Annotated in this window: 55 protein-coding genes and 4 pseudogenes (1 of these 59 running past the window's edge); 11 read left to right on the top strand and 48 right to left on the bottom strand. The window is 32.9% G+C overall.

What is annotated here, in order from left to right; translation table 11 throughout:
- Nucleotides 1-399, top strand: the end of a protein-coding gene (locus PQO00_RS18640) for a TlpA disulfide reductase family protein (RefSeq protein ID WP_274186369.1). Its footprint begins 792 nt before the window's first position; only the last 399 of its 1,191 coding nucleotides appear in the window; its start codon lies off the left edge, out of view; the stop codon is at nt 397-399.
- A gap of 176 nt (nt 400-575) precedes the next feature.
- Here the strand turns inward: PQO00_RS18640 and PQO00_RS18635 are convergent, their stop codons facing one another.
- The 10 genes from PQO00_RS18635 to PQO00_RS18590 all read right to left on the bottom strand — a co-directional run bounded on the left by PQO00_RS18635 (nt 576) and on the right by PQO00_RS18590 (nt 12,406).
- Nucleotides 576-1,772 (bottom strand): TlpA disulfide reductase family protein, encoded by a 1,197-nt coding sequence (locus PQO00_RS18635; protein ID WP_274186368.1) that lies wholly within the window; start codon nt 1,770-1,772, stop codon nt 576-578.
- Nucleotides 1,773-1,803: 31 nt separating this feature from the next.
- A complete protein-coding gene (locus PQO00_RS18630) occupies nt 1,804-2,880 on the bottom strand; it encodes a TlpA disulfide reductase family protein (protein WP_274186367.1) in 1,077 nt (358 codons plus the stop codon).
- Between the two features lie 19 nt (nt 2,881-2,899).
- On the bottom strand, nt 2,900-4,108 hold the full coding sequence (locus PQO00_RS18625; protein ID WP_274186366.1) for a TlpA disulfide reductase family protein: 1,209 nt from the start codon (nt 4,106-4,108) through the stop codon (nt 2,900-2,902).
- A 13-nt stretch (nt 4,109-4,121) separates the two neighbouring features.
- Complete coding sequence (locus PQO00_RS18620) at nt 4,122-4,790, bottom strand: hypothetical protein (RefSeq protein WP_274186365.1); 669 nt, start codon at nt 4,788-4,790, stop codon at nt 4,122-4,124.
- 78 nt (nt 4,791-4,868) lie between these two features.
- Complete coding sequence (locus PQO00_RS18615; protein ID WP_274186364.1) at nt 4,869-6,347, bottom strand: RagB/SusD family nutrient uptake outer membrane protein; 1,479 nt, start codon at nt 6,345-6,347, stop codon at nt 4,869-4,871.
- A gap of 20 nt (nt 6,348-6,367) precedes the next feature.
- On the bottom strand, nt 6,368-9,721 hold the full coding sequence (locus tag PQO00_RS18610) for a TonB-dependent receptor (protein WP_274186363.1): 3,354 nt from the start codon (nt 9,719-9,721) through the stop codon (nt 6,368-6,370).
- A 179-nt stretch (nt 9,722-9,900) separates the two neighbouring features.
- Nucleotides 9,901-11,085: a FecR family protein gene (locus PQO00_RS18605; protein ID WP_274186362.1), complete on the bottom strand. Its 1,185-nt coding sequence runs from the start codon at nt 11,083-11,085 to the stop codon at nt 9,901-9,903.
- Nucleotides 11,086-11,196: 111 nt separating this feature from the next.
- Nucleotides 11,197-11,763 carry an RNA polymerase sigma-70 factor gene (locus PQO00_RS18600; RefSeq protein WP_274186361.1) on the bottom strand — a complete coding sequence of 189 codons (567 nt, stop codon included), beginning with the start codon at nt 11,761-11,763 and terminating at the stop codon, nt 11,197-11,199.
- A gap of 127 nt (nt 11,764-11,890) precedes the next feature.
- Entirely contained in the window at nt 11,891-12,202 is a 312-nt protein-coding gene (locus PQO00_RS18595; protein ID WP_274186360.1) for a hypothetical protein, read from the bottom strand.
- 27 nt (nt 12,203-12,229) lie between these two features.
- Nucleotides 12,230-12,406, bottom strand: coding sequence for a hypothetical protein (locus tag PQO00_RS18590; protein ID WP_274186359.1), 177 nt, complete (start codon nt 12,404-12,406; stop codon nt 12,230-12,232).
- A gap of 100 nt (nt 12,407-12,506) precedes the next feature.
- Between PQO00_RS18590 and PQO00_RS18585 the strand changes: the two genes are divergently transcribed.
- The 6 genes from PQO00_RS18585 to PQO00_RS18560 all read left to right on the top strand — a co-directional run bounded on the left by PQO00_RS18585 (nt 12,507) and on the right by PQO00_RS18560 (nt 15,582).
- A complete protein-coding gene (locus tag PQO00_RS18585; RefSeq protein WP_337992865.1) occupies nt 12,507-12,998 on the top strand; it encodes a hypothetical protein in 492 nt (163 codons plus the stop codon).
- A gap of 2 nt (nt 12,999-13,000) precedes the next feature.
- Nucleotides 13,001-13,420, top strand: coding sequence for a DUF5675 family protein (locus PQO00_RS18580; RefSeq protein WP_274186358.1), 420 nt, complete (start codon nt 13,001-13,003; stop codon nt 13,418-13,420).
- A 99-nt stretch (nt 13,421-13,519) separates the two neighbouring features.
- Nucleotides 13,520-13,690, top strand: a complete 171-nt coding sequence (locus PQO00_RS18575) for a hypothetical protein (protein ID WP_337992864.1) — start codon at nt 13,520-13,522, stop codon at nt 13,688-13,690.
- Between the two features lie 330 nt (nt 13,691-14,020).
- Nucleotides 14,021-14,239, top strand: a complete 219-nt coding sequence (locus PQO00_RS18570; protein WP_274186357.1) for a type II toxin-antitoxin system Y4mF family antitoxin — start codon at nt 14,021-14,023, stop codon at nt 14,237-14,239.
- On the top strand, nt 14,226-14,564 hold the full coding sequence (locus tag PQO00_RS18565) for a HipA N-terminal domain-containing protein (protein ID WP_274186356.1): 339 nt from the start codon (nt 14,226-14,228) through the stop codon (nt 14,562-14,564). The genes PQO00_RS18570 and PQO00_RS18565 overlap by 14 nt, the downstream gene beginning before the upstream one ends.
- Before the next feature lie 79 nt (nt 14,565-14,643).
- Nucleotides 14,644-15,582, top strand: a complete 939-nt coding sequence (locus tag PQO00_RS18560; RefSeq protein ID WP_274186355.1) for a HipA domain-containing protein — start codon at nt 14,644-14,646, stop codon at nt 15,580-15,582.
- A 684-nt stretch (nt 15,583-16,266) separates the two neighbouring features.
- Here the strand turns inward: PQO00_RS18560 and PQO00_RS18555 are convergent.
- From PQO00_RS18555 to PQO00_RS18430, 27 genes and pseudogenes are all read right to left on the bottom strand, one after another.
- Nucleotides 16,267-16,812 carry a hypothetical protein gene (locus PQO00_RS18555; protein WP_274186354.1) on the bottom strand — a complete coding sequence of 182 codons (546 nt, stop codon included), beginning with the start codon at nt 16,810-16,812 and terminating at the stop codon, nt 16,267-16,269.
- A 381-nt stretch (nt 16,813-17,193) separates the two neighbouring features.
- The gene (locus PQO00_RS18550; protein WP_274186353.1) at nt 17,194-17,841 is read right to left on the bottom strand and encodes a hypothetical protein; all 648 of its coding nucleotides are present in this window, start codon (nt 17,839-17,841) and stop codon (nt 17,194-17,196) included.
- 16 nt (nt 17,842-17,857) lie between these two features.
- A complete protein-coding gene (locus tag PQO00_RS18545) occupies nt 17,858-18,274 on the bottom strand; it encodes an ATP-binding protein (protein ID WP_274186352.1) in 417 nt (138 codons plus the stop codon).
- Between the two features lie 3 nt (nt 18,275-18,277).
- Nucleotides 18,278-19,549, bottom strand: a complete 1,272-nt coding sequence (locus PQO00_RS18540; RefSeq protein ID WP_274186351.1) for a type II toxin-antitoxin system HipA family toxin — start codon at nt 19,547-19,549, stop codon at nt 18,278-18,280.
- A 1-nt stretch (nt 19,550) separates the two neighbouring features.
- Nucleotides 19,551-19,814, bottom strand: coding sequence for a helix-turn-helix transcriptional regulator (locus tag PQO00_RS18535; RefSeq protein ID WP_274186350.1), 264 nt, complete (start codon nt 19,812-19,814; stop codon nt 19,551-19,553).
- Nucleotides 19,815-19,924: 110 nt separating this feature from the next.
- On the bottom strand, nt 19,925-20,434 hold the full coding sequence (locus PQO00_RS18530) for a hypothetical protein (RefSeq protein ID WP_274186349.1): 510 nt from the start codon (nt 20,432-20,434) through the stop codon (nt 19,925-19,927).
- Nucleotides 20,435-20,475: 41 nt separating this feature from the next.
- A pseudogene (locus tag PQO00_RS18525) lies at nt 20,476-20,868 on the bottom strand (ATPase); the annotation flags it as partial.
- Nucleotides 20,834-21,025, bottom strand: a complete 192-nt coding sequence (locus PQO00_RS20455; protein ID WP_369128020.1) for an NAD(P)H-dependent oxidoreductase — start codon at nt 21,023-21,025, stop codon at nt 20,834-20,836. The gene PQO00_RS20455 and the pseudogene PQO00_RS18525, both read right to left, overlap by 35 nt.
- Nucleotides 21,026-21,088: 63 nt before the next feature.
- Nucleotides 21,089-21,919 carry a sigma-70 family RNA polymerase sigma factor gene (locus tag PQO00_RS18520; RefSeq protein ID WP_274186348.1) on the bottom strand — a complete coding sequence of 277 codons (831 nt, stop codon included), beginning with the start codon at nt 21,917-21,919 and terminating at the stop codon, nt 21,089-21,091.
- A 187-nt stretch (nt 21,920-22,106) separates the two neighbouring features.
- Nucleotides 22,107-22,300 (bottom strand): annotated as a pseudogene (locus tag PQO00_RS18515) (site-specific integrase); the annotation flags it as partial.
- 25 nt (nt 22,301-22,325) lie between these two features.
- Entirely contained in the window at nt 22,326-22,589 is a 264-nt protein-coding gene (locus tag PQO00_RS18510) for a hypothetical protein (protein ID WP_274186347.1), read from the bottom strand.
- Between the two features lie 48 nt (nt 22,590-22,637).
- On the bottom strand, nt 22,638-23,390 hold the full coding sequence (locus PQO00_RS18505) for an SDR family oxidoreductase (protein WP_274186346.1): 753 nt from the start codon (nt 23,388-23,390) through the stop codon (nt 22,638-22,640).
- A complete protein-coding gene (locus PQO00_RS18500) occupies nt 23,387-23,863 on the bottom strand; it encodes a DUF1097 domain-containing protein (protein WP_274186345.1) in 477 nt (158 codons plus the stop codon). The genes PQO00_RS18505 and PQO00_RS18500 overlap by 4 nt, the downstream gene beginning before the upstream one ends.
- Before the next feature lie 16 nt (nt 23,864-23,879).
- Complete coding sequence (locus tag PQO00_RS18495; protein WP_274186344.1) at nt 23,880-24,620, bottom strand: SDR family oxidoreductase; 741 nt, start codon at nt 24,618-24,620, stop codon at nt 23,880-23,882.
- Between the two features lie 97 nt (nt 24,621-24,717).
- Nucleotides 24,718-25,641, bottom strand: coding sequence for an AraC family transcriptional regulator (locus tag PQO00_RS18490; RefSeq protein WP_274186343.1), 924 nt, complete (start codon nt 25,639-25,641; stop codon nt 24,718-24,720).
- Nucleotides 25,642-26,078: 437 nt separating this feature from the next.
- The gene (locus PQO00_RS18485; protein WP_274186342.1) at nt 26,079-26,609 is read right to left on the bottom strand and encodes a DoxX family protein; all 531 of its coding nucleotides are present in this window, start codon (nt 26,607-26,609) and stop codon (nt 26,079-26,081) included.
- 32 nt (nt 26,610-26,641) lie between these two features.
- Entirely contained in the window at nt 26,642-27,568 is a 927-nt protein-coding gene (locus PQO00_RS18480) for a VOC family protein (protein ID WP_274186341.1), read from the bottom strand.
- A 6-nt stretch (nt 27,569-27,574) separates the two neighbouring features.
- Nucleotides 27,575-28,207, bottom strand: coding sequence for an NAD(P)H-dependent oxidoreductase (locus PQO00_RS18475; protein WP_274186340.1), 633 nt, complete (start codon nt 28,205-28,207; stop codon nt 27,575-27,577).
- Between the two features lie 57 nt (nt 28,208-28,264).
- Entirely contained in the window at nt 28,265-29,122 is an 858-nt protein-coding gene (locus PQO00_RS18470; RefSeq protein ID WP_274186339.1) for an SDR family oxidoreductase, read from the bottom strand.
- 101 nt (nt 29,123-29,223) lie between these two features.
- Complete coding sequence (locus PQO00_RS18465) at nt 29,224-29,802, bottom strand: Crp/Fnr family transcriptional regulator (RefSeq protein WP_274186338.1); 579 nt, start codon at nt 29,800-29,802, stop codon at nt 29,224-29,226.
- A gap of 226 nt (nt 29,803-30,028) precedes the next feature.
- The gene (locus tag PQO00_RS18460; protein WP_274186337.1) at nt 30,029-30,493 is read right to left on the bottom strand and encodes a VOC family protein; all 465 of its coding nucleotides are present in this window, start codon (nt 30,491-30,493) and stop codon (nt 30,029-30,031) included.
- A gap of 97 nt (nt 30,494-30,590) precedes the next feature.
- Nucleotides 30,591-31,115: a YceI family protein gene (locus PQO00_RS18455; protein ID WP_274186336.1), complete on the bottom strand. Its 525-nt coding sequence runs from the start codon at nt 31,113-31,115 to the stop codon at nt 30,591-30,593.
- 104 nt (nt 31,116-31,219) lie between these two features.
- Complete coding sequence (locus PQO00_RS18450) at nt 31,220-31,810, bottom strand: Crp/Fnr family transcriptional regulator (RefSeq protein ID WP_274186335.1); 591 nt, start codon at nt 31,808-31,810, stop codon at nt 31,220-31,222.
- 65 nt (nt 31,811-31,875) lie between these two features.
- Entirely contained in the window at nt 31,876-32,652 is a 777-nt protein-coding gene (locus PQO00_RS18445) for an AraC family transcriptional regulator (RefSeq protein ID WP_274186334.1), read from the bottom strand.
- A gap of 7 nt (nt 32,653-32,659) precedes the next feature.
- Nucleotides 32,660-33,688 (bottom strand): aldehyde reductase, encoded by a 1,029-nt coding sequence (locus tag PQO00_RS18440; RefSeq protein WP_274186333.1) that lies wholly within the window; start codon nt 33,686-33,688, stop codon nt 32,660-32,662.
- A 3-nt stretch (nt 33,689-33,691) separates the two neighbouring features.
- The gene (locus PQO00_RS18435) at nt 33,692-34,903 is read right to left on the bottom strand and encodes an SDR family NAD(P)-dependent oxidoreductase (protein WP_274186332.1); all 1,212 of its coding nucleotides are present in this window, start codon (nt 34,901-34,903) and stop codon (nt 33,692-33,694) included.
- 103 nt (nt 34,904-35,006) lie between these two features.
- Nucleotides 35,007-35,465 (bottom strand): site-specific integrase, encoded by a 459-nt coding sequence (locus PQO00_RS18430; RefSeq protein ID WP_337992863.1) that lies wholly within the window; start codon nt 35,463-35,465, stop codon nt 35,007-35,009.
- A gap of 130 nt (nt 35,466-35,595) precedes the next feature.
- Between PQO00_RS18430 and PQO00_RS20450 the strand changes: the two genes are divergently transcribed.
- The 3 genes and pseudogenes from PQO00_RS20450 (at nt 35,596) to PQO00_RS20440 (ending at nt 36,487) form a co-directional block, all read left to right on the top strand.
- Nucleotides 35,596-35,910 carry a hypothetical protein gene (locus PQO00_RS20450; protein WP_274186331.1) on the top strand — a complete coding sequence of 105 codons (315 nt, stop codon included), beginning with the start codon at nt 35,596-35,598 and terminating at the stop codon, nt 35,908-35,910.
- Nucleotides 35,901-36,313, top strand: a pseudogene (locus PQO00_RS20445) (IS982 family transposase); the annotation flags it as partial. The gene PQO00_RS20450 and the pseudogene PQO00_RS20445, both read left to right, overlap by 10 nt.
- A complete protein-coding gene (locus PQO00_RS20440; protein WP_369128021.1) occupies nt 36,287-36,487 on the top strand; it encodes a transposase in 201 nt (66 codons plus the stop codon). The pseudogene PQO00_RS20445 and the gene PQO00_RS20440, both read left to right, overlap by 27 nt.
- A gap of 12 nt (nt 36,488-36,499) precedes the next feature.
- On the opposite strand, the pseudogene PQO00_RS18410 reads toward PQO00_RS20440, so the two are convergent.
- From PQO00_RS18410 to PQO00_RS18375, 8 genes and pseudogenes are all read right to left on the bottom strand, one after another.
- A pseudogene (locus tag PQO00_RS18410) lies at nt 36,500-36,937 on the bottom strand (transposase); the annotation flags it as partial.
- Between the two features lie 521 nt (nt 36,938-37,458).
- On the bottom strand, nt 37,459-38,196 hold the full coding sequence (locus PQO00_RS18405; RefSeq protein WP_274186328.1) for a T9SS type A sorting domain-containing protein: 738 nt from the start codon (nt 38,194-38,196) through the stop codon (nt 37,459-37,461).
- Between the two features lie 990 nt (nt 38,197-39,186).
- Complete coding sequence (locus PQO00_RS18400) at nt 39,187-41,724, bottom strand: T9SS type A sorting domain-containing protein (RefSeq protein WP_274186327.1); 2,538 nt, start codon at nt 41,722-41,724, stop codon at nt 39,187-39,189.
- A gap of 40 nt (nt 41,725-41,764) precedes the next feature.
- Nucleotides 41,765-43,168 carry a sulfatase gene (locus tag PQO00_RS18395; RefSeq protein WP_274186326.1) on the bottom strand — a complete coding sequence of 468 codons (1,404 nt, stop codon included), beginning with the start codon at nt 43,166-43,168 and terminating at the stop codon, nt 41,765-41,767.
- 419 nt (nt 43,169-43,587) lie between these two features.
- On the bottom strand, nt 43,588-45,285 hold the full coding sequence (locus PQO00_RS18390) for a tetratricopeptide repeat protein (RefSeq protein ID WP_274186325.1): 1,698 nt from the start codon (nt 45,283-45,285) through the stop codon (nt 43,588-43,590).
- A 271-nt stretch (nt 45,286-45,556) separates the two neighbouring features.
- Nucleotides 45,557-48,928, bottom strand: a complete 3,372-nt coding sequence (locus tag PQO00_RS18385) for a gliding motility-associated C-terminal domain-containing protein (RefSeq protein ID WP_274186324.1) — start codon at nt 48,926-48,928, stop codon at nt 45,557-45,559.
- Nucleotides 48,925-50,613: an OmpA family protein gene (locus tag PQO00_RS18380; protein WP_274186323.1), complete on the bottom strand. Its 1,689-nt coding sequence runs from the start codon at nt 50,611-50,613 to the stop codon at nt 48,925-48,927. The genes PQO00_RS18385 and PQO00_RS18380 overlap by 4 nt, the downstream gene beginning before the upstream one ends.
- Nucleotides 50,614-50,633: 20 nt before the next feature.
- A complete protein-coding gene (locus PQO00_RS18375; RefSeq protein ID WP_274186322.1) occupies nt 50,634-51,590 on the bottom strand; it encodes a type IX secretion system membrane protein PorP/SprF in 957 nt (318 codons plus the stop codon).
- 814 nt (nt 51,591-52,404) lie between these two features.
- Here PQO00_RS18375 and PQO00_RS18370 point away from each other — a divergent pair.
- Complete coding sequence (locus tag PQO00_RS18370) at nt 52,405-53,280, top strand: hypothetical protein (RefSeq protein WP_274186321.1); 876 nt, start codon at nt 52,405-52,407, stop codon at nt 53,278-53,280.
- Between the two features lie 334 nt (nt 53,281-53,614).
- On the opposite strand, the gene PQO00_RS18365 is transcribed toward PQO00_RS18370, so the two are convergent.
- The 3 genes from PQO00_RS18365 to PQO00_RS18355 all read right to left on the bottom strand — a co-directional run.
- Nucleotides 53,615-53,812, bottom strand: a complete 198-nt coding sequence (locus tag PQO00_RS18365; protein ID WP_274186320.1) for a hypothetical protein — start codon at nt 53,810-53,812, stop codon at nt 53,615-53,617.
- 1,329 nt (nt 53,813-55,141) lie between these two features.
- Nucleotides 55,142-56,113 carry a type IX secretion system membrane protein PorP/SprF gene (locus PQO00_RS18360; protein ID WP_274186319.1) on the bottom strand — a complete coding sequence of 324 codons (972 nt, stop codon included), beginning with the start codon at nt 56,111-56,113 and terminating at the stop codon, nt 55,142-55,144.
- Nucleotides 56,114-56,193: 80 nt separating this feature from the next.
- Nucleotides 56,194-57,671 (bottom strand): gliding motility-associated C-terminal domain-containing protein (locus PQO00_RS18355; RefSeq protein ID WP_274186318.1); only part of this gene is annotated, 1,478 nt, incomplete at its 5' end.

Raw genomic sequence — 57,671 nt, 5'->3', positions numbered from 1 at the left:
AAAATTCCAGATTTTACTACTACAGATGATTCAGGGAAAACTTATACACTTAAAGATTTAATTAAAGGCAAAAAAGTTGTTTTGATTGATTTTTGGGCTTCTTGGTGTGCGCCTTGTAGAAAGGAATTACCTAATGTGAAAGCTAACTACGAAAAGTATGTTGATAGTGGATTTGATGTTGTTAGTATTTCTATCGATAAAGATCCAAAAGCATGGCAGAAAGCTTTGAAAGAAGAAAACATGAAATGGCCTAATTTTAATGATAATGATGTGGCTGGCCTATATAAAGTAACATCAGTTCCTACCACCTATTTGATAGATGGAGAGGGTAGAATGATTGCAGATAATGTAAGAGGTGAAGATCTAGGAAATAAGTTAAAGGCAATATTTGGTTTTTAAACAGTTTTAGCCTAAAAGAAATATATGTTTTTTAGAAACATGATAAAATAGGTTTATAAATTTCAAGATAATTAATGACATAGAATAAAACGTTCACTGGGAATTTACTTTTCAGTGGAGGTTTTGTTTCAGTGTTTTTATCTCAACTTACTAAATTAGCATAACATTGTCTGGTTTTAAAAACCAAAAATTTCTTCCAACTTTCTGTCTAATGCTTCACCTTGCAAGTGTTTTGCCAAAGTTTTCCCTTCCCTATCCAAAAGATAGGTTGACGGTAAATATGGTGCAGCATAAGCCGTAATAACCTTGGCAGTCATAACCTCACTGCCACGAGGAGGAAAAACATCTGCTACTTGTATCCATTCCAAACCATCTTCCGTAATGGCTTTTTTCCACTGGTCGTGGTTACTATCGTTGGTCACAGCAACCACTTCAAAACCTTTGTTTTTATATTTTTTATAAACCTTTTTTAAGTGTGGGTACGACTTTCTACAAGGTAAGCACCACGATGCCCAAAAATCGACCAATACAATTTTTTCGCCTCGTAAAGAGGATAAGGTGAAATCTTCTCCTTTATCTGTTTTAAGCATAAAATCTGGGGCTATTTCTCCAATAGCCGTTCTCTTAAGGCCTTCTAATTTATCCTTTAATGGTTTATAAAAACTTGATTTTTTTACGGCATCGCTAAAACCTTCAACAATTTTTTTGTACTCTTCAAAGGTTTGGTCAACTTCATTAGCTTGAAAACGCATATAATAGGCTGCAACCACAGAATTAGGGTTATTTAAAGCGTAGTTTTTTATATAGGCTGCCTGTACTTTTCTTGAAGCTTCCCTGGCATCTGAAAGTGCTCCATAGTTTAGCTTATACGTATCTGTTCCTTTTTTTAAAGTTTTACCAACTTCAAAAAGTTTGTTTAGCTTTTTTGCTTCTGGGGTATTCCGTACAACATCATTTACCTTTTTAAATTCATCGTTAATTGCTGAACCGACAATTTCAATATCATTGATGTTTCCTCTGTCATCAGCTTTACTAACATCTACGGTAACCTTAAAGGTTTCGTTAGCGAGCAATAAGCTAAAATAGTATTTATCATTAACTCTAAAATACTGGTTTGTTGCGCCTTCAAGTTTCCCTTTATAAGTAAAAGTGTTATTCTCTAACGTAATAGTATCTTGTTGATATATAATAATGGTTCCGCTATCTACTCCAATAATTTTTCCTGTTACAAAAAATCCGTCATTAAGCCCTTTTATGGCTCCCTTTATTTTATATTCTTTTGTTGTGTTGGAAACATTGTTATTTCTTGCAGAATTACAACTCGATAACAACAACAATGACATAACCACAATAAATGTCGCACGTATTTTCATTATAATTTATTTATTAAAATATTTAATTCTTTTAATCTAATATTTCAGCTAGCTTTTCATGCAACATTGCTCCCCTGAGATTTTTAGCAATTATGCTACCTTCCGGACTAATTAATAATGTTTGAGGAATGGCCCTAATGCCAAAATAAGTTGAAATTTCATTTTCAAAGCCTTTCAGGTCTGAAATTTGAACCCATGGCAAATTGTCTTTTTCAATGGCCTGTTTCCATTTATCCTCTTTATTATCGAGTGACACACCAAGTACCGTAAAATTTTTGTCCTTGTAGTTATTATACGCTTTTAACACATTTGGATTTTCTGCACGGCAAGGACCACACCAACTTGCCCAAAAATCTATAAAAAGATATTTTCCTTTATAGCTGCTTAAATTAACAGGAGTGCCTTTCACATTTTTTTGAACGAAATTTGGAATGCTTGCTCCAATAGCACTTCGCTTAAGGATCTTCATCCTCTCTGTTAATTTTTTACCCGCATTTGTTTTTAACACTTTTGCATCAAGTAAATCATATAATATTACAACATCTTCATAATCATTTACAATAGTTTTATCGCTTACCAAATTCAAGCTAAACATACTTTCAGGGTTTTTGGCTATATATTTTTTAGCCTTTTGGTCACGCAACGCCCTTAAATCTTCAATTTTCTTTTCTACTGTAAGTTTGTTTTCTTCCGCAACACTATGCAGTTCTTGATATGCCTCATTTAAGGGTTGTGTAATATCACTTATTGATTTGTAATAAGCTTCTGCTTCATCCTGAATTGAAGACCCTGTAACTTTATAAGATTCGTAATCTCCCACAGTTCCTGTTAAAGTCATTGTTCCAGGTTCCACAAAAAAATCAAAGTAACTCATCTTAAAGTACAAATTTACTTTTTGAGGCTCATCCATTTTTGTTCTCCAAGTAAACTTGCCTTCTATAGGTTGAATGGTATCTTTTGTATATTCTCCTTCTTTTAAATAAGATATAACAAACTTCTTATCTTCACTACCTGTTAAATCTCCTTTTACAATTACATTTTGTGCAAAACCAAAATTCACAGAGGAGAAAATCGTAATTAGATATAAGCTTAATTTTAATGTTTTCATTGCCAAATTTTCATGGTGTTTAATTAAAAATTTCAACTAATTTTTTGTCCATAGCGGCATCATCTTCGCCACCACCACCGTAACGGCCAATGATAACACCTTCTGGATCTACTAAAATTTTAGTTGGTAAGGAGCTAATGTTGTAACCTTCACTGATATCAGTAGATTTATCATTAAAATCTGGTCTGCCATTCTTCATTTTTAGGCCTCTTAACACATGACGCCAAACACCAATTTTATCTTTATCGACAGCTTTTCTCCATGCATCATGATTACGATCGTCGTCAGAAACCCCCAATATTTCAAATCCTTTAGGATTGTATTTAGCATATAGATCTAGCAAGTGAGGATTTCCTTTTCTACAGGGCACACACCAAGACGCCCAAAAATCAATAAGGAAATATTGCCCTTTAAAATCGGCTAATCTTAAAGGGTTGCCATTAATATCAATGGTATCAAAGTTTCCAGCCAAAGCGCCTGGAATGCCTTTTTTCATATTTTCAATCTCGGTTAACAAGTGTTTTCCAGATTCGGTATTGGTGTAAAGTGGGTTGAAACTATCGTACAGTGCTCTTGCCTTATCATATTTCATATTACCCAATAGAAATAAAAGGCTGTTCACGCTTACATAAGATTTTGGGTTGTCCTCAATAAATTTAAGGGTTGCCTCACTTTGCTCTTCCCACATTGGCGCCAATTTGCCTCTAGCTTCATCATCTTCATATTTAATAGCTTCCAATTCATCGGCACTTGCATTGGCTGCACTTGCTTTATTATATTTTTCCCTTACGGCATCAAAAATCTCCTGCTCTTTTTGGTACTTAGAAGCAATGTCTTTTCTTATGGCATCAAGACGGTAATTATCATCTTGGGTTTTGCAACCTGCTAATTTAGATTTTGAAAAATTCTCGTAATCTACACTCAGGTTCATAATGGTTGGTTCTATATACAAGCCTACTCCTGTTTTTGGGTCCATACCTTTGGCATTAGCATCTTTGGTCAGATAAATACGCGAAACAGATTCTTTTATTTCATTTTCGAATTGAAATTTTCCATTGACCACTTTAATGGTATCTACTTTAGGAGAATTGATGAATACATAAATTTCTCCATTAGTTAATCCTGTTATAGTCCCTTTAATGCGACACTTTCCGTCTTCCAATGGTTTTTCGGTTTTACAGCTTATAATAAATAATGATACTAAAGTGATTATGATTATTTTTTTCATTTTTTTGTTTGATTTAATTTTGTGTATTTAATCCCTTCATGAGCGTTATATCTGTTCTGATTTCCCAAAGACCAGGTTGAAATATTTCTATTTCAATAAAATCTTGTTTGTAATAGGCTTTTAATTTTATAGGGAAAATGACATTGGTAAGCTCGACAAAATCATTGTTGTTTAATTGCGATTGGTATTGTCCAGAATGCACTACAATATTCATATGTGGGGACTTTTCATATTTTTGATTTATTTTAACATAGAATCGTAAGCTATTCATATCGTCTTGAACCTTAACCAGATTAAACGCCGATACATTTTGCGACTTATCTATTTTCGTATAAGGTTTTTCAAATAGTCCGAGATAAACATCTTTTTTCCAAAAACCTGTAATTATACTATCGTTTTTAAAAGTGAGTTTGCCTTGACCTTCTTTTTTACCTTTTTTAAAGGCGCCTTCATAAACATTTCCATTACTCCAAGTATAAGTTCCAAAACCATTGGGAAGGCCTTTTTTAAACTGCCCATTATAGGTATCTGTTCCCTTTGCTATACCTTGACCATGGGCTTTACCTTTTTTACAATCCCCAGAGTAAGATTCATTAATAGTATGAAGCAGTACTTTGCAGTTTTGTGCTTGTAGACTATTAAAGCACAACATTAACAATATTGAGATAGCTATTTGTTTCATTTATAATAAAAACCTAATGCGATTAAAAAGCATAAAAACCAGCCTCTTGATGTTAGTAAAAGGCTGGTAGTTGAGTTGTTAGTAACTTGGGTTTTGCTCTACTACACCACCACCTGCATCGATAGTGATTCCATCAATTGGCAAAATAAATTTGTCTGGATTGGTAGCTGATGCTTTTACGGATGAAACGTCAAAACCATCTACAAAATGATAGCGTACCAAATCGAACCATTCTTCGCCAGACTCAAGGCCTAATTCAACATATTTTTCAATACGTACGGCTTCCAAAAACTCAGTTAGAGTGATAGTTGCTGGGTAGGTTTCAAAACCGTCGCCCCCTGTAGTGGTTGCGCCCGCTCTTATGCGGATGGCGTTTAAGGCATCTAAGGCGTTTGTTGTTACTGTACTATTAGCACGGGCATCTGCCTCGGCTAAAATTAGGTAAATTTCTGCCATTCGTAAATGATAAATCATCTCATATTGGTCTGTAGGTGCATTATTAAACTTAAACGTATCCAAACCATAAAATCCAGCATCAAAAATTGTAGTGGCTATACGTGTACCATCATGTACAATATTTTGAGCGCCAACGGTTGTAGATGCTGCTGCAAAATCAACGAATGCTTGTGTGGCACTTGCCCAAAAGCCCGTATAATTACCAATACCCAAACCTTCTTGGGGTTGTCCTTTTGAACCAAACAAAACTTCGGGGCTATCAAATAATGCTGGCGTTGTATGATCTAAAAATATGTCGCCATAGGCTGTTGCCAGTGCGAAATTAGGACCAGAGTTATCAATCACATCTTTAGCTAAAGTTGCCGCTGCAGCATAATCGCCTTGATATAGCAAAACTTTTGCTTTTAAGCCTTTAGCATAGGTTTTATTCACATAATATTTAGTTCTTAAATCTGGTGTTCCAGCAATGGCATCGTCTAAATCTGCAATAATCGCCGCATATACATCGGCTACAGAATTTCTTGGGAATGCGTCGGCATTTCTTGCAGGCTCAGATCTAAGCGTTATACCATATACAGAGCCGGTATCGTAAAATTGACCAAATAGCCTTAACAAATAAAAGTTAGCGGTTGCTCTTAATGCTTTAGCCTCGGCAAGAATTTCTGTCTGCCTCTCAGGGGTCTCGAATACATCACTTGACAACTCGGTTACTTTTTCTATAAGCCAATTACATCTATTTATCAAATCGTACATGCGTGTATAGGCTCCTAATCCAGAGCTAGCTCCTACAGTAATTGGATTGTTATCTGCATACCCTGTTGCTTCTGCTCCGTTATTAAAAATAGGATGAGGGGATGCTACCCCACTCATAATTGAAGGGATTAAATACATTTCTGGATTTCCAGACCCACCACTTCGCTGGCGGAATCCTGCATAAGCACCAGCTAATGCCAAATCTGCTGTAGCTTCATTATTAATGGCGGTTTCTGCTTCAAGTGCAAATAAAGGTTCAAAATCGTCTAAATCTTCTGCTAACTGGCAAGATGAAAAGCATATTATTGTTATGCTTAAGATTACTCTGTATATATATTGTTTTTTCATGTCTTAAGTATTAAAAGTTATTAGAAGCTTAAATTAAACCCAATAGTAAAGGTTCTTGCTTGAGGATACGAGAAGCCACCATCTCTTAATAAGCCAACAGTCGCACCCCCCTGTTGTGAATCAACACTTTCCGGATCTATCCCTGGATAATTGGTAATTGTAAACAAATTGTTACCACTAAGTGTTAGTTTTACATTATCTACACCTGTATTCTTTAGCCATTCTTTTGGAAAATTATAGCCTAAAGACGCCGAACGCAATTTAATATAAGAGCCGTCTAAAACATTTTTGCTTGTAGAAGGAAATGAGCTATGTGTCCCGGATCCTATACGTGCATAATTAGCATCTGTGTTATCTGGTGTCCATGTATCGAATACCGCTGTTGTTACATTATTATTGGGGTTGACACCAGAAAACTCGTTTGCTCCTCGTTGCCAATCTTTCTCGTTGCCTTGAACAAATTGGAAATTAAAAGTGAAATCAAAGTCCTTATAAGTTATAGTATTGTTCCAACCACCAAAATATTCTGGATTAATATCGCCTAAAACGGTTCTATCGTCATTTGTTATTTCACCGTCGCCATCTACATCTCTATAAATATAATCACCGGGTTGTGTGAGTCCGCTATAATAATTCCCATCTGGAGCCCCATTATTTAAAGCGTCAACTTCGGCTTGTGTTTGTGCAATGGAAACGACATCCCAACCGCTAATAACACCAATAGGTTCGCCTTCAATAATACCTGTGTTTCCAAAAGACGTTGCTTGCCCTCCTTTTAGGGCATCCACATTGTTTTTAACAAAAGAGATATTAAAAGACGAGTTCCAAATAAAATTTTTGTTTCTAACCACATCGCCTCCAACGGCAATTTCCCAACCTGTGTTACTTACATCGGCAATATTAGCATTCCATTCTGAGGCTCCAGTTTGCCCAGGTATGGGCACCAATAAAATAATATCGTTTGTGTTTTTTTCAAAATATGAGATTTCACCATTTAATCTGCCATTAAATAAGCCAAACTCCAGACCAAAATCCAGTTGGTCGGTTTCTTCCCATCTAATCGCCGAATTTGGAACGCCCTCAACGGCAATTCCGTTTTGACCATCATAAAATGAATCGCCATTACCTAAAGATTTATACGTTGCAAGAAATGAAAACGCTGGTAAATTATCAGATCCTGTTCTTCCCATACTCGCACGTAGTTTTAATTGACTTATAATGTCATTATCTTTTAAAAAGGCTTCATTATGCATATTCCAAGCTAAAGCTCCAGAAGGGAAAAATCCGCGTTGGTTATCAGGCCCAAATTTTATAGAGCCGTCAGACCTTGCTGTAAAAGTTGCAAGATAACGGCCTTTATAATTGTAGTTTACTCTTCCAAATATTGAGTTTAAAGCCGTTTCAGTAGCATCACTCGAAGCGCTAACGAAATCATTGGCCGAATTAATATTGGTCAATATTTCATCATCGGGAAAGCCCGCATAACTTTGAGACTCTAAATCTAATCTGGAATGATCCCACGATACACCACCTACAACATCAATAGTATGGTCTCCAAAAGTTCTATTATAATTTAAAGTATTGGCAAATGAAGTGCTTATACCAGAGGTATGTTGTACATCCAACAAGGCACCTTCTGTTCCAAGGAACGCTCCATATAAAGCAGATAACGTAAACGACGGACTAAATTGAGAACTTCTGTCATTATTAAGATTCACACTTAATTGCGATCTGAACCTTAAACCATCTATTATTTTATACTCTCCATAAACAGATCCCAGAATATTTTGAGAAATTGCCTTATCACTTTCCTTACCGACATCTCCAACTGGATTTCTAAGAATTAGTCCAAAAGAACCAGGTGCTGTAGAATAGGAACCATCGTCGTTAAATACAGGGAGGTCTGGTCTAAAAAATGCACCAGAAGCCAAACTGCCTAAACCAGACCGCTTATTTGTCGAGTGGTTATAGGTAATGTTAGTACCTACTCTAATTCTTTCAGAAAGCGTTGCGTCTAAACTACTTGTAAAGTTATATCTGGTAAATTTAGTGCCCAACATAAGTCCTTCTTGGTCAGAAACCCTTGCAGATACTAAATAATTAATATGTTCTGTCCCTCCAGAAACGCCTAAATCATATTGATTCCAAATGGCATTGTTATTAGTTATCTCCTCTTGCCAATCGGTATTTGCATTACCAAATGTTATAGCACCATCCATACCTTGTTCTGTAATGAAATCCTTAAACTGACTGGCGTTAAGCATATCATAGGTATTTGTTGGATTTTGAATGGTTGTATTATATGAGAAATTAAATCTTGGCGCTTGATTTCGTTTCCCTCTTTTGGTGGTAATTAGAATCACTCCGTTAGCGGCCCTAGAACCGTAAATAGCTGCCGAAGAAGCATCCTTAAGCACATCGACACGTTCTATATCGGCGGGATTAATACTTAACAAAGGGTTTTCTCTATCACCAAAAACCCCAATACTTCCAATGTCAGAAAATTGTGGGTTTATCACAATAGGAACTCCATCAACTACATAAAGGGGTTGGTTATCACCACGTAATTGGCTAAGGCCTCTAATATGTACAATAGCTCCACTTCCAGGTCCTCCAGTCTGCCCAGATACGTGTACTCCCGCTATTCTACCACCCAAAGTTTGATCAATCGTTTGGGCTTTTGTTTGTTGAATATCTTCAGATTTAACCGAACCTACAGAACCTGTTAGGTCTTTCCTTTCGATTGTACCATAACCTACAACAAGCACTTCATCTAAAGCACTGGCTTTTTCTTTTAAACTGATATTATAAACTTTTTTATCTGCGGTAATTTGTTCGGTATAAAACTCGTACCCTAACCCTGAAGCAACTAAATAGTAGCCTACTTCTGCTAACAAAGAAAAATTACCATCAAAATCGGTGGCTACTCCGCGTACTAAAAAGTCTTGGTTTATGCGTTCTCCTGCTAGTTTTTGATTAGTTACATAAACTGTTATACCTGCTAAAGGCATACCGTTTTCACCAACTACTTGTCCTGAAATTGTTGTTTCTTGCAATGTAACTGGAGCAGACTCATTAATAACAATAGTATTGTTAGTTGTAAAATTGAAATTGAAACTCCCTCTTGACAAGCTTTTTTGCAATAGCTTATTGGCCCTAATAACTCCTTTTTCAAGTTTTACTTTAGGGAAGTCTTTAAACATGTCTATTTGATAAATAAAGGTGTAGTCGGTCTGGCTCATTATTATATCGAAAACTTCGTCAACAGTAACCGTTTTATTTGCCTCAATATTAATTTTAGCATTCTGTGATAAAACATTACTAGATGTAAAGCCAAAAGCCGTTGTACATAATAAGAATAGAAATGTTCTCATAATGCTTGTTATTAGTTTTTTTCTAATCCCGATAGCTATCGGGAAGAAAAGAACATTGGTTAATTTAATTTCCATAAATTTGCATGTTATTAGTTAGTTAAACATTTAATTAATTAGTAATACATAAAAGGGGGATAAAGTGTTTTACTTTGGACGGTGAAACTTTGTTCCCTTTGTTTTTAGTGTCTTATTGTTATTGTGTTATTGTTTATCTCATAGGCATTAATAAAGTTTGTGTTTTTAATTAGTATTAAAATTTCTTCAATATTTTGATTTTTGCTTAACACACCTTTAAATTGTACATCCTCAAGTGTTTTATCGACAAAAACCACATCTACATCATACCATCTTGACAAAACCTTCATAATATCTTTTAAAGATTTGTTCTTAAAACTAAACAGTCCTTTTTTCCAAGCTACTTCTGACTGTACATCTACTTCTGTAATAAGAATATCTTTGTTTTCTTTATTTAAAACAGATTGTTCATTAGGTTTTAACAGCTCCGTACCATTCGTATTATCTACAGAAACTTTTCCTTCGACCAAAGTGGTATAGATTAGGTTTTCATCTTTATAGGCCTTGATGTTAAACTCAGTCCCAAGCACTTCTACTTCTTGAATACCAGAAAGCACTTTAAATTTAGAACCATTATGGTTTGTACTTGGAGACACATCAAAATAAGCTTCGCCATATACGAGTTCTACCCGTCTGGTTTTTCCATCAACAAAAGAAGCAGGATATTTTAATTTAGATTCAGAATTTAACCAAACTTCTGTACCGTCAGCTAGAACAATATGATATTGCCCACCTCTAGGAATAGTTAAATAGTTGTAGGCTATTTTAGATTTTGGAGCATTGGTGGATTTATAAATAATGTCTTCGCCATTACTTTCTATATTATTCGCTGTATAGTTTTGCCCTTTTTCTAAAATAACATTAGTGCCATCTTCTAAAGTTAAGGTGGCTTTATCTGTGCCTATTTTAATGTTGTTGTTAACAATAGTAGGTTGGCTTTCAGAATTTGTAATTAATTTATTGTTTTTATTAAAAACAAAATTGAATGCTATAAAAAGAATTAAAGATGCCGCAACGCCATATTTAAATATATTTCGTTTATATAATGGTATTACTTTAACGTCATCTTCTTGAAGTGCTTCAAGAATGTTTATTAGCATTTTTTGCTTAATCGTATTTTCTGAGCCTAAAGCCTCAACCCAATCATGGTTTTTTTGGAAGCTTTCATAGTAGTTTACCAGTAATTTCACTTCCTCTAAATCAATTTTACCGTCTAAATATTTTTCAATAAGAGTTTGGAAATCTTTCTTATCTATATAATCGTTGCTCATCAAATCTAAATTTGTCATTATCGTAGTTATTAAGTAAGTGTCTTTTTTTTTAAGTATCCCCCAAAAAAATAATTTATTTTCTTTTATTTAAAGTAGAAATATGTAGTACTAGTATAAAGTAAAAAACCTTTAAAAATCGCTGAGGATTATTACAATACTAAATGTGTAGCCTAAAGCTGCTTTTAAAGTTCTAAGTGCATTGGTTATATGATTTTCAACCGTTTTGCTGGAAATATTCAATTTTTGAGCAATTTCCTTATGAGTCATTTGTTTTTGCCTACTTAGTTTATATACTATCCTACATTTTTTAGGAAGCGTATTTATAATGTCATCGATTTGAGAAACTAGTTCTTTGTGCATAATTTCAGTTTCCGGTGTCGTTAATTGAAACCTCCTTTTTAAGTCTTCAAATAGCTCAACTTTTATTATTTTCTTTTTTCTAAATTGTGAGAATACCTTATACCGAGTACATGCATATAAATAAGATTGAAATGAAATATTTATTTGTAACCTCTTTCTGCTGTTCCATAAGTCTATAAATACATCTTGAATGATTTCTTCACAAACTTCTTTGTCTTTTAATAAATTATAAGCCGAAATAAATAAGGGCTTCCAATAACTATTATAAAGTTCCGTAAGAGCTTTTTTGTCGTCATTTTTAAGACGGTCAAATATTTCATTGTCCTTATTAGTCATTAATGTGGGAAGTTAGGGAACCTGATTACACTGTAAAAATAAACAATTGTTATAATTGTTATAATTATTATAATAATTTAATAACGTTCTATTAAAAAATATAAATAAGTTGATCAAATAATATCTTTTAAAAAAGCGCTGCATGATGTGTTCCAAAAAACAGGTCTTTATATGTATCGCTCAATGTACTATCGGTTTCTGAAAGTTGGTCTTTGAAATTTTCAGTAGCTTGATTTTTGTCGCTATTATCTTCTTTCTTTTTATAAAGGCTGGATGTTTGTTTGGAGAGTGTGTTTTCCTTTTCTTTATTGGTTACATCTCGTCTTGCACTGATGTACTTAAAACTAATAACATCCTTAATACTAATAGTTTCATCTTTTGAGTCAATAAAGTTTTTTTCGTTAACTGCTTCGGTTGCTTTGCCATATTCAAAAGACATCTTATGAATGTAGAAGTATTTATAAAACTATTTCTTTAGAAACTCATTTAATTCTCTAAGCTTTTTTTTCTTTTCACCATCTATCTTAACCTTTTCACTTGCGGAAAAAGCGGTATAATCTGTTCCAAGTCCCAGAAAATTAGTATAGGAAACCGTATATTCAAACCCTAATACAATTTTATTGTTGTCAGGGCCTAAATCCATTGGACGAGCTGGTAAAGGTGGTAAACTATTACGAAATGCGATTCGTATTCTTTTGCAAAATGCAAAGGACAAACGTGTGGTTTCCCGTTTGACAAAAATTTTGGTTGCAGTTACCAAAACCGACACCACAAACGAAAGAGGTTTACGAACCATTCAAGATGGTGATATGAGCTTGTTAGAAAGCTTTGAATTCAATTTGAACGGAAAGTTAGGTACTATGCTTTTTGCTCCGTTTACGAAAGCCTTTGACCGTGTTTCTGGAGATGCTACTGCTAATCTTGATGCGTTTTCTCCAACAGTTAGAATCGCAGCTCCTACCGGAACAACCCATTTTAAGGTGGTCATGGGTGCTTCTGAGTTGGATTTTGAGAATGAAACCTCAACATTTGAAAATGATGAGACTGCAATTCTACCTTACACTGCTGCTGATACTGCAGCTATTGTCTTGACAGCTTCTTTGACGGCTAACTCAACTTTGCCTGTTGTTCAAGCGCTTGGTATTGAGTTTTACCAAGAGGTAAACGGACAAATGTACGGGCTTAAGAACGGTGCTTACAACGCTTTAGCGATTGTTATTGTAGATACTCCGTAAGCATGGAATTAGTACTGCATAGAGCCTATTTTGAAGAGGGCACCAATGGTGCTCTCTTTTATTCTGGTAAGCTCCTTTGTCATACCATCGAATTGCCCTGGAATGATAACAAGCGAAATATCTCCTGTATTCCTGAAGGTGTTTATGAAATTGAACCACGATTTTCTAAACGTTTTAAGCATCATTTGATTTTGAAGGATGCAAAAGACAGAAGCTTTATCCTGTTTCATCCTGCGAATGATGCCTTAAAAGAGCTTCAAGGATGTATCGCTCCAGTAACTTATTTGAGTGGAATTGGAAAAGGTGTTTACTCTAAAAATGCTATGCAAAAACTGTTGGCTTTGTTGTATCAAGCTAAAGACCGAAAAGAAATCATTTTATTAACTATTAAAAGCCCCCTAACCCCCGAAGGGGGAATTTAAAAGGGCTTAAAAAAACCTTTTTTAATTAAGAACATTGTAGAACGTTATAAAAAACCAACACCCAAATTTTTCAAGACTTTACGGAATATTGGTATTGCATTGGCTACTGCAGGTGGTGCTATCATAGCTGCGCCTATTTCTATGCCTGCTATAGTCGTAACCATTGCCACTTATATGACCGTTGCTGGAACTGTGGCCACCGCAGCAAGTCAAGCGGTTGTCACTGATGATAAAAACACAGGAACTGATGAGATTGACAATGGACTATAACACCAAATCTGTCATTTATTGGTGTTGAGGACTTGGTTACCACTATTGTTTTGGCATTTGTAGGGACTTTGGTCAGTTTTATTGCCTCTATGTTATTCAAATCTATTATTAAGTTTATCAAGAAACTCAAAATGTAAATATAAACCCAAGATCTTTCTGGGCTTTTTTATCTCCAATCTTTTTAATTAATTATAAAATCTACACTTCACTTTTATATGCAAAAGCATATAATTATATCTTTTTTAACTGAAATTATATGTAAAAGCATATAATTGTGTATATTTGTTTAAAATTATATGTAAAAGCATATAATTATAATATAAATATAAGATGAAACCATTAGCAGAATTTGTTAAAGAGCGAAGAAAAGAAGTTGGGCTTACACAAGAAGAGTTTGCCGACAGAGCTGGTGTTGCTTTAACAGTAGTACGAAAAATAGAACAAGGTAAAACCAAGCTTAACATGGAAAAGGTTAATCTTGTCCTTGCTATGTTTGGACATGAGCTAGCTCCTGTAAATAGTAAAGCATTGAACGATGAGACAAGGTAATGTATATTATAAAGATTATTTAGCAGGAACTATTATTGAAACTGATGAAGGTGATTATGTTTTTCAGTATGATGCAACTTATATAGAAGCTCATCCTTCTGAATTTATAACGTTTACCATGCCTGTTAGGAATGAAGCTTATACTGATAATAAATTATTTCCCTTTTTTGAAGGATTAATACCTGAAGGTTGGTTACTGGATATTGCATCAAAAAACTGGAAAATAAACCGAAATGACCGCATGGGGTTATTATTAGCCTGTTGCCAGAATTGTATTGGGGGGGTAAGCGTTGTACCTAAAACTAATGACGATGAAAGCCCATAATGGGCATTAAACTATGAGCTAGTTATTAGCTTTCGAAATAATTAAATATTGACCATGTGGCTAACGAAATTTTAAATAGATGAAGCGTAGATGTTTATATTGTTATGAGCCACTTGAAAATGGCACTGATTTTCATGAAAAATGTTCTATGGAATTCTTTGGCACTACCACACCTCCAATAATCCCCTACACTATAGACCAAATGGCAGAATTGGCAAAGAGTGTTGTTGAGCGTAGTGTTGCTGTACCTGGTGTGCAACCTAAATTATCAATGTCTTTAGTAAAAGAAACACAAGAACAAGCCGATACACGTTTAACCGTTGTAGGTGCACTTGGTGGTCAGTATATATTTAAACCACCATCCCATCAATTTCCGGAAATGCCAGAGAACGAACATTTGACTATGCGGATTGCGGAAGCTTTTGGCATACGGGTCGTGCCGTCAAGTTTGATAAAATTGGCTTCTGGTGAATTGTCTTATGTTACCAAACGTATCGATAGAACTGAAAAAGGAAAGAAAATCCATATGTTGGATATGTTTCAAATAACAGAAGCTTTTGATAAGTATAAAAGCTCTATGGAAAAAGTTGGTAAAGCCTTGGACAGTTATTCTAATAATACTTTGTTGGATAAAATCTTCTATTTTGAAATGGCCATCTTTAGTTTTCTAACAGGAAACAATGACATGCACTTGAAAAACTTTTCCATGATAGAAAGTCCTTCGGGTTGGATATTGGCTCCTGCTTACGATTTGTTAAACGTGTGTATTGTTCTTCCTGAAGATACCGAAGAATTGGCACTTACCCTTGAAGGGAAAAAACGAAAACTTAAAAAAGTACATTTTGAGCATTTGGGACAAGCACTTGGGTTAACCGATAGACAAATACAAGGTGTTTTTAAGCGTATGTTCAAAAATAAACCTAAAGCCATTAAATGGATTGATAATTCCTTTTTATCGGATGATATGAAAACCACTTACAAAGATATTTTGGAAACAAGATATGAACGACTCACTTAACGGGGCAAAGTGTCGTAGGTGGAAGTGATTATTGATGTTAAGCGGTTGGAAAGATAAATAAAGGGCATTTTTTTTAAATGCTCTTTTTTTATGAGCGGTGTTGAGGTGGGTAAATGAAAAGAACGATTCCCTGACAAGGGATTGAGCGAATGTAATGCATCCTACCGCAGACACAAGGCGAACATTAATAATTGCTGTAACCTACACCGTTTTCATCGCGCCAGCTGGCCCCTTCGCTAAAAGCATCCACTGAATGCTTTTTTAAAGCTCGGTCCGGGGAAAAGTGGCAATCTTGGATGTTCTAAATATCAATATCAGTTCTGAATTGAGCGTGGGGAATGTCGGATATTTAGTTCGCCACATTTCTATTGTTTTAGAGGTGCTCATGAATATCGGCTGTTGAATTTTAGTTCCTATTTGAGGGCAAAGGCAAGCCGATATTTTACATAATGGCGTTATAAGTACAGAAAGTGAATGAATGCTACTATAACTACCCGTTATGTAAACATAGCTTTGGGTAGTTTTTGACGTGAGCGTTGGGAACAGCTCTTTACTCACCTCATTTCTATTTTAAATTAAGCTGTTCGTGAATGCTACTCATTTGTCTTTTTTGTTGTATTTCTTTTTAAAATAAACAATTAAACAAAATAAGCAATGTGCTGTTTGAGGGTTGGCAGCCAAAAACTACAAGAGCGTTTGGAGAGCGGAACAAACCAAAAGACAGAGGGTTTTGAGCTTTCGACAAGCAAGCCAGGGCAAGCCTAAATCATTTTTGTGAATATGACTTTTCCATAAAGAACCATAATGCTTAAAACCATTCTCTATTAGGATTTTTACCATTCCGGGATTATCATTGATTTCTGTGGATGCCATAAGATTATCACTTCCATATTCTTTTAGCAATATGTATGTGATCTTTCTTGTTATTCCTCTTTTTGTAAATTTATCATCGGTATATATGTAGCCTAGCTCCCAATCAAATTCACTTGCTTTATCAAGAAGATTTGCTTTTTGTTTTGAAAAATCTGAAGCTATTTTTGGTTTAATAGCTCCCATTGCTACTGGTTGTTCTTCAGAATAAGCAATACATATTAATTTACATCTATCAGCTTTTATATATAGATCACCAATTACTTTATTTTGCTTTTTTAAAAAATCTCCAACTATAGTTCTATATTCATTTTGAATTTCATTTTTTTTAATAGTTTTATAAGTAATATCTTGAAGCATACGATCATTATTATAACTCAATCTCTGTGATATTGTATTTATTCAGCAAAAACTTGTTGATTGAGCTTTTTCTTTTTAATTTCATAAAATATACTTTTTCAGAAATCGAAAATTCCGGAATGCTGAAGTGTTTAATGTAATTTTTTGCTAAAGCATAATGATTACTTGAGTATGGTTTGCTCGTATGTTTTATATAATACCAAAAAACATCAGTTTTTAACACTTTTTGAATAAACTTTAAATCTTCTTCAGAATCAGATACTATTGCATAACCATTATAGAATAATAAGTCTTCATTATTATACCAATTATGAATTAAAATGAGCTACAGAAAACGATATTGCTTTTTTGTTTTTGCCTGCTACGTGTTATTTGCATAGCCTAAGCTATGGAAATGAGGAGTAAAGTGATAAAACGAATTAATGAATGTGTTTGAATTGCGTATTTTAATTCATAATTGGTATTAGTATAAACAAAATAAGGTTGGTCTGAAATATATGGAAAAAGTAATTTAAAACCACGAATATTCAAAGCTTGACTTCTTCCATAAGCAAACCATGTTTCATAATCTCTTTGACCTTTGTCCCTTTTAGCTAACTCTTCTCTGTAAATATTTAGGTAATTATATGCATTTGAAAAATTACGTTCAAAAATATCAGAATCTAGTACACGAATCAGTCGATTAGATTGTTCCTGAAATAAATCATTATTTGCTTGGTCTATGACTTGATAAGGAAAAATGAGTTTTTCATTAAATACTTCCAAATCTGATTCGTCTTTTATAATGTTAGGTTTAATTGCATCTCTACAAATAGACCTTTCTACTCTAAACTTTACTGAATCCTTTTCAAAATAATAGAAATCATCATCTTCATCTATTGGCTTGAATAGATATATTTTATTACGTAGTGTTGCAAAGCCATTCCTGATATTAAATAAATCCCCAAGCTTTTTGCCCGTATTTTCAATTCTGTCTACATTTAGCTGCATTTTTGCATCGTCTAATTGCCAACCATCAAAATCATTCAAATTTGAATAATCAAAATCAATAAATTCCTTTTTGTCCAGCTCGTTTTCTTTTATACCTTTCAGAAAATGGATTTCGGAGTTTGTCAGTCGAAGAGATTCTCATAAAACCATTTATAAGTTGATCTTTTGTCATTCCTAAACCATCATCATCAATAAATAGTATACCTCCGACAGAATCAGAGTCTTCAAATTTTAAAATAACTTTTATGGCATCGGCATCATAAGAATTTTTCACTAATTCAGACACTGCGGTTTCCTGCCTAGCTACTAATTCAGTTCCAAGTCTATCAATGACACCTGCATCAACAGAAAAACGCACATTATCTTCATCAAAACTTACTAATTTTGAAGATAATTCTAGAATTTTAGAGTAGTTATTGGGATCATCAGCCAATACTTTAGCCAATTCATTTCTTATTTTATTTTCATCCATAATCTATTCCTTAAACAATGTTAAAAATTCCTTTTTAATTCCATCTTTCACCTTTTCTGGTATATTCAATTCTTTGGTGATACTATCCCAACTATTTATTACCTCTTGTACTTCCTTAATAATTCCTTTGGGATTTTTAATTGCAAAGGTTTCAGCTATTGTCATTACATCTTCCAATCCAATATCAGTTCTTTTACCATTTATGGATAAAACTCGAGCTATCCTCAAGTAAGCAGCATTAATATTTAGAGGATAGGTGATATCATACGCCGGTGCCAAACCCCAAGCATTGGTTTCTTTATCGTATATAAAGCTGTGATTCTTTAAGTGGTCGTCGGTGTTCGCAAAAACAAGATTAAACACCATCCGTTTGAACAATTCTTGGATATCCTTGTAGGGCACTTTAAGGTCTAACGCTAATTTGAATACATTTTCATAACTAGCATCATCTGTTTTTTTGAAATCCCAACCCGTCAACCCAGTTGCTGTGAGTACATGTTGCTTTTCTCCGTTTTGCCTATCGTAACGTAGGGTAGCGAAATGTTTGCTATCAATTAATTTGGAAGGCATCATTTGGATTCCTACCTCTTGGGCCAATAGATAGTATGCATATTCTACCTTTTCTTTGTTATAGCCCCATTCTTCATTTATACTTAATTTGACCAAATAATGATTATAGCCCTCACTATATTCAATGTCTCCAGGAATGATTTTGCCTGTCCCTTTATGTTCAGAGATTAAAATTTTAGGACGTGCGCCTCCTGCAGAAGTTCCTATTTTGAATATATTTAACAGTGCCGCATCGTTCAATGCTTCTGCCGCCGTTTCATTTTTTAAATCCAACACTTTATTCAATACTTCAACAATTTCATCAATATTAATTGTTGATGATTTTGGGATTTCCGCCGTAGGGTGATATTCCAATGCTCCCATACCACGATTAGACACATAGGTTAACTGCTCTAATGGTGCTATTTTTTTGAATTCTTTATTTTTAGCTTCAAACCATTCCTTGAAAATGATGTTTCCAAACATATCCGGTAAAGAATCGGCAATCATTGGTGGCAAGCCTCTAAAGGTTTCCCCTTCAAATTTATTAAATACTTGTACTTGTTTTATTCGCTTAAATACATAGGGGAAAATGTTCGTGTATTGATTGGATTCTAAAAAATCAGGATTGTATTGAAAATAGGATGCCCTTTTGTCTACATCATAGCCCAGTTTCCCTATCTCTTGACCAAATAATATGACTTCTATTATATTATTTTCAGACATACTAATACAATGAATTTAAATTATTAGCATCTTCTAAATCCTTTAATGATTTATACAAGCTTTCTAACAAGTCAAAATGATTTGCAATTTTCAATACGGTATCTAATGTTGTATTATTACCATTTTCAAAATTTTGAATAGTTGTTCGAGAAACATCCAATGCATCAGCTAAATCTTCACGTGATAATTCGTGAATTTTACGTTGTTGTTTACAAATTTCTCCTAACTTTACCTTTACATCTTTTATTGTAACTATATCTAACATAAAAAAACCATTAAAACAGTCAAATATAGTGTTTTTTGTCTTTAAAAACCAATATAATGGTTATTTAATTGTTTGAAATCACACACTTTCTTTATCAAAAGCAATAAACTTTACAGGACATAAGCTCTACATTTTATTTTAATGCTTTCAAGAGCAATAAGAACTTCTTTTAAATCAAGCGTTTCATTTCGAAATGTCAATATTCTATCAACTTGATTATATGCTCTTTGATAATATTTTGGAATTTCCCACTTTTCTGGTTTAAAAGGGTTGAAAGCAAGATCAATATAACTAACACTTGATTGATTTTCGAATAACGTTTCAATGCGTTCATCATAATGTTCAAAGTGATTTCGAAGATTCCTATCAGCAATAATATTGTTTTCATCTATACAAAGCATTTCTCGCAACTTCTCACCTCGTTCTTTACTTTTTTTTGATATAGGCCATAGTATTTTAGAAACATTTCCCGTTGCCACAAGAATAGATTGAATTGAACACCAAACTTCTATGTGGTCAAAATTACCAGGATCTACAGGTAGACGATTTGCTGCTCGTTGGGCAATTTTTATCTGAAAAACTATTTCGCTTAAATAAACAAAATAAGCAAACTCTTTCATAACGCTTTATAAAATGATTGATACCGTTAAAATTAATTAAATTAACTTCGTTTATCCACACTTTCTTTATCAAAAGCAATCAAATTGAATAGTTGACGCATTCTTGAACGTACACGATTACCATATCTTTCTTCTAATTCCTGGGCATTGAGGTTGGTGGTGGCGTGGGTTTTGACCCCTCGACTGCGCTCGGGGTGACAAGTTCTTATAAATAAATCGTAACGTGATAACAGGATTTCTCCCATGACGTTGCAGTCTTTTCCGAAATGCCTCCCGGTTGTTTCTACTCCTAAATCATCAAAGCAATAAAAATTACTATTGCCATACTCTTCTATGGTTTTATAACCAATATTATTGAATGAAAATGTGATATTACGAGCTGGAATAACATCATACGGTTTATGATGTGGCACAATATGCCTTAACAGTTTCATTTTTTATATGAGGAATTGGATTAATAGCTAAATCTCTATAGATTATATTGCCATTAGGGTTTGAACTTTTCCAACAACTTTCAAAGTAATTGGCAATTGACCTAGAATGTGAGCCTTTGATTCTTGGGCTACAATCTATGCATAATAGTTTTTTCATGTTTTCTAATTTATTATCTTACTAGATAAGACAAATCAGAAGAAAAAAACGTGACATTTTTTTTTAAATTATTGATTTAAGTTTGTTAGGAACTAGTATAGAGAATATTTGCCTAATCTGGTTTTCTTCGAATTCAAAAACCTGGCAGTTTACTAGTTTATTATCTTGGAAAAACAATAAAGCTGGTTGATGGTTTATTTCTGTTATTTTAATAGTCTGTAATTCTTGATACGTTTGAAATACATAAAAAAGTAATTTTAGGGTTGCAGATTTACCTATTGTCAATTCCCTTACAACACTTATTTTTCCGCCACCATCAGCCATAAGCAAAATATCTTTTGAGAGCATTTTTTCTAAACGTTTTACATCACCATTTTTAATAACGTCAATATATTGCTTCATATATGCATTGGGAGTATGGCTGTTTTTTTGAGTAATGCTATTATTGGAAATAGCCAACTTTGTATTAGCCCTACTTAAAAGCTTTCTAGAGTTCTCGATTGTGGAATCGATAACTTCAGCAATATCTTTATGGGAATATTCAAAAGCTTGTTTTAAAATAAATACAGCTCTTTCTTTTGGAGTTAATTTTTCTAGGAGTACTAACATAGAATAGGAAATTATTTCCTTACTGTTTATAGTGTCATCTGCCTTTTCTGTAGCAAGAGGTTCAGGAAGCCATATTTTTTCGTGTGTTATTTTTTGCTTCCTTTTTTTCAGGTTAATAGATTGGTTTATTACAGACTTAATTAAATAGCCTATTACGTTTTCAATTTGTAAATTTTGAGCAGCATGGTATCTCACCAATACATCTTGTATGGCATCTTTTGCATCATCAGAACTCCCTAAAATATTATAGGCATAGGGAAATAGTTTGTTTTGGTAATCTTTCAAAATTTCATTTTTTAATAGTGTATGAATGATAAATAGCAAAACAAAAACGTGACACTTTTTAACTATTTTTATGAATTAAATATATGACTTTCACTTTTAGAAGATAGTTTTTTAAGAATATACCCTGTTGCTTCAGTTTTTTTTTATTTGGTTAATATTTAAAATAGCATTTAAAAAAAGAGCAGTCCTAATGATTGATTATATTCTTTTCTGATTTACTGCTTTCTTTTTTTAGTACAAGTTTTAAAGCTTTCATATCATCACTAACTTTACGTTCAATTACTCTTGCGTAAATTTGAGTGGTTGCAAAAGTATGTCGCGCCATATGGAATGTGAGGTTCTTTTTAATGCCACACATACAAAAGCAACATCTTTTAAATATACAGTGCCATTATTAAAAACGCCTTCAGTATGTAATATCTTCAATTTTATCAATGCTTGTAAAAAAATCGTTTTCAATTGCTTGTGTGCTAAATTTTAGAAAATCTCTAGAACTTCCATCATCATATAAAGCAACATCCTTTGTAAATAGAGAAAGCCATTTTTCAGAATCTCCTTTTTGCCAAGTTTCTATTGCATACTTTACAACAGCATTGATAATTTTATCATAGTTGATGTTTTTCATCTCTTTATGTTCGTGATTTCCTATTTGTCCGCATGCAGTATTCATGCATGCGAACATTATTAGGATTATTAAATTGTTTATTTTCATAACGATTTATTGTGTAGCTCCACCGTTGAGTAACAAATGTTGTCCGTTTACAAAAGAAGACATATCACTTGCAAAAAACTCTGCAACATTTGCCACATCTTCAATTTCTGCAAGCCTTTGCATAGGGCAACTATCTATTAATGATTTTCGCAATTCTGGATAACTATCTTCTTCGGTAAAAATACCTGAATGGTCTACCGCAAAAGGAATAATTGAATTAACAGTAACTCCTCTATAACCGATTTCTTTTGAAAGTACATCTACCATATATCTTGGTGTGGATTTGCTTCCTCCATATACAGCCATTCCTGGAACAGGAAAAACAGTTGTGCTAGATGCGATGTAAATTATGCGACCATTGTCTTCTATATGTTTAGCGGCTTGTTGCATTGTAAAATATGCGCCTTTGGTATTGATTGAAAATAATTTATCAAATTGCTCTTCGGTAAAATCGACTACTGGGGTTTCAACCATTTCAATTCCTGCATTAGCAACAACTATATCTACTTTGCCAAATTTCCGTTTTGCTTCACTAAAAAGGCGTTCAATATCTGCTACTTTACTTACATCTGCTTGTACAGAAATAACTTGAGCTCCCATCGCTTTTATAGTTCCTTCTACCTCTTCTGCAGCTGTTTTATTACTAGAATAATTTAGTACTATATCTGCACCTAAAGCTGCATACCTTTCTGCAATTGCTTTTCCCAGCCCTCTACTAGAACCTGTTATTATTGCTACTTTATTTTTTAAACTATTCATTTTTTGTTTTTTTTATTTTTTGAAATTATACCTGATATGGCGTCATTTGTAAAGGCAAAGAAGAGTCCAGCAATTATTGGAATAAATAGACTTAATACTGGTTTGAATTCTAATGCTGGATGAACACCAAAGAAAATGATTAACCCTACAAACCATGCTGGAATATTGCTTAACAATTTTATTTTTGACAGATACGTTAACGAACTAATCAATAAAAATACTGCTAAAGGAAAACCAATTGCTCCAAGGTAACTAATTAAAGTGCCACCTAATGTTTGTATGATAATACCCATAATTATGCCTGTTGTAATAGGTATTAATGAATAGATTGCAGTTTTTAATGATTTTCCAAATATGTAATAACTTAACCATGCTATAAAAAGCACCCAAGTTGGCCAATGCAATGAAAACGAAATCAAAACTGCGAGTGCACCGCAAGCACCCATTGTTATTGCTTTTAAAAATTCTTTCATAATGATTTGTCTTTAGTTATGCCATACCACCATTTGCACCAATACTTTGGGCAGAAATCCATTTTGCATCATCACTTGCTAAAAAAGTAACTATTCTTGCAATATCTTCTGGTGTTCCCAAGCGTTTGAATGCGTTTGTACTTGCTATTTGAGCGATTAATTCTTCAGATTTCCCTTTTAAAAACAAATCTGTACTTGTTGGCCCAGGTAATACACAGTTTACGTTAATACCTCTGTCTCCTACTTCTTTGGCAAATACTTTACTCATTTGCTCTACTGCGGCTTTGGTAGCCGAATAAATACCATACGTTGGGAAAATGGTACGTGTAACGGTAGATGAAAAGTTGATAATACTTCCGTTATCTGCTAATTTGGTCGATGCTTCTCGAAGTGTATTAAACACACCTTTTACATTAACGTTCATTTGTTTCTCAAATAAATCGTCTGTGGCATCCTTAATGAAAGAATTAAGCATTAAGCCTGCATTGTTTACTAGAATATCAATTCTACCAAAATGTGCTATGGCTTCGTCAAACAAACGACTTACATCTGTTGTTTTACTTACATCTGCTTGTATTCCAATCGCTTCTCCTCCATTAGTAATAATAGATTGAACTACTTTGTCTGCACTATCTTTACTCCCACTGTAGTTTACTACTACTTTAGTACCTGATTTTGCAAATTGTTGTGCAATTTCTGCACCTATTCCTCTTGATGAACCTGTTATTAAGGCTACTTTTTGATTTGAATTACTCATAAATTCTTTGCTTTAAATTAATAATACAAATGTCTTATAAGAGGGGTTTAAGAAGCGTACACGTATAACAGTAAAAGATGTAAATTTCTAATATTATCTAATTGAAATAGGTTTTTCGGTATTTTGCAGGACTTTCAGAAGTGTGTTTTTTGAAATAATTACTGAAATGTGAAGACTCTAAAAAGCCGAGTTTATTGGCAATTTCTTTTATTGATAATTTCTGATTTAGAAGCATTACTTTTGCTTCTGTGATTGTTTTTTCAGAAATCCAAGTACTTATTGATTTTCCTGTTTTACTGCTAATTACAGTTGATAAATAATTAACATGAAGAAATTGCAGATTTGCATAATCTTGAACTCTTAATTGTTTTTCTTCTGTTCCTTTCACCAAATTTCTAAAATGATCTTCTAGGTTTCGTTTAAACGTTTTTACAATTTGAGAACTTCTGTTACCTTCATAAATAGGATTGTAATTTTGAAAAAAGTATTCTTTTATTTTCAACAATAAAACAACCATTAAATTCCCAATCACTTCGTTTTTAAAAGGTGTATTTGATAAATATTCTTTATGTATTAACTTATACAAATTTTCTATATCTTCAAACTGTTCAATAGATAATGTTCTTGGTTCTACTGTTTCTGTTAAAAGAAATGAAAAATGATTATAAGTATCGGCATGCACATGTTCTTTTAGATAGGATTCATTGAACGTAATTAAGCAGGTATTTGTTATTTTTTGCCATTCAAAAACTCTATAATTCCCAGGATTTGTAAAATAGACTGTTCTTGGGTTTATATCAAAACCTTTATCATCAATCGTATATTTACCATAGGCGTTTTTTACAAATAAAAAACTAAAATAATTGGGTCTAAATGGTATGGATTTATATGGAAATTTTTTAAACGTATCTTGTAAATAGTGAATTGTAAAGCCAGAAGAAGAGTCTACCGCATCTGATGGTAAACCAATTGATTCATACAATTCGGCAAGATCTTTTACTATTATGCTTTTTGAAGTCATATTGAACTACCAAAATAATGTTTTAATTTATATATTATACTAGATTTTTCGTCTATTAAGATTGATAAAAACCTAATACTACATGAATAAATACTTTTTTTCTAAAATGACTTTTTAGTCCTCTTCAATTTAGTTTAGTATGAAATATTTAGGGTTGTCAAATTTATAGAATTTGATTTATCTAACTAGTTAAACTTGCATTTTGCGTGCTTTGTAATTTATCTGATTCTAATTTTGCTTTAAGTTTACTAATATCTTCACTTATTTTTCCCTCTATACTTTAGCATAAATTTGAGTGATTATTATCTTACTATGACGAAGCAGTTTTGATACTGCTTTTAATGGAAAAGCTCTTTCATGAAAACGATATGATAGTAGATTTATTAAAGGATTATAAAAGCAAGACAACGAAAACCCGTTGCCTTACTATATAAAATTTATTTACTTTTTTCTTGCCTTAATTTATGATCTAGGGAATAATGACCTCCTCCTGTAAAGAACAAACACAATGCTATAATAAAGTAAAGCAATGCAAGTTCTGCCGAACCAGATCCCCCAATACTATGCCCATCTGCTTTGGCGAACCACAATGGGAAACCAAAAAATGGATCACCATCACCTTCAGATGAAAGTTTTACGGTAATTCGATAAATGGGATCTTTAAAAGGCACGTGGAACAGAAGTATCCCTACAAGCATAGTTATAGATGATCCCAATGATGCTAATGGAACAAAAATGCCAAGTATTAATGCGATACCACCACCTACTTCGCTGATGACTGCCAATAGCTGAAGAACTCCAGGGAAGGCATCTCCCGCAAAACTCATTGGTGTCATAAGTTTTGGCAATCCGTGCAATACTAAACCAAAACCTGCAATTAAACGTATTATTAATAAACCTATTGATGCAAAATTATTGCTTTTGCGCTCTCCAAAAAGAAGATTTGAAATTATTGAAATTGTTTTCATGATTTTATTTTTTTATTATTTATAATTTGATTTTAATTTTTTAATCCATCAATGAAAATATAAAGTGACTTTATTTTTCCGTTTTCAATGACAAATATGTCCTGCCCTGTTATTTCATCTGGCTTAGATGTTGTACCAAACTGCCAGAATAACCTAGCTATATTGTTATGGCTCTCGATTGGTTGGGCTAAACTAAAATCAAAACCAGGATGCTTTTTTTGTAAGCCTTCAATGAAATCATTCAATTTTGAATGGCCATTTATTACAAAAAACGGGTCAACTATTTCCACACCTTCAGTGTATACTTCTTTAATGTACTTATTTCGCTTTTTCGCATTTTTTTCTGTCCATATATCCAAATGCTTTTTTGCCAAAGCTTCTATTTCTATTTTACTCATTTTTGTTTGTTTTTTTAGTGTTAAACTTTCTTCTTTAGGATTTCCTTTTTCATTGGGATAAGAAATCAATTCCAGTTGTAATCCCCATGGTGCTTTAAAATATGCCCATGTTTCACCACTACTATTTAAAATTGGGTCATCCAGAAACGTTATTCCTTTCGATTTTAGGGTAGCTACGCTTTTATCAATATCATCCGTATAAAATGCTATATGATACCATGCAAGATCATCACCAAAAGGCATTTCCTCATTACTTTCTGCAGATTTGTATTGGAACAATTCAATTTTGCTTCCGTTACTTGCTCGAAGTGTTACGATTCTCTCAATTGTAGCATCTCTTCGGATTTTATAGCGTTGTTTCCAATTGTCATCTAACTCTATTAGGTCAAGTTCTGACACTTTTTTAAAACCCAATACTTCAAAAAAGACTAATGCTTCGTCTATATTTGGAACATTTACACCTATATGATCCATTCCTACCACGTTAAGACTTTGTGCAAATGATTGGAAGTTGAACGCTGTAACCATCCAAATGGCTATAATTACTATTTTTGTTTGCATAATTGCTTATTTTATTTCGGTTATAAATTCCGACATCGGTTTTCTCACTTTTTTAAGGTTTAAATTCCAATCGTTGCTATCATTTCTATATCCTAAAGCTAAAAGCATAGAGCTTTTTAATCCTTTTTCTTTGAGTCCAAGTAAAGCATCTAAAGCTATTGGGTCAAAACCTTCCATAGGGGTAGCATCTATGCCTTCAAGTGCAGCTGTAAGTGTTGCAATACCTAATGCTATATGCGCTTGTTTAGCAGCATGGTGAAAGTTATTTTCTTCACTCATTGCACCAAAAAAACTTTTCGAAAAATTACGTTGACTTGAAGTTTTTTCTAAAGGCAGATTACGCTCTTTTGCTAAATGGTCAAAAACCTTATCTATTCTTTTATTAGAATAGGTATCCCAAGCTGCAAAAACAATTAGATGCGAACATTCAACAATTTGCATCTGATTAAATGCTATGGGCTGTATTTTATTTTTCAACTCATTATTAGTAATGATAATAAGCTCATAGGGTTGTAAGCCTATTCCTGATGGTGCCAAGTGCATGGCCTCAATTATTTTATTGATTTTATGTTCTGGTATTTTCTTACCAGACATTCTTTTAGCAGCATAACGCCACTTCATTGCATCTATAGTTTCCATTTTCGTTAAGGATTTTAACGCTTATCCTAGGGTTAGAATAAGCGTATTAGATTAAACTTATCCGCTATATTTAGCCAACCACTTTTCTTTTATCTCTGCCCTAGCATTGATAAATTCAATGTCTGTGCCTTGTGCAATAGCATCCAGGGGAAAACGCAACGGTCTAGTTCCATTTTGCATGCTTACCAAGTTTAAAATTCCATCAGCAATCGTTTGTGGATTCATGTCGAATTCTTTCATTTTACCAAACAATCCACCACCTATAGCATTAAACATATCTGTTGCTACTGGATCGTAATCTGTTGCTACTTCTGGTTTATCTGCATTAATTCCTGTTTTACTACCATTGTTCATTTCAGTTGGATAAACCCCGGGCTGAATGGTGACATTTTCAATATTGAATTGTGCCAACTCTGCTTGTAAACCTTCAGTAATAGTTTCCACACCAAATTTTGAAGCCAAATAAGGAATCATAAAAGGTAGGGTGTGCCCACTTGCTCCTGATGTCAAATTAATTATCAGACCACTTTTTTCTTTACGCATACTTGGTAAAACGGCTTGATACCCTCTGATAACCCCATAAAAATTGACCTCAAACATTTTACGTATTTGTTCTAGAGAAGTGGCTTCTAATAGTCCAAAGCCTGAAACCCCTGCATTGTTAACCAATACATCAATTTTTCCGTATTTAGAAAGTGTTTGTTGAAATGCATTTGATACTGAATTGTCGTTGGTTACGTCAATTTCAACTACCTCTACATTGTGTAATGCAGATAGTTCTTCGGCAACATCTTTGTTTTTGCCTGTTGTTCCTCTCATACCTGCGATTATGGTATGACCTGCTTTTGATAAGGTGATGGTTGTTAATTTACCAAAACCTGAACTTGTTCCTGTGATAAAAATTACTTTGCTCATTTTATAAATTTTTAAATTATTAATGATACAAAGATGCCACCGTCAAGGTCTTTTTTCCATTGACATTTAAAGCAAAAAACTCTTGACAAATGTCAACGTTTTTACTTTTTAGTTGCTTGAGATCTTATACGGCTTAAGGTTTCGGGAGAAATCCCTATGTAAGAAGCTATCATGTGCTGAGGTACACGATTAGCTATTGTTGGAAATTTTAAAACAAAATTGTTGTATTTGTCTTCAGATGATTGGCTTATGCTAGAATGGATCCTACTTTGTGAAGTGAGAAAGCTCTTGTGTAATATATTATTAATTAAATTATTAAATAGAGGTATTTTTTTGCAAAGCATTTCAAAATCTTGCTTTTTAATAAGCAATACTTCGGTGTTTTCAAGAGCTTCTATATTAAACTTTGAAGGTGTTTCATTGGTAAGACTTTCTCTATCTCCTGTCCAATAGTTTTCAGGTGAAAAATTCATGATGTGTTCTGTTCCTTTGTCATCTACAGAATATGTTCTAACAAAACCACTACAGATAAAAGCATTATAACGCCAAATATCACCTTCTTGTAAAAGAAATTGTCTTCTACGCAGTTTTTTAATGATAGCATAAGAAAGTATCTCATTTAAGTCTTCCTCTGGCAAGGATGTTTTATCATTTATATATTTCTTGAAAACTTCTAACATGATACTACAAAGTTAAAAATTTAACTATGATAAAATATGTTATAATGTATTTTAGTATAAATGGTTATAGTATTTTTTATGAGATATTCATAAAAAAACAAAGCCAATTGAATATGAAATCATCATTATGACTTCAATTTTCAATTGACTACAATTCTTATTTTTGATAAATCATTTAACAGAAACTAGATGTTAAATGAATTGTCCAATAAAGTGTTATCTTCTATTATTGAGCTACTGTATTTGATTGAAAAATATTTATACGATTCCCATCAGGGTCTAATACCATAGAACAAAATAGCACATCTCCTGCTAAATATCTTTCTTTCCATAAAAACTCCACACCTTTATTTTCAAGTTCTTTAGTAGCTACTTTTAAATCTTCTACTTGAAATACTAAAGCTTTACCACCTATTACTGATGGTGGGGCGTCTGTTTTTGAATCATTAATAATTGCTTCAATTAATTGGCCTTCTGAATTTTGAAGCATTTCAATTTTCATACCTGATCCTTGCATAAAAGCCATTTGTAACTCACCTTTTTCTACAGGAATAGTTTGTTTCATTAATAATTTAAACCCTAATATATTATTATACCATTTTATTGATTCTTCAATATTAGAAACTACAAAAGCAACATTATATAATGCTAGCGTGTTTAAACCGCCTTTTAATTTTGTTTGATTTTTCATTTCATTATTTTTTACAATGTTCTATGTTCTTATTTACTTTGCCGAAAATTGAGGCTGAAACAATTTTATCAGCCTCAATAAATATTACTAGCCAAAACTATTCTTTAACAAATTGTAAGTCAACAACAAGCTTAATAGTATCACTTACCACTATACTTCCTGCTTCTGTTACCGCACTCCACGTTAAATCGAAATCTTTTCTATTCACTTTTCCAGTGATTTCAAAACCTGCTTTGGTTTGGCCATAAGGGTCTACAGCTAATCCATTAAAATCTACATCTAATACAATTTCTTTGGTTTTATCTCTAATTGTTAAATCTCCAACTAATTTATCTCCATCAAAAGATTTTGATTTAAAAGTCAATTCTGGATATTCTTCTGCATTGAAAAAGTCATCTGATTTTAAGTGTGCATCTCTATCACTATTTTTAGTATTGATAGAATCAACATTTGCTACAAATTTAAAATCTGCATTTACGAAATTTTCGTTTTCTGTTTCAGCCGTTGCGCTGAAGTCTTCGAAGTGTCCTGTTACTGTAGAAATCATCATATGCTTAACTTTAAAGCTTATTTCTGAATGTGCTACATCTAAATTCCATTTTGTTTTTACTGCTGTTTTCATTTTACTTTTGTTTTATTTTTATACGTCAATATTGACCTTACAAAAGTGCAATGAATAGTTCCCTAGTTCCAATGAAGTAGATTAGGAAAAATAGTTGAAGTAGTTCAAGATTTCTTTTGAACCTTGTTGTTTCTTATCTTGGATAAGAACTCTGGTGTCATCCCTAAAAAGGATGCTAAAGCGTATTGAGGTAACCGCCGAGCCACATGAGAATATTTACCCATAAATTGGTCGTAACGCCTTTCTGCAGATAATGTTATGTTATTTGTAATTCTTCGTTGAAAAAATGCCAACCCTCTTTCTGCAATAATTCTAAAAAAAGTTTCAAACTTATGATTTACTTGTTTTAGTTCCTTTTGCTTTTCGTAATGTACGCGCAGTATTACACTATCTTCAAGAGCAATTACAAATGATGTGGCTGGTTGTTGGTATATAAAACTATTATAATCGGTAATCCACCAATTTTCAATGGCAAAAGAAGTAGTATGGTCGTTACCTTCGTCTGTAACAACATACGATCTGAAAGCTCCTTTAACCACAAAATGTACATGATGAGCAATAAAATTAGGCTGTACAATCAATTGTCTTTTTTTTACTTTTATCTCCTCAAAACAACTGACGAATTGATTCACTTCGTCTTCATTTAAATCAACAAAATTTTGAATGTATTGAGATAGTATTTTCTTTGAATTCATTGAAATTAAATGCTTTGGTATATCACCCAAGTAAAGTTAACCAAATAAAAATTAAGTTTAAATATTCATTGTAATAAGTTCTTTGGGCTCATTCCAAATTGTTTTTTAAAAGCAAATGAAAAATGAGATAAATCTTCAAAACCTAAATCAATATATATTTCGGATGGCTTTTGTTTCTTTTTATCAATGAGGAAATGGGCTTCTTGTAACCTTTTTTGAATTAACCAACGATTAGGTGTATCGTTAAATATTTGTTTAAAATCTCTTTTGAATGCCGAAAGACTTCTACCTGTAAGATATGCAAAACGTTCAATAGCTACATTGAATTTATAATTTTGGTTCATGAATTCTTCCAAGTTTATTTTTTCGGGCTTTCCAAAATCAAAAAGCACTTCATATAATTCTGGCTGCTTTTTTAACAAGATAAGTAAGAGTTCTTCTCGCTTGGTATCTTGAATTTCTTTTTCAATTTTCCCCATACCATTATAATAGGGCATTAATGAGTTTATAAAACTTGGTATTTGTTCATTTTTATCTAAGTAAATAAATGCTTCTTTAGGTTTATGTTTTTCTTTTTTGAATTGGTATTTTTCTAGAAATTGTTTAAGAAATATTTCATCAAAAATCACGACTACCTTTTCAAATTCATCGTTCTCTTTATGCTTGTTATATCTCGCTAAATGGTTTTTACGAACAATACAATAATCGCCAGACTTCATCGTAATATAATTACTGCCATCATAACCATTTAAAATTCCTTTTGCTAAAAACAAAAACAAATGTTCTGGTATAAATTGTTCAGGTGAAATTTCAGGTCCTATGTAACATGATTTTATATCCATAGTTTATTTATATAACACTAAATTTAATTAAACTATCTGCAGTATCTGCTATAATTACTTCTTTATTTCGAGGTTTCCAACCTAAAATAGTTTTTGCTTTTTCGTTAGAAATAGTTTTTATAATCCCTACTTGAGAAGCTACAGATTTTAATTCAGGTTTAAAATGTGATAATATTTTCACTAACCAATTAGGAAGCACTTTGTTAGTAATCTTTTTCGCATATTCATTTTGCTGTTTACGCAGAATTTTTGCAATTTCTGGCAAAGATGTAGTATCATCAGAAGATGCTAAAAAACGTTGATTTTTAGCCTCTTTACTTATCATAGCTTTGATATGAATATTGGCGACATCGCGAACATCTACAATACCAAAATAAACTTTTGGCGTTGCAGATATTTTTCCACTCATGAGTTGCTCTATCAGTTCTACTGAACTTGCAAAGTCTTTACCTAAAACTGGGCCAAATATTCCAACTGGATTAATTACGGTTAATTCTAACGGGTTTGCTTCCGTTTTAATGAAATTCCAAGCAGCTTGTTCTGCTAGTGTTTTTGATTTGATATATGCGCCAATATTTGTATTAGGGTCTGTCCAATCTTGTTCAGAAAAAATATGGTTTTCAGGGTTAATACTGTAGCCTATTGCAGCAAAAGAAGAGGTCATTACAACACGCTTTACACCTGCTTTTTGGGCAGCTTTTAGCGCTCGAAGCGTTCCTTCTTTAGCAGGAATAATTAATTCGTCTTCATCCTTTGGTTCTCCAGAAGGAAAAGGTGAAGCAAGGTGTAATACATATTTACAATCTTTTACTGCCTCGTCCCAATTTTTATCTTTAGTTAAATCGGCTTCAATGAATTCGAGATTATCAAATGATGTTATCCCTCCATTTTTTAGCATTTCAAACACATCGTTTTTTCTCTTTAAGGAACGAACTGTCGTTTTTACATTATATCCCTTTTGTAATAACTGAACAATTGTATGAGTTCCTAAAAAACCTGTTCCTCCAGTTACTAAAACTGTTTCTATATTTTGCATCTTTTAATTTTCAAACTTTATACCTGTCATTTTTTCGCAAATCTCCAATACCTTATTAGCAGATTCAATATCTACGGCGTACTGTCTTACACCGAAAGGCGCATTACTATCATTAGGAACTAGCTTTGCTATATTACAATCTTCTAAATACAATCCTCCTTTTCCATTTAATTCAGGACTGACTGCTGCCCATGCTGTTGTAGCACCGCCTTCTTTTACTGTTTTGTATATATCTCCAACATTTTCCGGATTTCTAAAAAAGTTTAATAACCATGTATAGTTGATTGCCCTCGATAATTTTGCAGAAGCTTTCATGAACTGAACTTTAGTATTGGAAGCAATACCTACTTGAGATGAAGTAAAAAGATCTGATGAAGGGATTGGACCAGGGTGTACTGCAAAACTTCTAATGTTTGAATCCTTTAAAAGTTTATCTAATTTGATAGATAAAAGAATTAATGCTGTTTTGCTTTGCGCATAAGATATCATTCCATCATACTCTGCATTTTCAAAATTTACATCATCAATTATAACATTACTTAAACGATGCCCACGAGACGATAAATTGACAATACGAGCTCCGTTTGCTTTTTTCAAAGCTGGAAGTAATTTCATTGTTAATTCATAATGTCCGAGAACATTAGTTGCAAACTGTAACTCATAACCTCTTTCGTCTCTAGTCAATGGAATATTATATATTCCTGCACTATTGATAAGCGCATGAATTGGACGATTTGATTTTAAAAACTTTTGGGTGAATGCTTCTATGGATTTTGGTTTTAACAAATCCAAATATTCTATTTCAATATTTGGTAGTCCTTTCAAGTTACTTTTAGCCCATTCTACATCCCTTGCTAAAGCAATTACTGTTGCTCCTCTAATTGTTAATGCTTTTGTTGCTTCCCTGCCAGTTCCACTATGACCGCCTGTCATTACAATTATTTTCCCTTTCAAGTCTAGTTCTTCTACAACATCCATAGCTTCTGTATGATGGTTAAACTTATTGTCTATAGGCATTTGAAATTCATCAGAAATAATAAGTCCTGTGTAAAGTGGTGATTTTGCTGCTTTATCATTCATTGCTATATAGGCTGCAGAGCCAATGATAAGCAAAAGAAAAATGATTGTTATTAAAGCTAAGCCCCTTATCAATCTTCTTAATATGGATTTTTTAGGCTTGGTTTTTAATTTCTTTTTTTTTGAATTATCTTCCATTGTTTTCATTTTTATGGAACAAAATTCTTCATAAATTTCTCAACAAACTTTGTTGAAAAGTCCAAATTTATTTTAATCGAAAAATTAATTTTATTCTAGGGTTTTAAATTTTAATTTTTAATTTATTTGAATTGTTAGTTTGTAACTTATTTTCCAATACCCTCATATCTTCACTTACTTTTCTTTCAATTACTTTGGCATAAATTTGAGTAGTAACTATTTTTGAGTGTCCAAGTAATTTTGATACAGTTTCTATTGGTACACCATTACTTAAGGTTATTGTTGTTGCTAATGTATGACGTGCCATGTGAAATGTAAGATTCTTTTTAATACCGCAGACAAAAGCTACGTCTTTTAAATATGAGTTGAGTTTCTGATTTGAAATATTTGGAAATAAGGTTTTCGTTCTCTTGGTTTTAATATGGCCTTTATATTTCTCAATTAATTCTTCAGCAATTGGAAGTAACGGAATTTTTACTTTGTTATGTGTTTTTTGTCTATTGATAATTATCCATTTGCCACCATCAATACCGAAAGCGATATTATCTTCGTTGAGGTTCATGACATCCATATAAGATAAACCTGTATAACCTGAGTTCGATTAATATTAGATAAGATTTAAGTAGTAAAAAAGATAGATTTTTAGTAAATTAAAGTAGTGAATTTCAATTTATTAATCTAAAAATCTATCTATGATAATCTACTCTAAAATTACTGAAATATTTTGTATTGTTGATGAGTTCTGTAAAGAATATAGCCAATTGGTTGAAAACCATATGTTGGGCAATCCTGCAAAACGCCCTTCAGTTATGAGTACAAGTGAAGTAATTACTATTACCATTTTATTTCAATTAAGTGGTTTTAGAACCTTCAAGCATTTCTACCTTTTTTATGTTCAAAAGCATATGAAGGATGATTTTCCAGATACCGTTTCTTATAACAGATTTACCGAGCTTATGCAGCAAACCTTAATACCAATGACCTTGTTTTTAAAAACATGTTGCTAGGAGATTGTACAGGTATTTCCTTTGTAGATTCTACTCCAATTAGGGTCTGTAAGTCTAAACGAATAGCCAACAACAAAGTCTTTAAAGGTATTGCTACTACTGGAAAATCAACAATGGGATGGTTTCATCGTTTTAAGCTTCACATTGTTATAAATGATAAAGGAGAAATCTTAAATTTTACAATCACACAAGCAAATGTTGATGATAGAACACCATTGAAAAAGAAAAGTTTTCTTAATAAAATATTTGGAAAACTTTTTGCTGATAAAGGTTATATTGGAAAAGAACTCATGCAAATGCTTTTCGTGGAGGGTGTACATTTAATCACTAGTATAAAAACAATATGAAGAACTCTTTAATGTCTATGAGTGATAAAATACTGCTTAGAAAACGCTCAGTAATAGAAACCGTTAATGATGAACTTAAAAATATTTGCCTAATTGAGCATTCTAGACACAGGTGCTTCTCAAACTTTATCTCAAATATTGTAGCAGGTCTTATAGTATACAGCTTCTTGCCTAAAAAACCTTCAATAAAATATCAAACTAGCCATACGAATCAGTTGGCTGTTTTTTAATCGAACTCAGATTTTAAGTTGTTTCTTGATGCGCTCTTTACTAGTGTTGATACTCTTACCCCATACAAAAGTATAACGATTAGCATTGGCTTCTATCTTGGTGCCATCTATAAAAATATCTTTTAAACTAATAACGCCTTGTTCTACCAAAAGTAAAACCACCTGATGAAAGATTTTCTTTAAATGACCTTGAAGGCGCTTGCCTCTAAAATCGTTGATGGTATTGTGGTCTGGTTTGCTTTGCCCACTAAGCCATATAAAGTGAATGTTTTCGCTAAGGGCTTGTTCTATTTTACGTGAGGAATATAAGTTGCGCAAGTAAGCATAAATGATCACTTTGAGCAGCATGCGCGGGTGGTAACTTGATGTGCCGCCGCCTTTGTAACTCTTTTCTAATACGGTGAGGTCCAAATGGTCTATAATGGTATTGACAACTCGTACTGGGTGGTGCGCTGGTACTAAATCATCATAACTCGGGGGAAGTAAACTTAATTGGTTCTGGTGATAGGTCTTGAATACTACTTTTTTGCTCATAACTAAAGTTAACAACTAACTCCGTAATTCACAAAAAAAAAGACTGCCTTTTCAGACAGCCTCTTTTTAAAACTTAAACTAAACGAATAAATATAAAAACTTAATCTTTTATAAAAATACTACAATTATGTATGAGCCTATTATAATATGGGGTTTACAAAAAGTTACATGTTGTATATTTTACTATTTCTTCCAGACGTACAGCACCATGCTATAGCTGTCAAAAAAGCTCTTATCTAATCAAACGTCTCCCTTTTTTTGGTTAAAAACAAAAAGTCAAAATGGATTTTACAAAAACGGAGTTATTACTATTAAAGTTTTTAAAAAAGATTTGCCAAATGAACATCATTCATTTTTAAACGAGATAAATCCCATAACCATCTTCAAAATGAGTTATTTACAAACTGTTTTCTTTTGTAAAGGTAATACAATAAAATCTATTCAATTTGCAGTTTTTTAGATATTTTGCCTCTGTTAGTTAGTATTTCAATACGATAAAGGCCTTTAACTAAAATAAATAAATCTAATAAAGAACTAGCCTGCGTTTTTAATAACTGTCCTAATATATTATAAACTTTGAGCTGTTTAAATTCTAAGTTGTTTTCTAACTTTATATGAACTTGATTTGCTTCAGAAGTTGGACTCAAATCGATATGATGCGTTTCATTATAATTAGAAGGCAAATTTTCGTTACTAAACTTATAAATACGTGCATGACCTGAATAATTTCCAATACCATCATTATAAGGAGAACCTATAACAACGGTATTCCTGTTATTATTTGATACGTACAATTCTAAGTCCAATAAATTATACTTTACTTTATTATTTATATTACAATCCAATAAAGTCCAATCATCATTTTCAAGTCGATAAAACATGACATCTTCCGTACCATTGGCATTATTATTACGAATAGTAATCGTATATCCATCATTAGATAAGTATATTCTACAATCTGATTGAATGTCTAATAATTCTATGGCTTCTCCTAACTGAAACCATTCATTCTTGCACTTATAGTACTGACATATAATGATGCAACTTAATGGTACTTTATTTTCATGATTTTTATATGTTTTAAAGGCAACTACACTGCCATTTCCTGATAAAACGACACTTTCCCATAAGATACTATCCAGCACCTTATTATATAATTTTAAATCCGAATTCATATACGTATTTTATAACACAATATAGGTGCAGACATTTACCTAAAAAAGAATTGTAGTTATACAAAAAGTTACGAATTTCATATTTAACAAAACACTTCAAAATGGACAACTTACCACTGTTTCGTTTTTATAAAAAATATGACATAAAAAAATCTTTTGCCTATCAACTGAATGACAAATAATTAAGCCTAAATATTTATAAAACAAAAACCCGAGTAACCTTTTGAATACCTCGCTTTTTAATTTCTTTTTAATTATAAGATTACTTTAGCGGTCTAGCTATAGATTCAGTAGGTGTCTGTAGTTCGATTTGGGGCAAAGAGGCTGTCTGAAAGACAGTCTCTTTTTTTATTGTATTTTTTATAGAAATACGTCTTTAGCACTTCACCTTTACTATTATGTATAGACAATAAGTCCATTTATACCAATTATTAATTGAAATGAGCTACAGAAAACGACATTGCTTATTTGTTTTAGCCTGCTGCGAGTTATTTGCATAGCCTAAGCTATGGGAATGATGAGTAAAGTGATAAAACGAATTAATGAATGAGTTTGAATAGCGTATTTTAATTCATAATTGGTATTATACATCTATGACAAACAGCATATAATTAATTCGTTTATTTTTTGCTAGCCCTAACTATTTACTGCGTATTTTATAACAAAATTGGATGACTATTAAACTGGTAGAATTTTAAAATAAAAGCCATTAATCCAGGCTTGTGGCAATGTTAAATATATAGCTGCTTTAAGAAGTATCTATTTGGCTTTTTTAACACCTTAAGAGGCTATATTTAGAATCTTATCTATGTCTTTAGATTAAAACAGTTAATACTAAATAAACCCCAACAAATACAATAAGTAGACAATGCTAAAAAAGTAAAAAAGACCGCCTAAAACTTTTTTAGACGGTCTTTTTTTAAACTTAAATAAAGGAACCAAATCGCTTGAATTGGTTAACTTGAATATGTCTTTTCTAATAATTTTGAATTATTTTTTTATGCCTTTTTTATAGATTGTTTGATTATCTACTTTCATTCTTATGATATACTGGCCATTTTTAAGATTTAGAGTTGGAATTTCAATCGTTTCCTGATTATTAAATCTTTTCTTAAAGCATGATTGCCCTAAAATATTTAGGATCTCGATTTCGGCTGTTTCGTAAGATCCTTTAACTTTAATATTAATGTTTTTATGAAAGGGGTTGGGATATAATACAGTTGTTATTATTTCTGGAATAGTATGAGTTGTCTTATTATTCAAATCATTTTTATCATTTGATTTTTTAGAGATTAATACATTAGAATTGATACAATTAGCCGTACTAATAATAATATTGTCGATATAAACATAATCGCCATTATTAGATGCATCTGCTCTAAACCTAAATTTTGTTTCAGACGAAAATGGTCCCGAAATTACAACGCTATCATCGTAATGCTCGTCATTTTCAAAATCATCACCTTTATTCCACTTTTCAACTGTCGTAAAGCTATCACCGCCATTAGTAGATACTTGTAACCAGAAATCTTCGTTACTATTATCCATGCTTCGGCAATAATATGAAAAATCCAGGGTGACTTCCTGATAATCTGAAAGATTCATTTCATCGGTTGTTCCTACAGAAGTAGATGTATTATCGCGTAGTCTCATACTATAACGTCCTGTTCTGGCGTATGTTTTATTTGAATCTCTATAGGAATCGGAACCACCATCATTCCAAATACCCCAACCCGATTCAAAATCTTCGGCAGCTAAAACGCAACGTTCTATATTACAGGCATAAATAACAATATCGTCAATATAAACATAATCGCTATTATTAGAGGCATCTGCTCTAAATCTAAATTTTGTTTCAGACGAAAATGGACCTGAAATCACAACACGATCATCATAATGTTGATTATTTTCAAAATCATCACCTTTATTCCACTTTTCAACTGTAGTAAAGTTATCACCGCCATCTGTAGAGACTTGTAACCAGAAATCTTCGTTACTATTATCCATACTTCGACAGTAATATGAAAACTCGATGGTGACTTCCTTATAATTCATAAGATCTAAATTATTGGTTGTTCCCACAGATGAAGATGTATTATCGCGAAGCCTCATACTATAACTTCCTCTCGCAGCGTAATTTTTATTTGAATTTCTTTGTGAATCGGAACCACCATCATTCCAAATTCCCCAGCCAGATTCAAACCCCTCTTCATTTAAAACGGAATAATCACAACCGTTTTCACCATCTTCAATGTTAGGCGGGTTGGCTATTAAATCGCTCAAACTGTACACACTCACATGACCGGCATCTATACCATTACTCGTGTTATACATGGCCCCTACAGCAGCAATATTACCGTCGTGCGATAAACTTACAGCGTCTCCAAAACCATCATTTGCTTGTTCTCCTAAAATAGTGTTATTGTGAAGTTTAAACCAGTCTCCAGCAATTTTTTGATATATACAGATATACCCCTTTTTATTATTTCTAACAGCGCCAACTGCAACAATATCTCCAGCACCCGATAAACTTACTGAGGTTCCTAATTTATCGCCAGCAGTTTCTCCTTGAATACCAGATCCTATCTTAGTCCATACATTATTTATATTCTCATAAACACGTACCTGTCCAGTATCCGGACCATTACTATCATTTCCAATAGCGCCAATCGCTACTATATTACCATCACCAGATAAACTTACAGAAAATCCAGACCTATCCCCTGCTGCATCACCATCAATATTATACCCCAACTGCGTCCAGTTGCCATTTATATTTTCATAAATACGTACATGTCCAGAATCACGTCCATTACTATCATTTCCAATAGCACCAATCGCTACTACATCACCATCCTTTGATAAACTTACGGCATAACCTGACATATCTTGTGCTGCTTGCCCATCTATGTCGCTCCCTATTTGAATCCAATTATCTGCTACATTCTTATAAATACGAACATGCCCTGCACCTTCGCCATTATCGCTATTCGAAGTGGCTCCTATTGCTACGATAGTTCCGTTATTGGATAAACTCACAGCAACGCCCGACCGGTCCCCTATGGCCTCTCCATCAATATCGTCTCCAATTTGAGTCCAATTGCCTCCTATATTTTCATAAATACGTACATGCCCGGAATCTCCAATATCATTACTACATAAAACATCATCTTTTAAATCTACGTGATCACCATCATTTCCGGGAGCTCCAATAGCAAGGATACGTCCATCTCCAGATAAACTTAAAGCCATTCCTGATTGGTCATCGCTGGCTTCTCCATTAATATCGGTTCCAACTTGTGTCCAAACACTATTAATATCTTGATAAACACGCACCTGTCCGGACCTGTCCCCATTTTCATCATTTAAATATGCACCAATAGCGACAATGCTTCCATCTTCGGACAAACTAATCGCTTTTCCTGCTAATTCAAATGTTGCTTCTCCATCAATTCCCTCTCCTATTTGAAATTGAGCATACCCGGATAAACTAATTATGCTAAAAATGATTAGCCCTATTTTTCTCATACTTTTTTTTAAAAGCTTAATACTTTCCATAATTCCCATATTAGTCATTTAATTCTGGCATTTCGGCATCAACTTCTTTTAGCCATTGTTGTAATTGTATAGATAATTCTTCTGCTTTTAATGGATTTGTTACCACCAAATTATTTTGTTCTGCAATATCTTCTTCCAGGTTGTATAAGTATTCTTCTTCTTTTTCAAATTCATAGATATACTTCCATTTCCCTTTTCTAATAGCGGCTCCCATAGAAAGCCCTTCATTTCTATGATGGGGAAAATGCCAATAGATAGGTCTTTCTGAAATCGATAACTCTCCTTTTAACAATGGTAAAAAGCTAATGCCTTCTAATTGATTATAGGTATTGGGATTAACACCTACCAAATCAAGTATGGTAGGAAAAAAGTCTACGCTGGTAATAGGCGTACAAGAGGTGCTTCCTACTTTAATATTATTAGGCCAGCTCACTAATAAAGGCACTCTTATTCCACCTTCATTTAGTGTGCCTTTTATGCCTTTTAAAGGTGGGTTTTCAAATAATCCGCCATTATCCGAATAAAATATCACAATGGTACTTTCGAGTAAATTCAACTCATCAAGTTTGTCCATAATCTTTCCAATATTTTGATCAAGATTATCAATCATTGCAAAATATACGTTCCCATTATTATTTTCTATATCACTAGCAGGTGCTTGTAATGGTTTATGAACGGTATAAGGAGCAAAGCTTAAAAAAAATGGTTGTGCTTTATTTTGCTCTATAAATTTTATGGCTTCATCTCCAAGGCGATTGGTAAGATATTCGCCTTGGGGTCCGTCTGTAACTGTCCCATTGCTATAAGGAGAAAAATAGCTCTCTGGTTTTCCGTATGCACAACCTCCTATATTAACATCAAATCCTTGATTTTCAGGATGGTAATTAGCATTCACAATGCCATCGCTTGTATGTACAGCCCCATCGCCTGCCAAATGCCATTTACCAATATACCCTGTCGCATAGCCCTTCGTTTTTAAAACTTCTGCAATAGTAATCTCATTTAGGGGCAAATGATTCTCAAAATAAGCTTCTTTTAGCTTAGTCCCATCGTTTTTTGCTTCTAAATAATTTTCTATTCCATTACCTGGAATATGACAAGTAAGTTTTAAACTAGCCGGGTATTTACCAGTCATTATACTGGCTCTGGTTGGAGAGCATACAGGGGCAACTGCATAGGCATCTGTAAATTGCATACCGCTTTCTGCAATTTCATCAATATTAGGCGTTAAAATACCAGCTTTATAATTCATATACCCAACGTCCGAATATCCTAAATCATCTACACTTATCATAATAATGTTGGGGTGATCGGGAGCTTCGATGTTGGAAACAGATGCTTCGTTTTTGGTAATCATAGCCACACTAATAATATAGCCCAAAATAACCACACTAATAATTCTTAATTTTTTCATTTTACTTGCGTTAATAATTTTAATTTTGGAAAACTTATTTATTGAAAACATTCTCTTTTTAAACAGAATAGGCACCTCTAAAACTAAACGATAAGCTTTCATCTAAGTCATCGGCTATTCATATTGATTATTTGATTGCCTGGTGTTTAAAGAGCGAAATCTAGGAATTTTAGTAATAGCCTACCTCCGCATAAAGGGTTACAAAAAGTTACGTGTTTACTTTTATGGATAAAAAAGAAGGATATTTATGAATTAGAAAAAGTTATATAGCCGCATTATTTGTGAAGTTCTATAAGCTCATCCTTTTATCTGCAACTTCATGTTATTATATCGCTGTTATTTATCTAAAAATCGTGAAATCTAATAGATAAATATTTTAAGGTTACAAAAAGCAATTCTTTATAGCCCAATCGGTTATCTTAAGAATTGAACTCCTGCTCCAGATTTATTAAATAGCAAAACGTTTTTTGGTGAAGACTTAATCCTAATTTTTTGCGGAGACGGTACCTTGCCGTTTTTACACTCTCCGGAGATATTTTAAGAATATTGGCGGTTTCTTTAATACTTAAATTGAGTCGAATCATGGAACAAATTTTGAGATCGTTCGCGCTTAAATCATTATGTATTGATTTTATCTTTGAGTAGAACCCTTGATTGGCATCATCTAAGAACTTACTAAAATCATCCCAATCTCTTTCAATTCTAAAGTTTTTCTGTACCAGCTTATTCAGATCATCAATTAATTTACTTTTTTCAATACATGATCCTTCTTCGATTTCATGTATTATTTTTTGTAATTGATTTACGATTTCTCGTTTTTTTCTAAAGTTCAAAGCATAGGACATAAGCTCTTTATTCTTGAAGTCTAATTGCTTTTTTAGTTGCTGCTGCTTTAATTTTGAATTTTCTAAATCCTTTATAGAAAGGTTGTATTGTGATTGTAAAAGTTCTTTATGCTTTTTATGGCGTTGTCTTAATATAATAGATATTATAATACCACAAATAAATATAATAGTAGCACTTAATGTTAAAATGAAATTGATAAAACTATTTTGCTTTTCCTGAGTTTTAAGTGCTAGTAGTTCTTTATCTTTTATTTTTAAGTTATTCTTAAACTCTAAATAAGCGATTTGTTTTGTTTTTTCCGAATTAAAAAGAGAATCTTTTAGTAAGTTATACTTTTCGTAAAAGAACAGGGCTTCCTCTAATTTGTATTGCGCTTTGTTTAGTTTTTTCAATTCTTCATATCCTAATAATTCATATTTTTTTAAATTACTTTTTTTAGCCAGTTTTAATCCTTTGTTTAATTCTGTTGCTGCTTTATCAAAATGTTTGGAAAGTCTTAAAATTTTCCCATAAACAATATGGTTATTTGCCAATCCATGAATATCATTTATTTTACTACCCAATAGCATGGATTGCTTTATATGGTACTTGGCCAGTTCAATTTCATTTTTATTAAGATATAATATGCCTAGTCTATTATGCGCCTCTGCTATTCCATAAGTAAAATTGTTTTTACTATGCATTTTTAGCGCACTTGTTAGGTATTGAAATGCTTTATCATACTTATGCTGTGCAATAAAAACTGTTCCTGATTTTGTAAAGGTGGTCGCTATTCTGGACGTTAACCCAAGTGTTGTAAAATTATGTATTGCTTGATCATAATACCCCAGTGCCTTGTCGTATTCCTTTAAATCGGCATATATCATTCCAATATTAAGTTTTGTGTTGGCGATCCCAATTTTGTCTCTTATTTTTTCGTAAGTTTCATGAGAAGCATTTAGATACTCTAAAGCTTTAACCAAATCGCCTTCTGCCCAATAAGCAACTCCAATAATACGATTCGCTTTTGCACAACCTTTAACGTAAGCTATTTTTTTTGATAATTGTAACGCCTCTTTGCCAAAATTAATGGACTTATTGGGATCTATAATCCAATATTCATAACCTGCAGTATTTAAGAGGTTAACTTTTATCTTATCATTCTTTTTATGTAATTGCAACAACTGCTGTATACTATCAACTTTCTTAGAATGTTGTGCATAAGTGCAATTAAAAATACCCCCAATAACAATACAACCTATAATTTTTTTGTATAGCCTTTGTTGTTTCATAGTATAGTAAACGCTTCATTAGGGCGCATCAAAAACAATAAACAATCTTATTTGATATTTTAATGGTATTGGCAATATGCATGCAATAGAAAAAACGCATCTCATTAGGTTTTACCTCATTTTTTGTTAAAACAAAATCTGATTGTCCGCTTTCAGTCATAAAGGAATTTTGAGTAGAGACCACCCAGGTTTTAAAAACCTGGGTGGGAGGTCTAGAAATCAACTATTTTTGGTTAAAACAAAAAATTAACATGAGTAAATTCAGTATAGCTTAATTATTTTTTATAAAAATATATCCTATTTGCTTAAACTCCTGTGAGGTTGTATTCTGTAATGAAAATTTATATTTAATCACATAATAATAGGTCCCTGTTGGTAATTTAGATGCTTTTTTTACAGTCACGCGTCCTTCCGAAATGCCCCTAAAAGCATTATTATTATCATAATTATCTCTTTCAAACACTAATACGCCCCAACGATCGAATATTTTCACATTATTATCCGGGTAACATGTAATTCCTTCCATGATTACAGTATCATTGAAACCATCATTATTTGGTGAAACTGCATTATATACTTTTACAGGGCAAATAACATAAAGTAATTGTTTATGACTAATTTCATTCCCAATACAATTACTGGCGCTCCATTCTCTTTCTATTATATAGCCGGTAGCACATGTTTCATCTTCAAATGGCTTTTGAATTTCACTAAAAACCACTTCTATAGTATTACCTAACGCATCCGTAGCCGTAAGGTCAACTGTTTCAGGAATTTCTTCTTCACAAGAAACAAACAAATTAACAGGAAGGGGCTCTGTAAACGAGAGCGTTTCTGATAATGTACTATTTATGGTTACATTTTCCAATACTTCTGAAACGCAATCGGGATCTGTAGCTTCACGTACAGACACAGTATAAGTCCCTGCTGCAAGATCATGGAATGTGACGTCTGTTTGATAGTTTGTACCATCTATGCTATATTCTAACCCATCTCCCAAAGGTGCTGTTATCGTAATAGAACCACCTGAGTCGCAACTTACATCTTCCAAACTCACTTCTGGTAACGAAAGGCCATTACTAACAGTGACTTCGGTAGCATTAGTACTAAAACAATTTGAGTCATTATCGATAAAAGCGGCATAATAAACACCTGCCCCTACGGCTGTCGGATCTGAAACCTGATTTTCACTACTTACCGGAACCGCCGTATGCCAGGATAACTCAACCCCTGAAGCGTCTTCGGTTTCAGGAAAATTATCTACCGATAGCATGGTTAAATCTACTGTTGTTGCGCCGTTGCATAAACGAAGTGATCTGTCTGATAGCGACGGGGCTTCTACTCCTGCTACACATCCTATATTCACCCCATCTATAAGCACCCCATAATCTTCTACTTCACCATCATTAGCAAGACCATAGGCTCTTAAATCTAAATTGTTATTAGCAGCACTATTATCTAAATCTTCGGTAGTAAGTCTTAAACGTAAATACGTTAACCCTATTTCAATATCTTCTGGTAACGTCCATGTTAAAGTGACTTCTTGTAATCCTGATGAGACTGGTACAGTTACAAATGTATATTCTTCTTCCTCAAAATTTCCGGTATGGTCGAAATCTATCCAGGCATAAAGTGTTGCTGTGCCTTTTGTGTTAGTAACAGATACATCTATACTGTATTGCGAATTCTCTGTTTCCTTTATTATTAACGATTCTGTTGCTAAGCCATCTTCATCATCTATTTCTAATTCATCGTCACCTCTTCCTGAAGATATTACATTACCATCTGTTTCTGTGTCAATATGACTTCCTATCATTAAATTAGACGTATGGTCACTACTGTTATAATTTTCTACAAAATGTCTGGCTCCATCATGCTCTAACACCGTTCTGTAAGATGAGGGAGCGTCTCCAAAGTCTAATGGTAATACCCTTTTAATAGAATGACAACGTGAAGCATCATTTGGTATTCCTGCTATTGTTTCTGAAAAGTATATTGCTTCTGGAGGCGAAGAGGTTATATCGATTTTATAAATTTTGCCTTTATCATTATCTATACCATAAAAGATATTATCTTCATCTATAAACTGACCTCCAAATTTAGTTAACTCATCTTCACTTATTATTGTTTCTGAAGATATAATATTCCCCTCCAAATCAATCACATAAAGTTTTGGATTTTCTGATGAGGCATTTGATACCATGTATATATAAGGCACCCCAAGATCATCTTCTTTCATGGTAAAATCAGATGCTTTGTCGTTATAGCCTTTTATTTCTATTCTTTTCTCAAGTGTTAAATAGTCTGGAGACGTTCTATCTAAATTGATCACATAAATTTCATCAGTCGTAAAATTCTTTATATAATGCCTATTATTATAAACATCTCCACTATTAATATTTGTTGTTTCAATCCCTAAAATAGGTCCCACTCTGTGATTTGTAAAAGTATATTTCCCTTCTTGTGTACCGCTGGTATCTTCAACTTCTGTTATTATTAAAACACCATTTGTAAGCCGACTCATGGAATATATTAATCCGTTATTATCATTATAACCTCCTCCATTTAATATTTCACCAATATTTGGCTCTGAAGGATCTACAACAGGAGAAACAAAGCCTTGTTCGGATATTCCTGTTGCTAAATCGACGGTATACCATCCTCCTTTTATACTTTGAAAAGCCCAATTCTCACAATTATTAGTAGATACAAATACATCTTCGGTAATACATTGATTATATTGTAGAAGAGCACCTCCAGAAATGGGTGTATCACTAAAAAACACTTCGTCCAAATACCCTTTAAAGGGATCTCCTTCTTTTATAGACTCTCCTCCAAAAACCTGACCAAATCCTCCGGCATTTTCATGCTTAGAAATATTCGATTCTCCAGTAAGCAATAAGTCAGCAACCTCTCCATCCAGATATGCAACCATTAGTCCATCTTGAGACCCATTAAAACTAAAACTTACATGATGCCAAGAACTATCGGGAAAAGGAAATTCAAAATCATAGATCTTCCTTTTTTCTCCCAATGAGAAAGCCAAACGCCCTTGAGACGTAAGTACAATGGTTAATCCCGTTTCTTTATCCCCTTGTTCAAAAATCACCTGATCTTCGTTTGGACTTTGATTTTCGGGTTTCATCCAAAATCCGATAGTGAGTGCTTCGAAACTGTTATTTAAAAAACCTGTCGTTTCATTACTATATGCTATGCCTCCTGTTCCTTCTAAATATAAGACAGGTGTTCCCGTTGGTGAATCTTGATCTGTTGCAAAGGAATAACCAGATTCTATTGTAGCATTATGCAAACCTACTTCATCATCCAAGGTATTATCGAAACTCCATACGGCTTCCACTCCTTTTGGAGAGATATAGTCTTCTAAACATGTACTTACATCCATAGAAAATGTCGCAGGTGTTTCTATATATTCTGTATCGTGTTTTTGAAAATTATTAACTTTTGCGTTTTGCGAGTAAGGTCTTGCTGAAAAAGCATGAAAGTTATCTGTATAACTATCAAGGCTTTTTAATGGGATTAGGTTGTTATCTAATACAGACATATAACTAAACACGCATAGCAATAGGCTTAGTAATGATACACTTAATAATTTTAAATTCTTTTTTTTGTATTGCTTATTCATTGTTCTATTATAATAAACTCACTTCTTCTATTTAACTGATGGGCTGCTTCACTACATGCAACACCATCGGCACATTTATTCAATAATTGTATTTCTCCGTAACCGCTACTTAAAAGACGACTTCTACTAATTCCGCCTTTTTTAACGATATAGTTTAATGTGCTTTCCGCCCTGCGTTCACTTAGTTTAATATTGTATTTAAATGATGCTCTACTATCTGTATGCGAGCGAATATCTATTTTAATGTTCGGATGGGTTTTCATAATTTCAATCACTTTATCAAGCTCTATTTCAGCATCTTGTCTAATAAAAGATTTATCTAAATCAAAATAAATAGACTTTAAATTCAATATATTGGCTAAATCGTTTCCTACTTTTAAAAGCATACTTTCATCTACAAAGGCATATATATCGTCCTTCCCTTTTCCTTCTGGACGATTGGATGAAAAAAAGCCCCTTTTAGTTGTAGTATTTATAATAAATGCAAAATCATCGGAAGGACTATTTATAGGTTTTCCTAAATTAGAAACCTCGTATTCAGAATCACTAGCTTCCTTAAGTTTAAAAACATAGATATCTAAACCTCCCAAACCTAAATGTCCATCGGATGCGAAGTATAAATTATTGTCCTTACAAATAAAAGGAAATGTTTCTCTCCCTTTGGTATTGATAGCATTTCCTAAATTTTGAGGAGTACCAAAACTGCCATCTTCATTTATTGTTACCTCATATAAATCCGAGTCTCCAACACCGCCTTCCATATCTGAAGAAAAATAGAGTTTATCCTCTGATACATTTAAAGCAGGGTGAGCAACAGAATAGTTATCATTATTAAAAGGCAACTCTTCGGGCGCGCTCCATTTCCCTTCTTCATCCCTTATACTTCGATATACTTTTAGCTTATTTGTTCTTACCTTATAATCGTTCGCATTTTCTAAATGCCCATAGTTTGTATTACTTCTTGTAAAATAAACCGTTTGTTTGTCTTTAGTAAAAACCGGGGTGGACTCATGAAACTTAGTATTAAAAACCGGGTTCCATTTCTCTACTTCTCCAAGTGCGTTGTTTGTACTATTATATGATGTGATAAAAAAATCTAAATAAGCCTCTTTATTCCATTCATCTATTTTTTGTGAAGAGTTATCTTTTCTTGATGAACTAAAAACCAAAGAATCTCCATAAAACGCTGTACCAAAGTCTGTATATGATGTATTTATATCTATGTTTTTAATTTGATATTTCCCAGAGTGTTTTTCAATAGTTTTTAAATAATCTCTTCCCTCGATAAATAATTGAGCTCTTTTATCATTAGGACTTGCTTCTACAAACTTATCCATATAATAATCTGCTAATTCATAATTCCCCTTAGATTTTAAAGTTTGGGCATATCTGTAATAATACTCAGCATCTATTTCATTTTCATAATGCGTCATTAACTCCTTATACCATTTTGAAGCCTCTACAAACTGTGCATTAAAATAATAACTATTTCCCAAATTCTTAAAAAGCTCTAAACTTTTATAGCCTTTTTCTGCAACTTTCAGATAGGTCTCCTGTGCATTTTTATATTCATACATTGTATATTGCTTTTTGGCTTCTTTCATCAAACGCTTTTGAGGAAATACCATGTAATTAAACAATAAACAAATGAAAATCAACAAGAATGATTTTAAAGATAGTTTCATATTAGTTAGTTAGATTTAGATTAAAAGAAACGAGGATTCCACTGTCGTCTCAAATTTCCTTTTTTGGCAAGCTCGAATCTTAAAAGCAGTTCATAACTCCCATGATTAAATTCATTACCATTACCTATAGCAGTTGTTTCCATATCATAGGAAAAACCAATCATTACGGATTTAGAAACCTGAAATCCTGCTAATGCACTTACTGCAGCACTCCAACGATAAGCCAAACCTAATATCAATTTTTCGTCATATTTAAAACTTGCGGAGACATCTGCCTGTAAAGGACTTCCAAACACCATTTTACTCAATAGTGCTGGTTTAAACTTTAATCGCCGACTCATATTAAACACATAACCTGTAATAAAGTAGTAATGCATCCGCTCTTTTGATATTAACAAGGCATCATCATCTGTTTTAAAATAATTTCTGCTTAACAGACCAGGGGTACTTAAACCTGCATAAAAATGAGTGTCATAATAATATAAGCCCACCCCTACATTTGGTATAAAGTCATTATTATCAGAGTTAAAAAAAACGGGATCTGCTACATTAAACGCATTTAATTTATTTAAGTCCAAGCTTAAAAATTGTCCCGAAAGTTTTAGACCGAAGCGTAATATGCCTTCATCAGAAATCGCTATGGGATAAGAATAGTCTATATTTAGATGTGTTTCTTGTAATGGACCAATATTATCATTAACAACAGAAAGTCCTAAACCCGGAGCATCTTCCATAAAACGTAAACTTCCTAAAGGCAAGTTTACCGAAAATGTTTGTGTTAAAGGCGCTCCTTCAATCCTAATCCATTGACTTCTATGCAGCCCTACAAAAGATAAAGTACCTCTACTACCAGCATATGCAGGGTTAATAGTTACCGTATTATACATGTATTGTGTATATTGAGCGTCCTGTTGACTATGACTTATCTCAACAACAAATAACACTACATAAAAAATACAAATTGAAATTTTATACATAGAACCAACTTTTTTAGCAAAAATACCGGGAATGCAAAAAAGATACCGCCTAAAGCAGTGTACAGTAAGTCACATAGCCTTATCAAAAAGTTACCTTAAACTGTAAGCGTATATGTATAAAACAATTAATTACAGAAAATTAATCTTTTGAGTTTATAAAAATGGCATGTTATAACACAAAAACATGAATATTAATAAAGCCCACATTAACTTTTCTATTTCATAAAAAAGGGTGAAATAAATTTGATGAAAATCTAGTATTAAGAAGTAAAGGGTATTCTAAATGACTTGAATTTTATTAAACACACCCTGGCTAGCAAATCTATTTTTTATTTAAAATTTAATTCTTGTCATGTAATAAAGAATAAACCAAAATCGGGATTGTTTTTCTTTAAATATTTGCTCAGATCGTAAACATCACGAAGACACAATAGCGACTACCAATAATAAATAAATAGATTATATCACTGTAACTATATTTCATGCTTTAACTGCGTTTTTAACGATGTTTTATAATATTAAACACCAACAAATTAAACACGTTTAAACTCCGCCAATAAGACCTACCTGTTTAAATATAAGCATTTTAACTTCTCAAGCTTTATACGCTATTGTATTTAAGCAAACTTATTAATGTACCCTTATTGTCTACTCAAAAAAAAGCTGTGTCATCTTTTTGTACCCTTTGTTTTTCTGCATAAAAAAGTAACAAAAGGTAGATTTGCAATGTCGTTTTTCACGATTTCTATTACAAAAAAAAGCACAAAAACTATTACGAATTAAAACACAAAAAAACTATTTACATTTAATAATTATGAGAAAAAAAACGCATATCTATAATAGCAGATTACGTTCTTTAAAATCAAAAACAAATCTTAAATTTTACCTCACTAAAAAATGTAATCTTTTTTCTTTTTTAGTCTTTAGACCATTTGCCCAAGAACATACTATTTTTGAATTTTTATACAAATTAAAAAGACCTATTTCCCCAAAATTTGCAGCAAAAAATCTAGATGTATTTATTCCAGAACAAAGAAAATTCACAAATGTAGACACAACAATTAGAGGTATAGAAGAACCCAATATTATTTTAATGATGATATTACTTTTCGTAATAATATTTTTACTGCTCAAAGAAAAGAGACATAATGAAATAAAAAAGAAACATGCCACTATGAAACTACAAATTTCATTAGCAGAACAATATATTGAAAAAGAAAAGTTCAAAAAAAATCAAATGAAAGATGAACTTGAATTTAAAAATAAGCAGCTCACTTCTTATGCTTTTAGTTATGAACAAAAAAATAGAATTATTGAAAGTTTACAAGAAATAGTCAAAAAGATTGAAAACTCTAAAACTAACTTCGACAAAATCAAATATGTTAAAGAATTAAAAGTTGTAGCTAAAGAAAATTTAATAGCAGATAAAAACTGGGAATGTTTTAGAAGTTTCTTTGAGGAAACGCAACATGGCTTTCATGCTAAAATACTTAGTAAACACCCAAATTTAAAAGCTAATGACCTTAAACTTTGTTCTGTAATTAGGTTAAATCTAACTATTAAAGAAACCGCACAAGTTCTTGGAATATCTCCGGGGAGTTTAAAAACTTCAAGATATCGTCTTAGAAAAAAATTAGATTTGCCTGCCGGGGAAAACATCCTTGATTATTTAATTTCATTAGAATTGTAAAAAGAATAGATTATTGAATTGCAATACAAAACCACTTAAAATACTCCAGAACAAAGCCATGGGGATCTATTATATAATAGATAGTACTTTGCAAAAAGCACAATAATAGCACACCTATTGATACCCTGGTGCTAACCCGCGGCTATTGTTCTGTGACGTATTTTAAGAATAAAAACACTGTAAATTACTTTAAGGAGAAAATTTTAGTAAAATTTCCTGTACGATCCAGGATAATTTTTAAGGATTTTGGATTACTGAAATCCTTTGAAAATGTAAAAAACAGTTTGGTTAATTTATGTAAAATAACATAAAAACTTACTACAGAATAACCCTTTTACAATACAAGTGTTGCCTTGTTACTTTTTAACCCATATACTCCTCTGGAAATATTTATTAATGGATTTTCATATAAATATAAATGCTGCAAACTGTAAAGCGTTCCTATCTCTTTTGGAATCGTTACTAATTGGTTATCGTACAAATACAACTCCGCTAAACTAGTAAGATTCTGTATTTCTTTGGGAATACACATTAGTTTATTATTAACGTGAGTTCGATGTAAGCATAATATTATTGATCTGACTATCAGTAATTTAATCTTGGTTATCAGGTTGAGTACTTCGGTAAACTCAGCACAGGCTCTGTCGAAACCCATTTAAATAGCTGGTTTTAATGACCTTTCGACTTTAGTTTATCTTGAGCGCCCGCCTGCCGGACGGGCAGGAAGACGAAAGGCTCAAGGCGACAAATCGCTTTATTAGAGAATTTATTGTTAAAAACTCCCTTGCCTGTCTGTCGGCAGCTACGGTGTACCCACATCTTTTTTCAATATAAAGAACAAAAGCTTATTTCCTTTTTTACTTACTTTTAGCTCACAGATCTAATTTGATAAATAGGTGTTCGTGAATCTTCGATTTCTTTGCTCGTCCAAAGAAAAGTAACAAACCTGCCTGCCGGCAGCTACGGTGTACCCACATCTTTTAAGGAACTATTTTGTCCGCAGTTAAATGGATATGCCAATAGCTTTCACGACAGACAGGTGTTATTATACAGTAATGCCGTATAATGGAACCACCTCCCGCTTCAACTGAAAGAGGAGATGAATTTTTCGACGTCAGGAGGAAAAGTAAGGGGCGTTTGACAAATTAAACATGTAAAGAACACTTAAAAAACAAACCCTCCGTCTGTATGTTACCACATACAGCCACCTCCCTTTTTTGTTAAAAAGGGAGGAACCCGTCTCGAACAAGCCTTTGATGCAAAATAGCTACTAATTAACTTAGTGTGATTATTTGTGTTATTTGTGGGTACACCGTAGCTGCCGGCAGGCAGGAGAAAAGACGCCCTTTCGGGAGGTATTTCTTCTCATGCTGTCGCCAGAGAAGAACCGGGCTTTCATCTACATATATAAGCTTTCGGTAGTATTTTGTCTATCTATAATGCGTTTTTATATTATTGAATGAGCGGTCTCAGCATTGAAAATAGAACCAATATCATAGTAAGTATTAAAACACAACTTAAAAAGAACACCAATGATTGTAAAAAGAATATAAAGACTTTTGAGCTTTGTTTTTCAGGACGTTTCATAAAATATTTTTAAAAAATTAATAACAACAAACTTATGCCTTCATTAAAAAAAAACACAAAATGTCAGTAAACAAAAAGACGCTTTTAAAACAAAAGGAGTGAACAAAAAGTCTACAAAAAAAACAAAAACAACTGATATTCAACAACATTAAAACAATGTGTTAAGAGGCCCTAAATTTTTCTTTTAAAGAATAACACCAATGCTATTCATAAAATTGGCATAACTCTAGTATTTAGATAATACATTATAAAAAGTGTATTTCCCGATATAAGTTTAAAAAAAACGGGGTGTTAAACGGCGATTACCTCGTTTATAGCCACAACACCTCTCTGGCAAATGATATCTTAAAATAACTTCAAAACTGCCATCATTAAATTCTACATTTCCCAAAGCAGTAGTTTCTATATCGTATGCAAAACCAACCATAAAGGGTTTAGATATTCTAAATCCTGTCATAGCACTTAATGACGCATTAAAACGATAGGCTAAGCCTAACGATACGCTATTGTAAAAAAGAAAATTACCAGAAACATCCATCTGAATTGGAGACCCTAATACAACTTTTGTTAATATGGTAGGCTTAAATCGCACATAAGAACTTAAATCAAATACATAACCTCCAATAAAATAAAAATGTGTACGTTCAATTCTAAGCGCTGATGAACCAACCAAATCTTCTTCATCAAAACCTTTATTAAAAACGGTTGTTTGTATTAAATTAGGAACACTTAACCCTAAATAAAAGTTACCAGTATTAAAATAAACACCAGCACCTACATTTGGACTGAATTCATTATTTATTGAACCTTGAAAATTAGATTCATTAACATCAAAAACAGAAAGCTTTTGAAAATCAACATCTAAAAAATGCCCAACTACTTTTAGTCCAAAACTTAATGTAGATTCTTCAAACGGTATCTTATATGAAAAATCAATATTAAGATAGGTCTCTTTAGATATACCTATAACATCGTTTATAATAGAAAAACCCAGCCCAGTGCGCTTTAAGTAACCAAGAGGACTATTTAAAGACAAGGTCTGTGTTTTAGGAGCGCCTTCAAAACCTACCCACTGGCTACGATGAAGACCTACAATACTAAAATTCTCTTTACTACCTATATAAGCGGGATTAATGCTGGAAGTATTAAACATATATTGGGTATACTGAGCATCTTGCTGTGCTTCAAAAACTTGCATAACCAACACAATAAATATTCCCACAATAATTCTTTTATTCTGTCTCATATTATATTAAAACTTGTAAATTGTTTTTTTTAAGAACTTCCCGTTTAATTTTAAAATTCTTGTATCCCTTTTTAAGTCCATTAATTACTAACATAAAGATTTCCTGTTAGCCTTACTACACTGCTTTTACCCCCATTACCTACAGGCTTTTTATAAGTAACCATATAAAAATAATCTCCATCAGCTAAGTATTTTCTTTTAGATATGGTAAACCTATCTTCAGAAACGCCTTTAAAAACATTATTTTTATTGTCATAATTATTAGTTTCATATAATAAATATCCCCATCGGTTAAATATTTTAACATTATTATCCGGATAACATTCTATACCTTCTATTAAGAAGATATCATTCAATCCATTATTATTAGGAGATACAGCATTATATATTCGTAATGAACAGGTATAATAAATTGTTTGTACAAATGAAGATTCATTACCACAACTATCTGTAGCGATCCAAATGCGTTCTAGTGTTTTATTAAGAGAACATGTACTATCTGTTATTTCATTTTCTGAAAACGCAACGCTCACATCACGATCACCATTATCTATAAAAACAGGGGCAATATCCTCTGGTATTTCATCTTCACAATCTATAAAAAACGCTTCTGGCACATCTGCTTCAATATAAGGCGGTGAAGTATCTACTATAGTAATGGTTTGTTTACAGGTAGAAGTATGACCTGCGCTATCTACCCCTTTAAATGTTCTTATAAAACTTCCTGTATTAGCAGTACACCCCCCTACTAATTCACTATCTACAAAAGAGAACGTTACCTCCCCACAACTTGCTATAACCTCTGGAGCTCCTAAATCGAGTCCATCAATAACATCACTAAATTCTAGCTCTATATCAGACGGACACTTAATTTTTAATTCAAAAGCACTGTCTTCAAGGCTAAAAACCGTACTGGAAGTACAACTGGTATCGCTAACGCTTCGCACTTTTAGGGTATAATCACCAGGAGCTAGATTTGTAAAATCGACTTCGCTCTGGAAATTGGTACCATCTAAACTGTATTCATACGCGCTTCCCAGTGGGGCGGTGACTTCTATATCGGCGGTATTGTCTTCGCAGCTTGCGGCTCTTGAAATAATAAAGGTCGGAACTTCGGGAGCGCCTGGTGAAGCGGCTATACTAACAGCGGTACTGGAAACACAACTGATATCGCTAATACGTCTCACTTCTAAGGTATAATCGCCAGGAGTCAGGTTTATAAAATCGACTTCGCTCTGGAAATTTGTACCATCTAAACTGTATTCATACTCGCTTCCCAGTGGGGAGGTGACTTCTATATCGGCGGTATTGTCTTCGCAGCTTGCGGCGCGTGGGATAATAAAGGTCGGAACTTCGGGGGCACCTGGTGAAGCCGCTATACTAACAGCGGTACTGGATGTACAACTGGTATCAGTTATACTTCGCACTGTCAGGGTATAATCACCAGGAGCTAGATTTGTAAAATCGACTTCGCTCTGGAAATTGGTACCATCTAAACTGTATTCATACGCGCTTCCCAGTGGGGCGGTGACTTCTATATCGGCGGTATTGTCTTCGC

The sequence above is a fragment of the Flavivirga sp. 57AJ16 genome (genome assembly GCF_028736925.1).
Lineage (GTDB): Bacteria > Bacteroidota > Bacteroidia > Flavobacteriales > Flavobacteriaceae > Flavivirga.
Note: the sequence above shows the minus strand (reverse complement) of the source record. Positions and strands in the feature narration are given on the sequence as shown.

Excerpts from the sequence above, each read along its gene's own strand:
- PQO00_RS18635 (WP_274186368.1), bottom strand. The coding sequence starts at position 1,772 with ATGAAAATACGTGCGACATTTATTGTGGTTATGTCATTGTTGTTGTTA.
- PQO00_RS18630 (WP_274186367.1), bottom strand. The coding sequence starts at position 2,880 with ATGAAAACATTAAAATTAAGCTTATATCTAATTACGATTTTCTCCTCT.
- PQO00_RS18625 (WP_274186366.1), bottom strand. The coding sequence starts at position 4,108 with ATGAAAAAAATAATCATAATCACTTTAGTATCATTATTTATTATAAGC.
- PQO00_RS18620 (WP_274186365.1), bottom strand. The coding sequence starts at position 4,790 with ATGAAACAAATAGCTATCTCAATATTGTTAATGTTGTGCTTTAATAGT.
- PQO00_RS18615 (WP_274186364.1), bottom strand. The coding sequence starts at position 6,347 with ATGAAAAAACAATATATATACAGAGTAATCTTAAGCATAACAATAATA.
- PQO00_RS18610 (WP_274186363.1), bottom strand. The coding sequence starts at position 9,721 with ATGAGAACATTTCTATTCTTATTATGTACAACGGCTTTTGGCTTTACA.
- PQO00_RS18605 (WP_274186362.1), bottom strand. The coding sequence starts at position 11,085 with ATGACAAATTTAGATTTGATGAGCAACGATTATATAGATAAGAAAGAT.
- PQO00_RS18600 (WP_274186361.1), bottom strand. The coding sequence starts at position 11,763 with ATGACTAATAAGGACAATGAAATATTTGACCGTCTTAAAAATGACGAC.
- PQO00_RS18595 (WP_274186360.1), bottom strand. The coding sequence starts at position 12,202 with ATGTCTTTTGAATATGGCAAAGCAACCGAAGCAGTTAACGAAAAAAAC.
- PQO00_RS18590 (WP_274186359.1), bottom strand. The coding sequence starts at position 12,406 with ATGGATTTAGGCCCTGACAACAATAAAATTGTATTAGGGTTTGAATAT.
- PQO00_RS18580 (WP_274186358.1), top strand. The coding sequence starts at position 13,001 with ATGGAATTAGTACTGCATAGAGCCTATTTTGAAGAGGGCACCAATGGT.
- PQO00_RS18570 (WP_274186357.1), top strand. The coding sequence starts at position 14,021 with ATGAAACCATTAGCAGAATTTGTTAAAGAGCGAAGAAAAGAAGTTGGG.
- PQO00_RS18565 (WP_274186356.1), top strand. The coding sequence starts at position 14,226 with ATGAGACAAGGTAATGTATATTATAAAGATTATTTAGCAGGAACTATT.
- PQO00_RS18560 (WP_274186355.1), top strand. The coding sequence starts at position 14,644 with ATGAAGCGTAGATGTTTATATTGTTATGAGCCACTTGAAAATGGCACT.
- PQO00_RS18555 (WP_274186354.1), bottom strand. The coding sequence starts at position 16,812 with ATGCTTCAAGATATTACTTATAAAACTATTAAAAAAAATGAAATTCAA.
- PQO00_RS18545 (WP_274186352.1), bottom strand. The coding sequence starts at position 18,274 with ATGGATGAAAATAAAATAAGAAATGAATTGGCTAAAGTATTGGCTGAT.
- PQO00_RS18540 (WP_274186351.1), bottom strand. The coding sequence starts at position 19,549 with ATGTCTGAAAATAATATAATAGAAGTCATATTATTTGGTCAAGAGATA.
- PQO00_RS18535 (WP_274186350.1), bottom strand. The coding sequence starts at position 19,814 with ATGTTAGATATAGTTACAATAAAAGATGTAAAGGTAAAGTTAGGAGAA.
- PQO00_RS18530 (WP_274186349.1), bottom strand. The coding sequence starts at position 20,434 with ATGAAAGAGTTTGCTTATTTTGTTTATTTAAGCGAAATAGTTTTTCAG.
- PQO00_RS20455 (WP_369128020.1), bottom strand. The coding sequence starts at position 21,025 with ATGAAAAAACTATTATGCATAGATTGTAGCCCAAGAATCAAAGGCTCA.
- PQO00_RS18510 (WP_274186347.1), bottom strand. The coding sequence starts at position 22,589 with ATGAATACTGCATGCGGACAAATAGGAAATCACGAACATAAAGAGATG.
- PQO00_RS18505 (WP_274186346.1), bottom strand. The coding sequence starts at position 23,390 with ATGAATAGTTTAAAAAATAAAGTAGCAATAATAACAGGTTCTAGTAGA.
- PQO00_RS18500 (WP_274186345.1), bottom strand. The coding sequence starts at position 23,863 with ATGAAAGAATTTTTAAAAGCAATAACAATGGGTGCTTGCGGTGCACTC.
- PQO00_RS18495 (WP_274186344.1), bottom strand. The coding sequence starts at position 24,620 with ATGAGTAATTCAAATCAAAAAGTAGCCTTAATAACAGGTTCATCAAGA.
- PQO00_RS18490 (WP_274186343.1), bottom strand. The coding sequence starts at position 25,641 with ATGACTTCAAAAAGCATAATAGTAAAAGATCTTGCCGAATTGTATGAA.
- PQO00_RS18485 (WP_274186342.1), bottom strand. The coding sequence starts at position 26,609 with ATGAAAACAATTTCAATAATTTCAAATCTTCTTTTTGGAGAGCGCAAA.
- PQO00_RS18480 (WP_274186341.1), bottom strand. The coding sequence starts at position 27,568 with ATGCAAACAAAAATAGTAATTATAGCCATTTGGATGGTTACAGCGTTC.
- PQO00_RS18475 (WP_274186340.1), bottom strand. The coding sequence starts at position 28,207 with ATGGAAACTATAGATGCAATGAAGTGGCGTTATGCTGCTAAAAGAATG.
- PQO00_RS18470 (WP_274186339.1), bottom strand. The coding sequence starts at position 29,122 with ATGAGCAAAGTAATTTTTATCACAGGAACAAGTTCAGGTTTTGGTAAA.
- PQO00_RS18465 (WP_274186338.1), bottom strand. The coding sequence starts at position 29,802 with ATGTTAGAAGTTTTCAAGAAATATATAAATGATAAAACATCCTTGCCA.
- PQO00_RS18460 (WP_274186337.1), bottom strand. The coding sequence starts at position 30,493 with ATGAAAAATCAAACAAAATTAAAAGGCGGTTTAAACACGCTAGCATTA.
- PQO00_RS18455 (WP_274186336.1), bottom strand. The coding sequence starts at position 31,115 with ATGAAAACAGCAGTAAAAACAAAATGGAATTTAGATGTAGCACATTCA.
- PQO00_RS18450 (WP_274186335.1), bottom strand. The coding sequence starts at position 31,810 with ATGAATTCAAAGAAAATACTATCTCAATACATTCAAAATTTTGTTGAT.
- PQO00_RS18445 (WP_274186334.1), bottom strand. The coding sequence starts at position 32,652 with ATGGATATAAAATCATGTTACATAGGACCTGAAATTTCACCTGAACAA.
- PQO00_RS18440 (WP_274186333.1), bottom strand. The coding sequence starts at position 33,688 with ATGCAAAATATAGAAACAGTTTTAGTAACTGGAGGAACAGGTTTTTTA.
- PQO00_RS18435 (WP_274186332.1), bottom strand. The coding sequence starts at position 34,903 with ATGGAAGATAATTCAAAAAAAAAGAAATTAAAAACCAAGCCTAAAAAA.
- PQO00_RS18430 (WP_337992863.1), bottom strand. The coding sequence starts at position 35,465 with ATGAACCTCAACGAAGATAATATCGCTTTCGGTATTGATGGTGGCAAA.
- PQO00_RS20450 (WP_274186331.1), top strand. The coding sequence starts at position 35,596 with ATGATAATCTACTCTAAAATTACTGAAATATTTTGTATTGTTGATGAG.
- PQO00_RS18405 (WP_274186328.1), bottom strand. The coding sequence starts at position 38,196 with ATGAATTCGGATTTAAAATTATATAATAAGGTGCTGGATAGTATCTTA.
- PQO00_RS18400 (WP_274186327.1), bottom strand. The coding sequence starts at position 41,724 with ATGAGAAAAATAGGGCTAATCATTTTTAGCATAATTAGTTTATCCGGG.
- PQO00_RS18395 (WP_274186326.1), bottom strand. The coding sequence starts at position 43,168 with ATGAAAAAATTAAGAATTATTAGTGTGGTTATTTTGGGCTATATTATT.
- PQO00_RS18390 (WP_274186325.1), bottom strand. The coding sequence starts at position 45,285 with ATGAAACAACAAAGGCTATACAAAAAAATTATAGGTTGTATTGTTATT.
- PQO00_RS18385 (WP_274186324.1), bottom strand. The coding sequence starts at position 48,928 with ATGAATAAGCAATACAAAAAAAAGAATTTAAAATTATTAAGTGTATCA.
- PQO00_RS18380 (WP_274186323.1), bottom strand. The coding sequence starts at position 50,613 with ATGAAACTATCTTTAAAATCATTCTTGTTGATTTTCATTTGTTTATTG.
- PQO00_RS18375 (WP_274186322.1), bottom strand. The coding sequence starts at position 51,590 with ATGTATAAAATTTCAATTTGTATTTTTTATGTAGTGTTATTTGTTGTT.
- PQO00_RS18370 (WP_274186321.1), top strand. The coding sequence starts at position 52,405 with ATGAGAAAAAAAACGCATATCTATAATAGCAGATTACGTTCTTTAAAA.
- PQO00_RS18365 (WP_274186320.1), bottom strand. The coding sequence starts at position 53,812 with ATGTGTATTCCCAAAGAAATACAGAATCTTACTAGTTTAGCGGAGTTG.
- PQO00_RS18360 (WP_274186319.1), bottom strand. The coding sequence starts at position 56,113 with ATGAGACAGAATAAAAGAATTATTGTGGGAATATTTATTGTGTTGGTT.